The 57671-nt window shown below is 33.1% G+C and carries 50 protein-coding genes, 1 tRNA gene and 1 pseudogene (1 of these 52 running past the window's edge); 31 read left to right on the top strand and 21 right to left on the bottom strand.

Features of this window, described 5'->3' with window-relative positions; translation table 11 throughout:
• On the bottom strand, positions 1–1299 hold the 5' portion of the coding sequence (locus ACZ267_RS02665; protein WP_047211253.1) for an ATP-binding cassette domain-containing protein. The gene continues 960 nt to the left of window position 1, outside the view; 1299 of the gene's 2259 nt are visible here — the first part of the coding sequence; it begins with the start codon at positions 1297–1299; its stop codon lies beyond the left edge, outside the window.
• A gap of 383 nt (positions 1300–1682) precedes the next feature.
• Here ACZ267_RS02665 and lip point away from each other — a divergent pair, with 383 nt between their 5' ends.
• Positions 1683–3923, top strand: coding sequence for a YSIRK-targeted triacylglycerol lipase (lip, locus tag ACZ267_RS02660; RefSeq protein WP_058714616.1), 2241 nt, complete (start codon positions 1683–1685; stop codon positions 3921–3923).
• Positions 3924–4225: 302 nt separating this feature from the next.
• A complete protein-coding gene (locus ACZ267_RS02655) occupies positions 4226–4552 on the top strand; it encodes a hypothetical protein (RefSeq protein ID WP_047211251.1) in 327 nt (108 codons plus the stop codon).
• A gap of 109 nt (positions 4553–4661) precedes the next feature.
• Here the strand turns inward: ACZ267_RS02655 and ACZ267_RS02650 are convergent.
• Positions 4662–4751, bottom strand: a tRNA-Ile gene (locus ACZ267_RS02650).
• 120 nt (positions 4752–4871) lie between these two features.
• Entirely contained in the window at positions 4872–5003 is a 132-nt protein-coding gene (locus ACZ267_RS02645; protein ID WP_002466168.1) for a hypothetical protein, read from the bottom strand.
• Positions 5004–5579: 576 nt separating this feature from the next.
• Here ACZ267_RS02645 and ACZ267_RS02640 point away from each other — a divergent pair.
• On the top strand, positions 5580–6749 hold the full coding sequence (locus ACZ267_RS02640; protein ID WP_047211250.1) for an MFS transporter: 1170 nt from the start codon (positions 5580–5582) through the stop codon (positions 6747–6749).
• 51 nt (positions 6750–6800) lie between these two features.
• Here ACZ267_RS02640 and ACZ267_RS02635 read toward each other — a convergent pair whose 3' ends face one another.
• Positions 6801–8336, bottom strand: a complete 1536-nt coding sequence (locus ACZ267_RS02635) for a bifunctional metallophosphatase/5'-nucleotidase (protein ID WP_079449114.1) — start codon at positions 8334–8336, stop codon at positions 6801–6803.
• Positions 8337–8555: 219 nt separating this feature from the next.
• On the opposite strand from ACZ267_RS02635, the gene ACZ267_RS02630 reads away from it, so the two are divergent.
• From ACZ267_RS02630 to ACZ267_RS02605, 6 genes are all read left to right on the top strand, one after another.
• Positions 8556–9512 carry a phosphate/phosphite/phosphonate ABC transporter substrate-binding protein gene (locus ACZ267_RS02630; protein ID WP_047211248.1) on the top strand — a complete coding sequence of 319 codons (957 nt, stop codon included), beginning with the start codon at positions 8556–8558 and terminating at the stop codon, positions 9510–9512.
• A 147-nt stretch (positions 9513–9659) separates the two neighbouring features.
• The gene (gene phnC / locus ACZ267_RS02625) at positions 9660–10433 is read left to right on the top strand and encodes a phosphonate ABC transporter ATP-binding protein (protein ID WP_002466170.1); all 774 of its coding nucleotides are present in this window, start codon (positions 9660–9662) and stop codon (positions 10431–10433) included.
• A gap of 1 nt (position 10434) precedes the next feature.
• The gene (gene phnE / locus ACZ267_RS02620; protein WP_079449113.1) at positions 10435–11235 is read left to right on the top strand and encodes a phosphonate ABC transporter, permease protein PhnE; all 801 of its coding nucleotides are present in this window, start codon (positions 10435–10437) and stop codon (positions 11233–11235) included.
• Positions 11232–12047 (top strand): phosphonate ABC transporter, permease protein PhnE, encoded by an 816-nt coding sequence (gene phnE / locus ACZ267_RS02615; RefSeq protein ID WP_047211246.1) that lies wholly within the window; start codon positions 11232–11234, stop codon positions 12045–12047. Before phnE (ACZ267_RS02620) ends, phnE (ACZ267_RS02615) begins: the two co-directional genes overlap by 4 nt.
• A 237-nt stretch (positions 12048–12284) precedes the next feature.
• On the top strand, positions 12285–13052 hold the full coding sequence (locus tag ACZ267_RS02610) for a tyrosine-protein phosphatase (RefSeq protein WP_047211245.1): 768 nt from the start codon (positions 12285–12287) through the stop codon (positions 13050–13052).
• 132 nt (positions 13053–13184) lie between these two features.
• Complete coding sequence (locus ACZ267_RS02605) at positions 13185–13526, top strand: hypothetical protein (protein WP_049414784.1); 342 nt, start codon at positions 13185–13187, stop codon at positions 13524–13526.
• A gap of 55 nt (positions 13527–13581) precedes the next feature.
• On the opposite strand, the gene ACZ267_RS02600 is transcribed toward ACZ267_RS02605, so the two are convergent.
• The 4 genes from ACZ267_RS02600 to ACZ267_RS02585 form a co-directional block, all read right to left on the bottom strand.
• Positions 13582–13908, bottom strand: coding sequence for a cysteine protease inhibitor staphostatin B (locus ACZ267_RS02600; RefSeq protein ID WP_047211244.1), 327 nt, complete (start codon positions 13906–13908; stop codon positions 13582–13584).
• 36 nt (positions 13909–13944) lie between these two features.
• Positions 13945–15135: a C47 family peptidase gene (locus ACZ267_RS02595; protein WP_079449112.1), complete on the bottom strand. Its 1191-nt coding sequence runs from the start codon at positions 15133–15135 to the stop codon at positions 13945–13947.
• Between the two features lie 88 nt (positions 15136–15223).
• The gene (locus tag ACZ267_RS02590) at positions 15224–16174 is read right to left on the bottom strand and encodes a trypsin-like serine peptidase (RefSeq protein ID WP_047211242.1); all 951 of its coding nucleotides are present in this window, start codon (positions 16172–16174) and stop codon (positions 15224–15226) included.
• Between the two features lie 283 nt (positions 16175–16457).
• Entirely contained in the window at positions 16458–17330 is an 873-nt protein-coding gene (locus ACZ267_RS02585; RefSeq protein WP_058714243.1) for a hypothetical protein, read from the bottom strand.
• A 282-nt stretch (positions 17331–17612) separates the two neighbouring features.
• Here ACZ267_RS02585 and ACZ267_RS02580 point away from each other — a divergent pair, with 282 nt between their 5' ends.
• Positions 17613–18089 carry a peptide-methionine (S)-S-oxide reductase gene (locus ACZ267_RS02580; RefSeq protein WP_047211240.1) on the top strand — a complete coding sequence of 159 codons (477 nt, stop codon included), beginning with the start codon at positions 17613–17615 and terminating at the stop codon, positions 18087–18089.
• Between the two features lie 31 nt (positions 18090–18120).
• Here ACZ267_RS02580 and ACZ267_RS02575 read toward each other — a convergent pair whose 3' ends face one another.
• Both ACZ267_RS02575 and ACZ267_RS02570 read right to left on the bottom strand, forming a co-directional pair.
• Complete coding sequence (locus tag ACZ267_RS02575) at positions 18121–18480, bottom strand: hypothetical protein (RefSeq protein ID WP_002452034.1); 360 nt, start codon at positions 18478–18480, stop codon at positions 18121–18123.
• A gap of 14 nt (positions 18481–18494) precedes the next feature.
• A complete protein-coding gene (locus ACZ267_RS02570) occupies positions 18495–19547 on the bottom strand; it encodes an LLM class flavin-dependent oxidoreductase (RefSeq protein WP_047211239.1) in 1053 nt (350 codons plus the stop codon).
• A gap of 244 nt (positions 19548–19791) precedes the next feature.
• Here ACZ267_RS02570 and ACZ267_RS02565 point away from each other — a divergent pair, with 244 nt between their 5' ends.
• The gene (locus tag ACZ267_RS02565; RefSeq protein WP_002467427.1) at positions 19792–20967 is read left to right on the top strand and encodes an MFS transporter; all 1176 of its coding nucleotides are present in this window, start codon (positions 19792–19794) and stop codon (positions 20965–20967) included.
• Between the two features lie 161 nt (positions 20968–21128).
• Positions 21129–21815, top strand: a complete 687-nt coding sequence (locus ACZ267_RS02560) for a flavin reductase family protein (protein ID WP_047211238.1) — start codon at positions 21129–21131, stop codon at positions 21813–21815.
• Between the two features lie 125 nt (positions 21816–21940).
• On the opposite strand, the gene ACZ267_RS02555 is transcribed toward ACZ267_RS02560, so the two are convergent.
• From ACZ267_RS02555 to ACZ267_RS02525, 7 genes and pseudogenes are all read right to left on the bottom strand, one after another.
• Positions 21941–23134 (bottom strand): MFS transporter, encoded by a 1194-nt coding sequence (locus ACZ267_RS02555; RefSeq protein WP_079449111.1) that lies wholly within the window; start codon positions 23132–23134, stop codon positions 21941–21943.
• Between the two features lie 90 nt (positions 23135–23224).
• Positions 23225–23782 (bottom strand): TetR/AcrR family transcriptional regulator, encoded by a 558-nt coding sequence (locus ACZ267_RS02550; RefSeq protein WP_078103934.1) that lies wholly within the window; start codon positions 23780–23782, stop codon positions 23225–23227.
• 121 nt (positions 23783–23903) lie between these two features.
• Positions 23904–24476 (bottom strand): TetR/AcrR family transcriptional regulator, encoded by a 573-nt coding sequence (locus tag ACZ267_RS02545; protein ID WP_002467426.1) that lies wholly within the window; start codon positions 24474–24476, stop codon positions 23904–23906.
• A 212-nt stretch (positions 24477–24688) separates the two neighbouring features.
• Positions 24689–25615, bottom strand: a complete 927-nt coding sequence (locus tag ACZ267_RS02540) for a glycine betaine ABC transporter substrate-binding protein (RefSeq protein WP_047211235.1) — start codon at positions 25613–25615, stop codon at positions 24689–24691.
• Between the two features lie 566 nt (positions 25616–26181).
• Positions 26182–28329 (bottom strand): annotated as a pseudogene (locus ACZ267_RS02535) (MMPL family transporter); the annotation flags it as partial.
• A gap of 244 nt (positions 28330–28573) precedes the next feature.
• The gene (locus tag ACZ267_RS02530) at positions 28574–28747 is read right to left on the bottom strand and encodes a hypothetical protein (protein ID WP_164551073.1); all 174 of its coding nucleotides are present in this window, start codon (positions 28745–28747) and stop codon (positions 28574–28576) included.
• 287 nt (positions 28748–29034) lie between these two features.
• Positions 29035–29463, bottom strand: a complete 429-nt coding sequence (locus tag ACZ267_RS02525; protein ID WP_047211233.1) for an organic hydroperoxide resistance protein — start codon at positions 29461–29463, stop codon at positions 29035–29037.
• Between the two features lie 231 nt (positions 29464–29694).
• On the opposite strand from ACZ267_RS02525, the gene ACZ267_RS02520 reads away from it, so the two are divergent.
• Positions 29695–31689 (top strand): hypothetical protein, encoded by a 1995-nt coding sequence (locus tag ACZ267_RS02520; protein ID WP_047211232.1) that lies wholly within the window; start codon positions 29695–29697, stop codon positions 31687–31689.
• 63 nt (positions 31690–31752) lie between these two features.
• Here ACZ267_RS02520 and ACZ267_RS02515 read toward each other — a convergent pair whose 3' ends face one another.
• A complete protein-coding gene (locus ACZ267_RS02515) occupies positions 31753–33804 on the bottom strand; it encodes an amidase domain-containing protein (protein ID WP_047211231.1) in 2052 nt (683 codons plus the stop codon).
• 258 nt (positions 33805–34062) lie between these two features.
• Between ACZ267_RS02515 and ACZ267_RS02510 the strand changes: the two genes are divergently transcribed.
• Together ACZ267_RS02510 and ACZ267_RS02505 are read left to right on the top strand one after the other, a co-directional pair.
• Positions 34063–36924, top strand: a complete 2862-nt coding sequence (locus ACZ267_RS02510; RefSeq protein ID WP_047211230.1) for a YhgE/Pip domain-containing protein — start codon at positions 34063–34065, stop codon at positions 36922–36924.
• Between the two features lie 152 nt (positions 36925–37076).
• Complete coding sequence (locus tag ACZ267_RS02505; protein ID WP_047211229.1) at positions 37077–37856, top strand: (S)-acetoin forming diacetyl reductase; 780 nt, start codon at positions 37077–37079, stop codon at positions 37854–37856.
• Positions 37857–37997: 141 nt separating this feature from the next.
• On the opposite strand, the gene ACZ267_RS02500 is transcribed toward ACZ267_RS02505, so the two are convergent.
• Positions 37998–38516, bottom strand: coding sequence for a hypothetical protein (locus tag ACZ267_RS02500; RefSeq protein WP_047211228.1), 519 nt, complete (start codon positions 38514–38516; stop codon positions 37998–38000).
• A 112-nt stretch (positions 38517–38628) separates the two neighbouring features.
• Here ACZ267_RS02500 and ACZ267_RS02495 point away from each other — a divergent pair, with 112 nt between their 5' ends.
• The 7 genes from ACZ267_RS02495 (at position 38629) to ACZ267_RS02465 (ending at position 46072) form a co-directional block, all read left to right on the top strand.
• Positions 38629–39864, top strand: coding sequence for an ArgE/DapE family deacylase (locus ACZ267_RS02495; protein ID WP_047211227.1), 1236 nt, complete (start codon positions 38629–38631; stop codon positions 39862–39864).
• Positions 39865–40021: 157 nt separating this feature from the next.
• Positions 40022–40588, top strand: a complete 567-nt coding sequence (gene isaB, locus ACZ267_RS02490) for an immunodominant staphylococcal antigen IsaB family protein (protein ID WP_002467367.1) — start codon at positions 40022–40024, stop codon at positions 40586–40588.
• Positions 40589–40693: 105 nt separating this feature from the next.
• A complete protein-coding gene (locus tag ACZ267_RS02485) occupies positions 40694–41536 on the top strand; it encodes a M23 family metallopeptidase (protein ID WP_078103933.1) in 843 nt (280 codons plus the stop codon).
• 140 nt (positions 41537–41676) lie between these two features.
• Positions 41677–43197 carry a M4 family metallopeptidase gene (locus tag ACZ267_RS02480; protein WP_047211226.1) on the top strand — a complete coding sequence of 507 codons (1521 nt, stop codon included), beginning with the start codon at positions 41677–41679 and terminating at the stop codon, positions 43195–43197.
• A gap of 300 nt (positions 43198–43497) precedes the next feature.
• Positions 43498–44583 (top strand): CapA family protein, encoded by a 1086-nt coding sequence (locus ACZ267_RS02475; RefSeq protein WP_058714252.1) that lies wholly within the window; start codon positions 43498–43500, stop codon positions 44581–44583.
• Positions 44584–44827: 244 nt separating this feature from the next.
• Positions 44828–45835: an ornithine carbamoyltransferase gene (gene argF, locus ACZ267_RS02470; protein ID WP_019236105.1), complete on the top strand. Its 1008-nt coding sequence runs from the start codon at positions 44828–44830 to the stop codon at positions 45833–45835.
• 24 nt (positions 45836–45859) lie between these two features.
• Positions 45860–46072 (top strand): hypothetical protein, encoded by a 213-nt coding sequence (locus tag ACZ267_RS02465; RefSeq protein WP_002467362.1) that lies wholly within the window; start codon positions 45860–45862, stop codon positions 46070–46072.
• Between the two features lie 235 nt (positions 46073–46307).
• On the opposite strand, the gene ACZ267_RS02460 is transcribed toward ACZ267_RS02465, so the two are convergent.
• Entirely contained in the window at positions 46308–47948 is a 1641-nt protein-coding gene (locus ACZ267_RS02460) for an alpha-keto acid decarboxylase family protein (protein ID WP_047211224.1), read from the bottom strand.
• Between the two features lie 163 nt (positions 47949–48111).
• Between ACZ267_RS02460 and ACZ267_RS02455 the strand changes: the two genes are divergently transcribed.
• The 3 genes from ACZ267_RS02455 to ACZ267_RS02445 all read left to right on the top strand — a co-directional run bounded on the left by ACZ267_RS02455 (position 48112) and on the right by ACZ267_RS02445 (position 50541).
• A complete protein-coding gene (locus ACZ267_RS02455) occupies positions 48112–48561 on the top strand; it encodes a MarR family winged helix-turn-helix transcriptional regulator (protein WP_463680284.1) in 450 nt (149 codons plus the stop codon).
• Between the two features lie 234 nt (positions 48562–48795).
• The gene (locus tag ACZ267_RS02450) at positions 48796–50259 is read left to right on the top strand and encodes a poly-gamma-glutamate hydrolase family protein (protein WP_058714249.1); all 1464 of its coding nucleotides are present in this window, start codon (positions 48796–48798) and stop codon (positions 50257–50259) included.
• 180 nt (positions 50260–50439) lie between these two features.
• A complete protein-coding gene (locus ACZ267_RS02445) occupies positions 50440–50541 on the top strand; it encodes an SE2200 family small protein (RefSeq protein ID WP_015364644.1) in 102 nt (33 codons plus the stop codon).
• Positions 50542–50623: 82 nt separating this feature from the next.
• Here the strand turns inward: ACZ267_RS02445 and ACZ267_RS02440 are convergent, their stop codons facing one another.
• Positions 50624–52078: an alkaline phosphatase gene (locus ACZ267_RS02440; RefSeq protein ID WP_047211222.1), complete on the bottom strand. Its 1455-nt coding sequence runs from the start codon at positions 52076–52078 to the stop codon at positions 50624–50626.
• 256 nt (positions 52079–52334) lie between these two features.
• On the opposite strand from ACZ267_RS02440, the gene ACZ267_RS02435 reads away from it, so the two are divergent.
• The 6 genes from ACZ267_RS02435 to ACZ267_RS02410 all read left to right on the top strand — a co-directional run.
• The gene (locus ACZ267_RS02435; RefSeq protein ID WP_002467360.1) at positions 52335–52493 is read left to right on the top strand and encodes a hypothetical protein; all 159 of its coding nucleotides are present in this window, start codon (positions 52335–52337) and stop codon (positions 52491–52493) included.
• Positions 52494–52514: 21 nt separating this feature from the next.
• Positions 52515–53180 (top strand): response regulator transcription factor, encoded by a 666-nt coding sequence (locus tag ACZ267_RS02430; RefSeq protein WP_047211221.1) that lies wholly within the window; start codon positions 52515–52517, stop codon positions 53178–53180.
• A gap of 5 nt (positions 53181–53185) precedes the next feature.
• On the top strand, positions 53186–54082 hold the full coding sequence (locus ACZ267_RS02425) for a sensor histidine kinase (RefSeq protein ID WP_047211220.1): 897 nt from the start codon (positions 53186–53188) through the stop codon (positions 54080–54082).
• Between the two features lie 103 nt (positions 54083–54185).
• Complete coding sequence (locus ACZ267_RS02420; RefSeq protein WP_047211219.1) at positions 54186–54932, top strand: ABC transporter ATP-binding protein; 747 nt, start codon at positions 54186–54188, stop codon at positions 54930–54932.
• A gap of 17 nt (positions 54933–54949) precedes the next feature.
• Positions 54950–56944, top strand: coding sequence for an ABC transporter permease (locus ACZ267_RS02415; RefSeq protein WP_241490039.1), 1995 nt, complete (start codon positions 54950–54952; stop codon positions 56942–56944).
• Between the two features lie 122 nt (positions 56945–57066).
• Positions 57067–57671: DUF4064 domain-containing protein (locus tag ACZ267_RS02410; RefSeq protein WP_285314635.1), on the top strand; the 605-nt coding region annotated here is incomplete at its 3' end.

Raw genomic sequence — 57671 nt, 5'->3', positions numbered from 1 at the left:
ACTCGTTTGAGATTTGAGTAAATCTCTATAAGTGCCTTCAAATGTAATTTCGCCACCATCTTTACCAGCTAAAGGTCCAATATCTATAACATGATCGGCAGTCTTGATAACGTCAGGGTCATGTTCTACAACAAGTACTGTATTGCCTTTATCTTTTAAAGATTGTATTAAGTCATTAATCCGTTGAATATCCTCAGGATGAAGTCCCACACTCGGTTCATCGATAATATAGACAAGGTCACTGAGTGGACTATTCAAATGTCTGATGAGCTTAATTCGCTGTGATTCACCACCTGATAAAGATGTCGTTTCCCGTGATAAAGTTAGGTAGTTAAGACCAACATAGCTCAATGATTTAAGTTGTTGTTTGAGTGGTTCGATAATAACTTGTGCTTTGGTCGATTCAATCGTTTCTAAAAACGCTAAAGCATCATCGATTTGTAAATCGGTAAAATCAGCAACATTCATCCCATTGATTTTACAACTTAATACTTTGTCATTAAGTCGTTTACCTTGGCATGACGGACAAGCATGTTTAGTTACAACACGTTCAATATCTTTCGCAAAGCGTTTTTTCTCAAAGTTATCATTTAATAAAAAGGAACGTCTAAATCTATGAATTAATCCTTCAAACTTTGCGGTTCTAGGCCAATTTGCTGGTGGATTTTTAAGCTTTGTTGGTTCTGTGTATAAAAACGTGTCTAATTCTTCTTTAGTATAATTTTTTAATTTTTTATCATTATCAAATAAACCTGTATATAAATAACGTTTTCCTCTCCAACTGTCAGGACGAAATGATGGAAAGTTAATCGCATCTTCATTTAAGGACTTATCAAAATCAAGCAGTTCATTTAAATCGATATCTTCGACATAGCCTAATCCTGAACATGTTTCGCACATGCCTCGTGTATTATTAAATGAAAAGACATCGGAGTATCCGACAAATGGTTCTCCAATACGCGACCATAATAAACGTACAGAAGCATAAATATCTGAAATCGTGCCTACTGTAGAACGCGAATTACCACCTAAACGTTTCTGATTAATAATCATCGCTACAGGTAGATGTTGAATTTGATCGACTTCTGGTTTGGAATATTGACTTAATTGATGCTGGATATAACTCGAGTAAGTTTCATTGAGTAAACGTTCAGATTCGGCTGCTAGCGTATTAAATACTAGGGAAGACTTACCTGAACCGGAGCGCCCTGTAAAAACAGTTAATTGATGTTTAGGAATGGTTACATCTATATTTTTTAAATTATTTTGCTTGGCACCAATGATTTTGATTTCTGACATGTGTTTCACCTCTTAATACGGTATTACCCTAATATGTATTTTCAATTCGTTATGAATAGTCATTTAATAGCGCTTATTCGCCATAAGATGAAGTGTGTATAATTACAAAAAATAAAAATTGTATAGAATTGGATTTGATTATTGACTTTTCAGACAAATTTTCGTAACATTTTAATCAATTACTAGTTAAAGTAAGTGTAAGTGATGATGTCGAAATTGTTTATTTTAACATTATTGTAAGCGCTTACTAACAAAAGAAAGTATGGTTCTTATGAAAGCTTGGTTTACAAAATTAATTGAGTTTTTACCACGTGCAATTGTCAATTTATTCATCTAGTCATTTAGGATTGATTTAAAAATAAAATAAAATAGAGGTGCCGAATATGAAAAATAGAGAAAATAAATATAGTATTCGTAAATTTAGTGTAGGAACATCTTCCATTTTAATTGCAGCATTATTATTTATTGGTGGAGGTTCTGCTCAAGCAGCTGAAAATCAAGATAAGGGAAATGTTGATTCAGAAGCACAACAAGCACAATCTATTGGGGAACAACAGGGAAATGATGTTAAAAATGAACAAACAAATCAATCTAGTGAATTAAAAGAACGTAACGATAGCGTTGAAACACAAAATGACAATCAACAAGATGCAACACCAACAAGCTTACATAAAGAAACATCTGAGAAAGATACTACACAAACGTCACAAGACAATACTGAAGAGAAACAAACAAAAGATGCAACAGTAGAAACTGAGCAATCAGCTGATCAAGTGCAACAAGATGTTAAAACAACTAAAGAAAAAACAACAGAAGATCAAGCAACAAAGTCTGTTGAAAAATCTGATGCTACAACGCCAAATCAAAAGGACAAAGCTGATGGCAAAGCAACAAAAGAAGAAAAGCCAACACCTAGTCCAAAGGCGCAAGATAAAGCATCATCAACTCAAACACATCAACATGATGTAGATCCAGAATTTAATAGCAAACATAAAGCTTCACAAGTGGATCCAGAATTTAGTCATAAGCAAGCGCAAAAGAAAGCGGATGTAGATTCAGAGTTCAATAAAAATCATAAAGCGCAACAGGTCGATCCAGATTTCTCTCGACGTCATGCTACAGAAAAAGCGACTCATGCTACTGTGAATAAAGAAAAAGCAGATGCCACAATTAATCAAAAAGACCAACAAAAAGTGACAGCACAATCAGTTGAACAAAAAGCAACAGCTCCGAATCAAACTGATTCATCTCAAAAATCAAAACAAAAGCAACCTGTCTCTCTTGATCAATTAGAAAAAGATTCACCATTATTATCAAAAGATAATCCAAGTAAAAAAGATAAAGAACAAAAAGACGGTTTACAAGCGCTAAAATCGAATACAGTTGCCACATTAAATAATCAGTCTAAAAATAAAGTAGCCGTAGCAGATAAAGATCAAACAAATAAGAAAGCTAAACAACAACAGTATAAAAATCATGATCCTATCATTCTCGTTCATGGATTTAATGGATTCACTGATGATATTAACCCAACTGTTTTATCACATTATTGGGGTGGCGATAAAATGAATATTCGCCAAGATTTAGAAGAAAACGGCTACAAATCATATGAAGCAAGTATCAGTGCCTTCGGTAGTAACTATGACAGAGCGGTAGAACTATACTACTATATCAAGGGTGGTCGTGTAGATTACGGTGCAGCACATGCTGCGAAATATGGTCATGAGCGATATGGTAAAACATATGAAGGTGTATATAAAGATTGGAAACCAGGTCAAAAAGTGCACTTAGTTGGTCATAGTATGGGTGGACAAACGATTCGCCAACTTGAAGAACTTTTAAGAAATGGTAACCAAGAGGAAATTGAATATCAGAAGAAACATGGTGGCACAATTTCACCATTATTCAAAGGTAATAATGATAATATGGTTTCTTCAATTACAACACTTGGTACACCACATAATGGTACTCACGCTTCAGATGTATTAGGTAATGAAGCGGTTGTAAGACAGGTTGTTTATGATATTGGTAAAGCATTTGGTAATAAAGATTCAAGAGTCAACTTTGGTTTATCTCAATGGGGCTTAAAACAAAAACCAAATGAATCATATATCGATTATGCTAAACGTGTGAAAAACTCTAAGTTATGGAAATCACAAGACAATGGTTTCTATGATTTAACTCGAGATGGTGCAACAGACTTAAACCGTAAAACATCATTAAATCCAAATATTGTATATAAAACATATACTGGTGAGGCAACACATCCATCACTATTTGGTAGACAAAAAGCAGATTTAAACATGTTCTTACCATTTATTTTAACTGGAAATGTGATCGGTAAAGCTAACGAAAAAGAATGGAGAGAAAATGATGGACTTGTATCTGTGATTTCTTCACAACATCCATTTAATCAAAAATATACACAAGCAACAGATAAAAACCAAAAAGGTATTTGGCAAGTAACACCTACAAAACATGATTGGGATCATGTTGACTTTGTTGGACAAGATAGTTCTGATACAGTAAGAACTAGAGAAGAATTACAACAATTCTGGCATGGTCTAGCAGATGATTTAGTACAAAGTGAAAAGTTAACATCAGAGCAAAAAGCACAAGCATAATTAAGATACTATATCTTTAATAAAGAAAGGAGCATGCACTATGACTGCGGATTTCTTCCAATTAATCGGATCATTCTTCAAAGTATTAAAAGAATTACTTAAGTAATATATAAGTAAAGTACCTCACATGCTTTATGAGCATGTGAGGTACTTTTTTAATGTAAAAAAACAATTGAATTTAAATATCTAAATTTATAAAAGTAAAAAATATTTAAAGAAATATAAAAATAAATTATTTAATTATAAAAAGTTGTTATGATATAGATGTGTCAATGATTCACTTTTGGAAGGAGATTTTAAAAATGAAAAAAATGACAATGTTAGCAGGTTCAGTATTAGCAGGCACACTCGCAGTTGCAGGTGTATCTGGTGTGGCGGACGCAAGCTCAGTACATAAAACTGCCAAACACCAACATCAAACAACTCAAGGTGACCGTCCTTATGGTGGAATTGCACCTAAGGGTATGTCAGAGAAACAATATGCAGAATTAGAAAAGAGATTACCAAAAGCAAGTGAAGTATCAACTAAAGAATATAATCAATTAGTGGATAAAGAAACACAACGCATCGCTGATAAATATGACGTGACTATTCATGCACCGCGAAAAACATTCCATCCACATCAATAATTCATAAATAATAAGGCGTCTCGCACAATGCGGGACGCCTTTATTGGTGAACAAAAAGAACCTAAGACATATAGAAATGCCTCAGGTTACAATAATAAATATTCAGTAGCGGAGGGAGAAGGATTTGAACCAACGCGAGCACGAAGCTCCTACCAATCATAAATGATTGGCCTCTTAAGCCAGACTTGAGTATCCCTCCAAATCAATTAACAAAGAACAGTATATAACTATCTATAGTAAATGTAAAGATAAATGGATTAAAAAATTAAAAATTTGTAAAGACGTGCAATATTCTAAAAGAATCAATTTAATTTTATAGTTAAATGAATCCTTTAACTATACGAATCAAGCCATAAATGATTTCAGGTATACTTTGAAATAAAATTTCATTGGTTGTCTCTTTTAGAATGTCCATTTTACTTCTTTTACGATTTTTATTTTTTGTTGCCAAAATCTATCCCTCCGATTAAGCACCATAATAACAAAAGTTAAATGCACACATTAAAACAATGAACGAATTAGACGCATAAGACCACCTACCATTTCAGGTAAAAAGTTAAATACGTCTGCCCAAAATGAGTTTTTAGTTTGTTTTTCATCTTCAGCAATTACTTTTTTCGTCTTTCTGGTCTTGTTGGGATGTCATTGTAGCTACCTCCATATTCATGATCGTATTGCTCTTCCATTTCATTATAACGTTCATTTAGTATCTATCATAATATAATAGGGTTATGTGGGTTAGCCCAATCAATATCAAGTTTGTCACATGATTGTCAAAAATTAATCATATGCATGATGATGTATAGACATTCAATTTACAATGAAATGATATTAAGATGATAGTGCTCTAGAATGCCTAATCCAAAATTGTCTTAATTTTAATATAATGAAAATGAAATGAAAGCTTATGAAAACTCGTATTGAAGATTTCGAAAAATTTCTATATACCTCTTCACGTTGTTCAAAATCTTTTGTAGTATATCACTCATGTTGATTTTTTGAACGAAACGAAAAGGGGGAAGCAGTGATGAGAGAAAATAAAATGATGTTTTTTATTTTTATGTTAGGTACGTTTACTGTTGGTATGGCTGAGTATGTTGTCACAGGATTACTAACACAAATATCTGATGACATGCATGTATCTATTTCAAGCGCGGGACTGCTTGTGAGTGTCTATGCGATTAGTGTGGCAGTGATTGGTCCATTCATGCGTATATTTACGATGAAAGTCCATGCGCATCGCTTGTTACCTGTGCTTGTAGCTATATTTATCGTGAGTAACTTAGTAGGAATGTTAGCGCCTAATTTTAATGTGCTCTTATTATCAAGATTAATGTCTGCAGCCATGCATGCGCCGTTCTTTGGCGTTTGTATGAGTGTAGCAGCGGCTGTTGCACCACCAGCTAAGAAACCGCAAGCAATTGCCTTAGTTCAAGCGGGTCTAACGATAGCAGTCATGATTGGTGTGCCGTTCGGATCATTTTTAGGTGGCTTGGCTAATTGGAGAGTTGTATTTGGTATCATGATTATCTTAGCAGTGATAACGATGTTAGGTATGATGAAGTTTACACCTCACGTTTCATTAAGCGCGGAAGCCAATATTTCTAAAGAATTAACCGTATTTAAGAACCCACACATTTTAATTGTGATTTCTATCATCGTATTTGGTTATTCAGGTGTGTTTACAACTTATACGTTTATGGAACCAATGATTCATGACTATGCACCTTTTAAAATAATTGGATTAACCGTATGTTTATTCTTATTTGGGCTAGGTGGTGTAATTGGTAATTTAGTGACAGGTAGTGTACCAGAACACGCTCTAACTAAATATTTATTCTATACGTTCCTCTTATTATTTATTACTATTATCTTATTCGTTACTTTTGTTCATTATGCAGTATTAGCATTACTCATTTGTTTCTTATTTGGATTTGGAACATTTGGTACAACACCGCTGTTAAATAGTAAAATTATATTAAGTGCACATGAAGCACCATTACTAGCAAGTACGCTAGCTGCTTCTATATTTAATGTAGCTAACTTTATTGGTGCTATACTGGGTTCAATATTATTATCAATTGGATTACCATATATGACGATTACATTCATATCTGGTGGTATTATTATTTTAGGTATCATACTCAATACAGTAAATAATGTTTACGAGAAAAAGCACATACAATTTCATAATTAATTAATAACCCTGTTCGACACGTGATCGAGCAGGGTTTCTCATATTTAATCATTACTTTTTAACTTTAAAATTGACGACCTGAGGAATATGAGAATTTGAATGTGCTTGAAGGTAATCGATAATTAATTGTGCGCCGTCAATTTGGATATCTTTAACAACTGGTGCGTTGGCGTACATATCATATTGACCGCCACCCACCGAACGATAGTTATTCACACAAATTGTATACATTTGATCAAAGTCTAATGGTTCACCATTGAATTGAATATGTGACACACGTTGTCCTCTAGGCTGACTAGCTTGAATCGTGTAACTTACACCGGCGAATATATCATAGTTAAAATGTTGAGGTTTCGGTTCCATAAAATCTTTACTGATGGTGATTTCTTCTTGAATAAAATCGAAATATTCAGCAGAGCGTTCTATTGCAGCTTTAATATCTGCACCGCTAACACGTAATACTTTAAATGTATTTGGGAAAGGATAATTGTTAATAACATCACGCATTGTAACGTGTTTTGTAAAGCCAGTTGCTGAATCAAATAAGGCTGTACATGCCATATCGGCACCACTCTTAGCTAATAAGACATAATTTAAAAAATTGATAAATGGATGTGGTGCTATACGAGCTTCAAATGCATCATCCACAATCATTTCATTAGGTAGTTCAGCAATCTGAGTATCGAGCCAGTCTTCTAATTGACTTCTTAAATAGCGATCATCTTCATTAACAACAAAGTCATCATCATCGCTAACCGTTAATAAACTACATGACGCAATGTGTTCATGAGTGTCATCGTTCAAATTCAGAACAACTTTGCCTATAGATCGACCTCGTGTACCAGGTTGGATGACTGCCGTTTGGTTGAATAACGTTGCGATATCTCTATGTTGATGACCTGTAATGAATATATCAATATCATCACAGAAGTGTTCTAAAATTGCATAACCTTCATTTTCACCTGTTTGTGCTTCGGTAGCGTCTCCAGTTTCTAAATCTTTTTCAAAGCCACCGTGATAGCTCACAACAACGAAGTCTGATTGGCGCCGTACTTCGGGTAGCCAACGTTGTAATGTTGTTACGGCACTTTCAAAGGTGAGTGACTGGATGTGTTCAGGTTGTTCCCAATGAGGGATATACTGCGTCGTTAATCCAATCACGCCAATTGTTTTACCATTAACATCGAAATAGTGAATGCCCTGATGCGTGAGTAATTCACCATTCTCAAAGATATTGGCACATAACACCGGATAGTTTAGACGATTCAATGTATCTTTCCAATAAGGTAACCCGTAATTGAATTCATGATTACCTAGCGTACCAAAGTCAAAGGACATACGATTATAGAAATTGACTAGAGGCTGACTATTCTTGATATTAGAGACGAGATAATTACAAAATGGTGAGCCTTGTAAAAAATCACCATTATCTATTTTAATATGATAAGCGTAATGTTGTTGGTCTTTTTCAATCAAATGATTAGCCAACAATAAGCCCATAGGTAGGTATTGGTCTCTTTTGGAGAAATCTGTTGGAAATATGTAACCATGTATATCGCTCACTACGTAAAACGCAAGTTGTTCCATAAAATATCACTCCTCTTTACTCATCATGAATTATAGAACAATATTGTTACATTGTGTATTATTAAATAAAATTTACAAAACCTTCAACTGTATTTAAAAATAAGTTATTAAAATTCATTTTAATATAATACAAAATAACTTTAATATGTGGTAATCTATAAGTGTAATTTTATTATATACATATTACACCAAATACGTATTAGAAGGGACAGTTATTAGATGAAAAAGTTGAAGTGTTTATTGATTCTTGTTTTATCAGTCATTATGTTTACGGCAGCATGTGGAAATTCAAGCTCTTTAGATAATCAAAAGAGTTCTGACAAAGGTTCAGATTCTAAATCTGGAGATTATAAACCAAAAGAACTAACGGTACAATTTGTACCATCACAAAATGCAGATAAATTAGAAGCGAAAGCGAAGCCACTTGAAAAACTTCTGTCTAAAGAATTGGATATGCCAGTTAAAGTATCCGTTTCTACCAACTACAATACAATTGTCGAAGCCATGAAATCTAAAAAAGTAGATGTCGGCTTCTTACCTCCTACAGCTTACACATTAGCACATGATCAAAAAGCAGCAGATTTATTATTACAAGCACAACGTTATGGTGTGAACAAAGATGGTTCACCTAATAAGCAACTTGTGGATGACTACAAATCAGAAATTTTAGTGAAGAAAGACTCAGATATTAAAAGCTTAAAAGATTTAAAAGGTAAGAAAATTGCCTTACAAGATGTAACTTCAACAGCAGGTTACACATTCCCATTAGCTACATTAAAAGAAGAAGCGGGTATTAATGCAACTAAAGATATGAAAATCGTCAACGTTAAAGGGCATGACCAAGCAATCATTTCATTATTAAATGGTGATGTAGATGCAGCAGCCGTATTTAACGATGCACGTAATATTGTTAAGAAAGATCAACCAGATGTATTCAAAGATACTAAAATTTTAAAACTTACGGATGCGATTCCTAATGATACGATTTCTGTAAGATCCGATATGGATAAAAAATTCCAAGATAAATTGAAAAAAGCATTTAAAGATATTTCAAAAACCAAAGAGGGACATAAAATAATTAAAGAAGTATACTCACATGAAGGTTATACTGATACAGATGATTCTAAATTTGATGTTGTCAGAGAAAATGAAAAAGCAGTTAAAGATATGAAGTAATGCAAAAAACAACTACTTAAATAAAGTTCAAATGACTTAAACAAAGTACATGACTTTGAAATGCTAAGTGTTGAATTGGATGAAATATTGGGAGATTTTGATATTCAATTCGCCTTAGTATTTCTTTGTAAAAGAAAGGTGTCAAACATGAGTCAAATAGAATTTAAAGATGTCAGTAAGGTTTATCCTAACGGACATGTAGGATTAAAAAATATTAATTTAGAAATAGAAAAGGGAGAATTTGCGGTTATAGTTGGCTTATCTGGGGCAGGTAAATCAACATTACTAAGATCAGTCAATCGTCTCCATGATATTACATCTGGTGAGATTTTCATTCAAGGCCAATCGATAACGAAAGCACGAGGAAAAGAATTACTCGAAATGCGCCGTAACATTGGTATGATTTTCCAACATTTTAATTTAGTTAAACGTTCTAGTGTTTTGAGGAATGTATTAAGTGGGAGAGTGGGCTATCATCCGACTTGGAAAATGGTGCTTGGGTTATTTCCTAAAGAAGATAAAATTAAAGCAATGCATGCACTAGAACGCGTAAATATTTTAGATAAGTATGATCAACGTTCGGATGAACTTTCAGGCGGACAACAACAGCGTATTTCAATTGCACGTGCATTATGCCAAGAGTCTGAAATCATATTGGCAGATGAACCTGTAGCATCGTTAGACCCATTAACAACGAAACAGGTTATGGATGATTTAAAGAACATCAATCAAGAATTAGGCATTACGATTTTAATTAACTTACACTTTGTCGATTTAGCAAGAGAATATGGTACTCGTATTATTGGATTACGCGATGGTGAAGTAGTCTATGATGGACCTGCTTCTGAAGCGACTGATGATGTGTTTAGTGACATTTATGGACGCTCAATTAGCGAAGACGAAAAGCTGGGAGTGAATTAATATGACCGCACCAGTACAACAAAAATATGATACATATTTAAAGCGGAAAATGTCGCTCAAGACAAGTTTTACATTTGTATTACTCATCGCGTTAATTGTTTGGAGTTTTATTTATACAGGCTTTAATGTTGGGGAATTAATGGTTGGCTTACCTCAAATAGGTGATTTGTTTGCCCAAATGATTCCGCCTGATATGAGCTACTTAAGTCAAATTACACAACCCATGTTAGACACAATTAGAATGTCGATTGTCAGTACTGTATTAGGAAGCATCGTGTCTATTCTAGTCGCATTATTATGCGCCAGTAATATAGTACAGAAGAAATGGATTAATATACCTGCACGATTTGTATTGAATATTGTCTGTACGATTCCAGATTTACTACTTGCGGCGATATTTGTTGCTGTGTTTGGTATTGGTCAAATTCCAGGTATTTTAGCGTTATTTATTTTAACGATTTGTATCATAGGTAAGCTATTATACGAATCGTTAGAAACGATAGATCCAGGACCTATGGAAGCGATGACGGCGGTAGGTGCAAATAAGGTGACATGGATAGTTTATGGTGTGGTGCCACAAGCGATATCATCATTTGCCTCATATGTACTTTATGCATTCGAAGTAAATATACGTGCTTCAGTCGTGCTAGGTTTAGTAGGAGCGGGTGGCATTGGATTGTTTTACGATCAAACATTAGGTCTATTTCAATATCCGAAAACCGCTACCATTATTTTATTCACGTTGGTTATCGTAGTCATCATTGATTACGTTAGTACGAAAGTGAGGGAACAACTCGCATGACGACTAAAGAAACGCAATATCCATTACACACTAAAAATCATCGAAAAAAGTTGATTAAACAATGGCTCATTGCAATTGTAGTAGTGAGTATAATTATTTGGGCTTTTTCAGGTGTGCCAAGTTTAGAACTCAAAAGTAAATCTATTGAAATTTTAAAAGCTATTTTTAACGGTTTGTTTCACCCAGATTTAAAATATATTTATATTCCTGAAGGTGAAGATTTATTAAGAGGGCTATTAGAAACATTTGCTATAGCAGTCATTGGTACTTTTATAGCAGCTATTATTTGTATTCCACTTGCATTTTTAGGTGATCAAAATATGGTGAAATTACGACCTGTTTCAGGCATTAGCAAATTTATATTAAGTGTTATTCGAGTATTTCCAGAAATCGTGATGGCATTAATTTTTATTAAAGCGGTAGGTCCTGGTTCATTTTCAGGTGTTTTGGCACTCGGTATTCATTCAGTTGGTATGTTAGGGAAATTATTGGCAGAAGATATCGAGAGTTTGGATTTTAGCGCCGTAGAATCATTAAAAGCCAGTGGTGCTAATAAAATGAAAACATTAGTGTTTGCAGTTATTCCACAGATTTTACCATCATTTTTATCATTAATCCTTTATCGATTTGAATTGAATTTACGTTCTGCTTCGATTCTTGGATTAATAGGTGCTGGTGGTATTGGGACACCACTTATCTTTGCAATTCAAACTCGTTCTTGGGACCGTGTAGGTATTATATTAATTGGACTTGTAGTCATGGTAGCAATCGTTGATTTGATTTCTGGCGCAATACGTAAACGCATCGTTTAATTAAGCGGATAGGCTAGAGTTTCTCATTATGGGAAACTCTTTTTTTATTAGGAAGCAATTTTTATAGAAAATCTTATTTTAAGGATGAAAATATAGTTAGCAATCGAATATAAATTCACAAGTCATCGTGGTATAATAATATTAAATAAATATTTTATATAATATGTTTGGCATTGTACGAGTATCCTAAATGTTTAAACACTATTATATATGATTCAATGATGGAGATGACAAATCATGATCGATATTCATAACCATATATTGGTTAATATGGATGATGGACCAAAAACGAAACAAGCCATGATTCAGTTGCTTACTCAAGCTAAAAAAGAAGGTATCACAGGCATTATAGCTACACCACACCATCTAAACCCTAAATTTAATAATAGCTTTCAAGATGTTTCTTTGACATTAGCAGAAATGAGAAAAGTACCAGAAATTAAAGACTTAGGTATCGAATTATTTCCAGGTCAAGAAGTAAGGCTAACAGAAGCAATGATTAAGGAAATTGAATATGGTAGCATACAAGGATTAAATAAATCACGTTATTTATTGATTGAACTACCATTTGGCGATGTACCAGACAATGCTAATCGACTGTGTAATGAATTACAAACTCTAGGATATATACCAATCATAGCGCATCCAGAACGTAATAAAGCAATTGCCAAAAATCCGTATCTATTGTATGAGTTGATTAGTAACGGAGCAATGAGTCAATTGACAGCAAGTTCTTTGTTAGGTGATTTCGGAAGAAGTGCTCAAAAATTATCATTACGTTTTATTGAATGCCATTTAGCACACTTTATAGCATCCGATGCACATTCTGTAGAGCATAGACCTTTTGTATTAAAACAATTATTTGATGAACGTAAGTTAATGCCTTATAGAAATAAAATAGAAGAAATGATTGAAAATGCTAAAGCTATCGTGAACAATGAAGCTGTTTATTCGGATAAACCATGTGAGCCGGAGATGATGAGACGATTTCTAAGATGGTTTTAAAAATGAATTTGAATGAATAATGAAAATAATTTAGACAATAGTTGTAAAAGTAATGTGTAAGGTCAAGTGAAGAGAGGTATGGATGAATAACCTGGGAAATGAATTAACCTTTAAAATGAAGAGGTGATAAAGTTGGAAGATAATCAAAAAGTAGTTAATGACAGAACAAATAATGTGTTGGGGGCATTAAGTTATTTAAGTATATTCTTTGCACCTGTACTTTTTCCAATTATTGTTTGGATCGTTGCGGAGCCACCTGCATCTACGTATTCTAAAAAAGCGTTATTAAACCATGTCATGTCTTGGGTTTGTATGGTTTTAGCCATTATTTGTTTTGCAATGGCACCTGCAGTATACAATCAAAGTACAGTGTTAATGGTAATTTTGTTTATTTTGGGTATCGCATTTATCTTAGGATCTGGAGCACTTTTTATTATTAATATCGTTAGAGGGATTCAATTATTAATTGATTAATTACTCATAAGGGAAGCGTCGTTCAATGACTTTGAACGACGCTTTAAATGTATTATTAGAATTTTTCGTATCTTATGGGTCTTGACGTGCCATACGAATTTTTAACTGATGTTTGTATGAATACATGGTTTGCATCTTCGTAGTCTAAAATATACACGAGTTGAGGATCTTCTTCAGAAGTCAGTTTAATACGTTGATGTTCGGTATCAATTTGAAGAATTTGATATTGATTGTGATTCGTATCAACGCCAGTTTGAATGCTAATAGATTTTTGGGCTGATGGGTTAATCCAATTGCCTAAAAATAAGTGAATGGTGTCTTGCTTTGACTTTGTGAGTGTAAGTGCGTCGTCATTAATATGAATAAAGTGGAGTTGATACATAGCGTCGCCTGCCTTCAATCAATATCTATATTATGTTTAATAACCTATCATTGTGTCGTCCCATGTATAGTCTCTGTTGAATGATAAATGAAGTAAATTAGAGTCTGCATCTTGAATAGATAAATCAGTATCCCATGGATTCCAGAAAATCAGTTTGTCTTCATTATTAATTTTAGCATTACCGACAACTGCCATAGCGTGACCAAGATGAGGATCATTAGGATTATTCTCAACACTATGAGCTAATATCATAGCGCCTTTATTATCTTTAGTTAATTGATCAATTTGATTATAAGAAGGCATGCCACTTTGATGTTGAATGTCTCTACCTTGTGAATTACCGTATTTAATCATTTGATGTGGGTTAGTTGAGAATTGTGGTAATTCTTCTTCGCTAACATTTGGGTATAGTGTTCTCATAATATCGTGTGCATTATATTTATCTGTATTCTTAGTGGCATTCAGTAGGGCTGCCATACTAAAACCAGCAAACCATGAATTATCAAATTGTTGTTCTCTTATTTTGAAGTTTTTTAACGTGTTTTCATATTGAACTTGATTGTCTTGGTTGGCTTCAGCTGCTTGATTTTCATTTATTTTTGTTGGCTCAGATGTGGCTTTAAGTTGTTGTTTAAGATGAGATGACATATGTTGGCTATTTTCTTTATTTTTGATGTTTGTAGGAAGCGGTGTGGCTTTAACTAATCTAACTTGTCCATTTTCTTCGAAGTAGAAGCCTTTTTCATCAGTTAAAATCGTTATATTTGTGTGTTTGTCTTTAATTTCTTCTAAATCTTTAGCGATGAAATTTGAGATTTTAACACTATAGTTTGCATTTTCTTTAGATTGTTTTAAATCAGCTTCATTTTTAGGGCTAATCGTTAATGTATAAATAATTTTGCCATCTTTTAATACTGGATAATAATAACTATTATCTTCTTCACCATTAAATTTATAGATTTTAAATGCTTCGCCTAATTGATAGTCACCAGTTTGGCTATTTTTTTGTTTATCTAGTGCTTGAGCATAGCCTTTATATTGTTGTTGTGCTAGATTCTGAACTTTTTGAGGGACTTTATCATTTTTAACATTAATTTCTAGTTGATTGGACTTCTGTGCAGCATAAGATTTGTTAAGGTCAGTAAAAGCAATGGTTGATAATAAGAGTATGGCAAATAAGAGAATACTTATTAATTTAAACGATATATGTTTATATGAATGATGCATTTAACAACCTCCGATAATGTTTGATGATTGATTTATAAGTATACGTTGTCTGTTTATTCTGAATTTTTATATTAATATGTTTGGCAAGTTACGCTGCGTCTGGATTATCGTAGTTATTATCATCATCGTTGTTATTATTGTTATTATCGTCTGTGCCATTATTGTTATCATTGTCGTCATTATTGTCGCTATTTGAGAAATGAATATCTTCAATATTTTGTTTTAAGAAGTTTTGAACATTGTTGTTGATAAAGACAGCGCCATTATAGCTATTAGCTGCGCCACCCCAATGAATACTAATGACTTCGTTACGGCTATTGAATACAGGTGAACCTGAATTACCACCAGTTGTACTTAAGTCATAGTGCATGTCTTCACCTTGAATTTGAGTAATTTTACCTCTACTTTCCCACATAGTAGCAAGTGGTTTATCTCCTGGATAACCAGTTACAGTAATAGGTTGATTTTGACTTGTGTCCGCATTGTCACTTAAAGTGGCTGGTGTAACAACTTCACCAATATTTTGATTTTGGTTATTAGGTGAGAATTTAACGATGGCTAAGTCTGCATTACCTGGATATTTAGTGATTTGTTCTCCAGTAAAACCGCCATTTGGATAATTATTTTGATTAACTGCAGAAGGGAAAGCTTTTAAAGCGCGTGGATTTCCGTGAGTCGCATCTACAACATGCTTGTTAGTTAAAAGTTTGTCTTTACCTACAACAACGCCTGATGCGATAAATGTACCTTCGTTTGATTGAACTTGAACGAAAGTAACAGGAGCATAGTGACCTAACGTTGTATCATTAATTTGATGTCGATCATTGTTAGGTAGTATGACATTTGCGCGTTCTTTCTTTTCAACAGGTTTGACGTTATTACCTTTATCAATCTTCGGTGTCTTTTGTTGTTGAGATTGTGTGGTTTGTTGGTGATTATCGGTTGATGATGTCGTTTCTGCATGTGCCGGATTAATTAATGTCGCTGATGTCAAAGTTGCAATTAACAAAGAACTTGCTGTAAAAAACTTAACTTTCATTTTAAAACCTCCTAAAAATTATATTTCCAACACAAATATAACACCAAAAATTTTTAAGTCAATACAAATATATAAAATAATTAAAAAAGTTTTTTAGAAAATAATGTTTTATTAAATGTTTTCTATAAGATTTAATTAAATATAATTTTATATTATTTAATTGTACAAAAATGGATTTTAACTATATAAAAAGCACCGACTAAAACTATAAAAATAGTAATTAGCTGGTGCTTCTTAGTATTATATCAATTGTAATGAAATTAATAGTGTTTTAATGATAAGCCTATTTTTTAGCAGATGATTTTCTTAATAAAATAAAAGCTACGCCTAAAACGAGTGTGATTACAAAGCAAATGTATGGCGCACGTGTTCTGTCTTGACCTGTTGCAGGTAATGAATTTGATTGGTGATGAGTTGTTATAGCTGATTGCGGTGTTGTAGTATCATGTGATTGTTGCATTGAACGACTTATCATTGCTTGGTTGTTAGCATGAATAGGTTGTCCAACTGCATCATGGTTAAAGCCAACATCCGCATTTTTATTAGCAACAATCGCATCGCCATTTTGGTTATGATTAAAGTTGTTATCGATACTGTTATCAGAAGCAATAGGGTTGCCGTCTTGGTCGTGATTAAAGTCGCTATCTACGCTATTAGCTGTCAATAAAGGATTACCGTCTTCATCATGGTTGAAGCCAGCATCCGTATTATCATTACCAACGATCGCATCGCCATTTTGATCATGATTAAAGTTGTTATCGATATTGTTGTCTAAGGCAATAGGGTTGCCATCTTGGTCATGATTGAAGTCGCTATCTACGCTATTAGCTGTCATTAGAGGATTACCGTCTTCATCATGGTTGAAGCTAGCATCCACATTATCATCAGAAACGATCGCATCGCCATTCTGATTATGATTAAAATTGTTATCAATGTTGTTGTCTACGGCAATAGGGTTACCATTTTCGTCGTGATTATAAGTTGAATCTGTTTGATTAGCTTGAGTGATGGCATTACCATTCGACTGATGGTTAAAACCTTGGTCTACTTGATTATTTTCTATAGTTGCAGCTGAAGCCTCGTGATGTGATGTAAGAAATAAAGCAGAAGTAGTGATAGTTGCGCCGATTAAGTATTTGATAGAATGATGAGTCAAAAAAATCTCCCCTTGAATATATTTATTTATACAGTAAAGAAATTTTATCTAAGTTATTGTAGTTAACTCATAAAGTTAAATGTTTAGTTATCAAAACTTCGTTATGTACAATCTAAATATAGCATCAAATCATTTGAAAGCCCTATGAATCAGGTGTCAATGAAATAACAGTTTTGTCACTCTAATCATCAATCATGTAATAACACTTAATATTATCTAACAAAGTAAGTACTTTTTATAAGGCTTTATATTATGTAGAATACATTTAAAGAGGTGAGAACGATGGAAATAGTATATGTAGCTGGCGGTTGTTTGTGGGGCGTTCAAGCTTTTTTTAAAACTATACCAGGTATCGTATCAACTGAAGCGGGAAGAGCTAATGGAACAACATCAAATTTGAGTGGTGAATACGATGGTTATGCCGAATGTGTAAAGTTAACATTTGATCCGGATAGTTTAACTATTCGTAATATTATGGCATATCTTTTTGAAGTGATTGATCCTTATAGTTTAAATCAACAAGGTCAAGATATAGGTAAGAAATATAGAACAGGATTATACAGTGAAAATACGCAACATTTGAAGGAAGCACAAACTTTTATTAATGAGCGTGAAGATAGTGATTATATTGTAGTGGAAGTCTTACCTCTGTCTAACTATGTAAAAAGTGCGCCCGAACATCAAGATAGATTGGAAAATTATCCTGAAGATCATCATTTGTGTCATATACCCATGCATATGTTAAATAAATATAAATAAAAGAGGTCACTTAATGTGACCTCCGTTTTAATTATTTGCGTTTACCGTCAAAAGTATCGAATAAGCTTAATGTTGCTAAGCCTAATAAGTCTAATGCATGTTGAGCACCTTTTTTACCATGTCCAGCTTCGAAGTGTTTGTAAGCTGCTACACTTAGTACTGAAATTGTAGCTAATGAGCCTAAACGTGAAGCAGTTTTACTTAAGAAGCTTACTGCGAATAAGCCTGCAGCAGCTGCTTCAATCGTACCAGCTAATTTAACTGATTTTTCAGGCATACCGAAGACATTTGTGAATGTATCTGACATACCTTGGTCACCTTGTAATTTTGGTTTTGATGCATCGTAAAGTTCTTTAGCAAGTTTTAAATTTGTAGCATAACGTAAAATCATAAAAATATTTCCTCCTATTTATCTTCAAAATATTTATCTACTATAGGTTTAACCTTTTCCCCGAAAAGACGGATGGAATGCATTGTTTTTTCATGAGGCATTGATCCAACTGGTGTATGAATCATAAAACGATTAAGACCTAGAGTTTCTACAGTTTCAATAATTTTTTGTGCGACCGTTTCAGGGCTACCTAAGTATATCGCACCTTCACTTCCAATTTCTCTTTCAAAGGCTTGTTCATCGAAAGGTGGCCAACCACGTTCTCTACCAAGTACATCTTGATGGGCTTTTAATGAAGGGAAGAATTCGCGTTTAGCTTGCTCATCAATGTCAGCAATATATCCCCAAGAATGTACAGATATTGGTAATTGAGATGGATCATGTCCATATGATTCAGCAACAGATTTGTAAATTTCTATATTACGTGCGAACCGTTTAGGATTACCACCAATAATAGCATAAGTGATTGGTAAACCAAATGCACCTGCTCGTAATGATGATTCAGGTGTACCACCTGTAGCGATAGAAATCGGTAATTCGCCATGTTCTATTCTAGGATAAACACCTGTGTTTTCAACGCTAGGACGTAATTTACCTTCCCAATTGATGATTTCATGCTTATTAATTTTTAATAGCATTTGAAGTTTTTCATTAAATAAATCTTCATAGTCATTTAAGTTGTAACCAAATAATGGGAAAGATTCAATAAATGATCCTCTACCTATCATTACTTCAGCTCGACCATTAGATACAGCATCTAATGTAGAGAAGCGCTCATATACTCTGACTGGGTCATCAGATGATAAAACAGTAACAGCTGATGATAGTTTGATATGTGAAGTACGTGCAGCTGCAGCAGCTAACACAGTTACTGGATCTGACACAGCGTAATCTTTACGATGATGTTCGCCTAAGCCATAGATATCTAAGCCTAGTTGATCAGCCAATTCTATTTCTTCTACGATATTTCTAATTCGTTGTGCATTTGAGATAGGAAGTTCTGATCCTTCCGGCATATGAATCGCACTATTATCGGCAAATGAAGTTAATCCTAATTCAATTTTCATTATTGCCACCTACAATATATTTTTTATACTGGGTATATTATATATCGTTGGTTTTTGAAAGTCAATACTATTTATTCGTCTTATTATTGAGGTTATTTTCGGGGATAAAAAGCATATTTGTGATAGCAATTTAATTTGCGGTAAATTTAAAACTTTTTGAAAATTAAATAGGTTCTTTAGTTTTGTTGATGAAAGTGTAATAATAGTTAACGTTATTATTAATAGGAAGGGAGCATCGGTATCATTGGAGGAACAACGTCATTATAATCTTATCACTACGATTCTATTTTTCTCAGGAATTATCGTTATGGGTAGTTTATATACTGCACTTCCACTTACAGCAGCATTTGCACATTCCTTTCATATACCCCAATCGGTAGCCACATTAAATGGTGTCATTTTTTCAATTATGTATTCAATAAGTTGTTTGTTTTATGGAACGATTTCCGACAAATATGGAAGAATTAAAACCATTTTAATAGGTTTGAGTGGATTGACCATCATTTGTTTTATTATCGGATTTGTACAATCATTTTCACTATTACTCATTATGCGGGCATTACAAGGTATATTCGCCGCAACATTTTCTCCAGTAGCAATCACGTATACGACGGAAACATATCCAGCTAAAAAAAGAGTTACTGCAATTAGTTTTATTAGTACTAGTTTCATGTTATCGGGGGTATTAGGACAGAACTTAAGCGAACTCATTGTTCATCATCTTAACTGGCATTGGGTATATTTCACTTTAACTGTATTATATTTGTGCTTAATATTTGTTATTTACCGCTATGTACCAGAAAGCCCACGTCGAAATTCAGATGTACAACTAGTAAAATTCTTTGATAACTTTAAAGATTTCCGCGATAATCTAAAAGTTTTATATTGTTTATTCATCTCATTTACATTATTAATTATGTTTATCAGTATGTATGCCATTTTAAATTTATACATTTTATCAGATAAAGTAAATGGAGATATGTCTACAGCATCATTAGTAAAATTATTTGGTGTGATAGGGATGTTGGTATCGTTGTTAGGAGGCCGTTTAAGTGGCAGAATAGGTATTAAGCGTGTGATCTCACTTGCCTTACTTACAAGTACGTTATCACTTATATTGATGGGAATCACGACAAATATTATTTGTATCACATTATTTAGTGTTACATTTGTTGCTGGTATTGCATTTGCGATTCCATCAGTCATATCGAAGGTAGGTATGACTGTTAAACATAATCAAGGATTCTTTTTATCAGTCAATACTGTCATATTATTCATGGGAACAGCAATTGCACCTATTTTAATGATTTATATCGCTAAGTTACCGCAATATTTCTTAATGTTTGTTTCAATCGCATGTATTGGTTTTGTTTCGTTTATTGTATCGTTATTAATGCCTAAAGATGAAAGTGTATATTAAATAAAAAGCATAACGAATGATTTAGTTAATAGATACAATATATATTTAAACTATTTATTTATAGTGTATAGCTATAAGTAAATCGTTTTTTAGTATTAGAATTATGCAAATAGCTATTATATGATTGAAGAAATACAAATATTTAATAGGGGTGAGAAACGATGAATTATTCACCAAAGCAAGGCACTAAATCTCATGGATTACCACACGATCCATTTAAAAGTAGTACAGTACCAAGACCTATCGGTTGGATATCTACAGTTTCGAAAGATGGTAAAGATAATCTAGCACCTTATAGCCAATACCAAAATTTAACTTGGGACCCACCTATGGTTATGTTTGCGGCGAATCAATCAGTATTAGGTGATCACGAACGTAAAGATACTGTGAAAAATGCTGAAGAGACGGGTTGGTTTGTATGGAATATGGCGACATATGATTTAAGAGAAGCGGTTAATTTATCATCTAAAGCATTAGCACCCGATGAAGATGAATTTGACTATGCTGGGGTTACTAAAGAATCATGTATTGAAGCACCTGGCTACAGAGTGAAAGAGTCTCCAGTGCATTTCGAATGTGAATATGTTCAAACAATTCGCATACCAACTGGTGATCCTGTATCTACAGTGGATATTGTGATTGGGCGTGTTGCCCAAGTGCATATCGATGATAAAGTCATCACTGAAGATGGAAAATTAGATATTCCATCTATTCGTCCAATTGCACGTTTAGGATATTATGATTATACAGTTGTTGATCAAGTATTCGAAATGAAAGCACCTCATGCTTCTAAAGAAGAATTAGCAGGATTAGAAGGTAGAAACTTCGATAATAAAAATGAGGACTAAGGTTTAAAACACTTTAGTCATCAACCATTTAATATTGAATAATAGCCAGTTAATGTGGTGTTAGAACCCCATTGACTGGCTATTTTAATTTTGATATTTAATATCGGATTTTGAAATCCTTATATCTATAGTAAATCTTTATTTACTTTTTGTAGTTCTGTATAGTCGCCATCAATGTTTACTTTTGGAGGTTGTACATCAACTTTTGGAAATAGTAATAAAGCGACTAAACCAATTAAACCATATATAATAAAGGTCAGTGTATAACCTAAATCTTCAATAAATGGTCCTGCTACCATAGATCCTAGCACTTGCCCAACAGCTAACATTAAAAATGGTATTCCGATTCCTAATGAGGCGTTCTTCACAAATATCTTCACACCCCAAACGAGTAGTACACCTGTAATAAAAATATAACTCACACCAAAGATTAATGATGAAAGGAAAGGCACTATCCACACGATAGGTGTTAAGGCTAAGAGAATAGAAGCAACTGACATTAAGATAACACCAAAAAAGTAGGCAAATTGAATACCATATTGATCAATGATATGGCCAGAAATCCCACCAAAAATGCCAGCTACACCGATTAGAATCCAAAAAATTGATAAGGCGATTGGAGAATAATGGTCTGTTTGTTGAACATATGATTTTGAGAAAGTCCAAAATGGTGCAGTTGAAAAACCTAATATAGTGGAAGCCATAATGATTCTTTTACTTGCACTAATATCTAAAATATTTAAAGAACCTGGATAGATTTTTAAACTGTGTTTTAAAGATGGAATAACGAAAAAATTCCAAAAAGTAATGAGTATGGCGATCACACCATAGATTAAATATGTTGTTCGCCAATCAATAAATACTAACATCGCAGTGATACCAGTGAATACTAAGCCTAAACTCGTACCAGAATTAATCCAAGTATTGGCCTTACCTTGTTCTTCCCATTTAATCCATAAAGAAATGGCGTAACCATAAGGTGGAGAGATTAATCCAGAACTAGCGCCAGCGAGTAAAACACCTAATGACAGTGTTAAGGCATTAGGTGAAATGCTTATCATAAATAAACCTAATATGACTAACATACTAGCTAACATAATCATGTATTTTGGCCCCGTTTTGGCAGTTCTCAATGTTGCATAGACGATAGTAAAACAATATGACAAATAGAATAAAGATGAAATGAGTCCTGCACTAGAAGCACTAAGTTTTAAATCATTAGATATATCAGGAAGAAATAGCCCAAAGCTAAATCGACCTAATCCATAAATGGTGGCAATCATGGCAATGCCAGGAAAAACTAATTTATAGAAATTCATATAGTAACAACTCCTTTTTATATAGAACGTTCATTCTATTTTAGTTTAAAAATGAGAGAGATTGATTTAGTTATCAATCTCATCGTTGGATTAATTATATTTAGTTGCTTCATCGATAAATAGGTGGGCAACGTAGCGTGCATGTTTGGTTGCTTCATCGACACCTAAAAGGGTAGTCATAGAGGTTGTACCTTCCATTAGCAAGGTATATCTAATAGCTAAATCGCGTCCATTTTTAAAATTAGAACGGTTGGCTAAATTTTCAAGATAAGTTAATAATCGTTCTTTATGTCCACGTGCGATAGCTTCGATATTATTATCGGTATCGCTATAGTCTTCAATCGCACGAATAAACATATCACCAGTGTACGAATAATCCTTCAACCACTTACAGTGTGCATCTACTGCAGCAATGAATGGTTGTTGTGGGGATTGATGAACACCGTCTTCTAAGTATTGCCAGTAACGCATTTCTCGTTGTTGAAGCACGGCTTCGACTAGCTTTTCTTTAGAGTCAAAGTGGTTATAGAGTGTCATAGTAGCTACATTGGCTTCTTGAATAATTTGCTTTAATCCGACACCACGAAAGCCATATTCGTAAAATAAGCGTTCTGCTACTTCTAATAAATCTTGCTTTTTCTTGGACATTATCATCACTCATTTAAAAATAGAATAGTCATTCTAGTTAAAATTAACAGTTTTACTACTAGCTGTCAAAGTGTTGATTTGCGATTGATGACAATGGATACCGACTTTCGAATTTCTAGATTTAGTTGGTAGAAATATGATCGACAGGGCGAGAAAAATCAAGTGTATCGTGTAATGCTGATAAAATTTCTTCTTCTGAGTAACTGTAATTATTCTCAACCCATCTTCTTATAATTTCAATGAGTCCACTACTATAAAAATCAGCAATTAATTGTGGATGATCGCTGTTCATAATTTTATGTGCTAATAAATCGTTATTACACTCAGCACCTTCTAATATTTTCTCACTACAGAATTGAGTCAAACTACGAAAGACATCGTCTTGTCTTGATGCGACAAGTAAATGTTTAAATACAGGTTTATGTGTATTGATGAAAGAGATAAATGATTCTAATGCATCTGTTGAACCGTGCTGATGTAAAGAATCTAAATCGAGTGCTTCCTTCATATATTCTGTTAATGAATATAGTAAGTCGTATTTATCTTGGAAATATCGATAGAATGTACTGCGATTAATTTCAGCAGCATCACATATTTTTTGAACAGTGATTTCATCAAAGTGATAGTCATTTAATAATTCAAAAACTGTTTGATTAATATGTTTTATCATACGTTTTTGTGTAGATGTCGTCATAAGCAGGACTCCCCGAATAGTCATTTTATTAAGATAATATTGATTGATAATTTATCATAGACGTTGTTATTTTACCAAATATAAATGCTTTTTACATGAAATACACATTACTGGATTGTGAAGACAACACAAAAAAGCAGGACTTGAGCTGTATATTCTCAAGTCCTGCATACATGATTGTTACTCGGAGTTATTAGATTTTACTAGAAGAATTAATGATCAATACCTTCTAACCATTCATCTACTTTATTATCGTTGTCATCAACATAGTCTTTGGCAACTTGTTCTGGATTTTTCTGGTCTTTGAAGATTTTCTTAGCTAATTGATCTTCATCTTTTTTGCTCCAGTCGTCTGACATACGTGTTGCAATTGTGTATGCTGCTGGATGATTAGCTTTGAATTCTTTATTAAATACTAAGTTAATATGTTGATCTTCTTTACCATAAATTTTGTCAGGATCTTTTAACATTTTAACGCCTAATTCTTTAGAGAACCAACTAGAATCCATTGCTGTAAATAGGATTGGTTGTTGTTGTTTATAAGCTTTTTGTACTGCTTTAAATTGATCTTGGTCAGAAGATTCTTTAAGGCTATAACCGTCTAGATTATCTTCATCAAGTTCACTTTTAGTTTGTTTCATGACATCATTTCTAGCGTCTGTACCTTGTATTTCTTTATCGAATTTCTTACTATCTTTTAAGTCTGCAATTGAGTCGATATTTTGTTCATATTTTGGTACGGCTAAGCCTACTTTAACATCATCGACAAGGTTCTTTTTGTCGTAAACGGATAATTTACTTTTGTATTTATTATAGTAACTTTTATCTGTAGATGGGAAAATACCTGACGCATGGAATGAATCTGGATTTTCAGCTACAGATGCATATAATGGACCGCTTGCTTGTACAGGTGTAGTTGTAACGTCATAACCAGCTTTTTTAAGTACTTCAGCTATGACTAATGTACGTGGCGCTGAGTTATCACTAGCAATATATGGTAATTCGATTTCTTTATTGCCTAGGGAAGTATTGTCATCTTTTGATGAACTTCCGCCACCGTTACCACATGCACTTAGCACGATGGCTAAGGCAATAGTGGCAAACAGGCCTAACAGTTTGAAACCTCTTGTTTTAAACATTCAGCATATCCTCCTTTTTAAAATTAATATCTGTCATCGTCATGATTGAAATCGGTACGATGTTTGTTGTCAGTATGATTTGAATATTGATCGTATACATCTTTACTATTTTCTCTTGCATATAACATTAATGCATTAAATAGCATGTCTTGATCATTCGTTTGATTTGATAACTGTTTGAATAAATCAGTTGTACGTGCTTCGTTACTTTGTGGACGAGATTGAGAGCGACGTGCGTATGAATGACTGCGCTCAGAATGGTCGTCTAATCTGTCGTCACGTCTTGGATAATTATCGTGACCATTACCTTGTTTATTATATAAAGATTCATAATCTACATCGTCGTTTGGTTCATTGGATGCAAATCGTGATACGTGTGATTCGCTTGTGTAAGTTGAACGATGTGTATCATCTTGATAACGTCGTTCATCTTCATCACGATGATATTGACGATCTAAACGGGAAGGGTGTTCACTTTCAAAGTCTCTGTCATCTCTTTCACGACGATCAGTAGCGTAAGCACCATGACGATCTTCATCGGTAGATGCATGAGATTCAGCTTGATGTGAATCTTGTTCTAATGCTTTACCTTCGATATCTAATTCTGGGAGGATGCTGCCTAACCATTTAGGTAAGTACCATGATCCTTTACCAAATAATTTCGTTAATGCTGGAATTAATGTCATACGTACGACAAAGGCATCAAATAGTACACCAAATGCTAGAGAGATACCCATTGATTTGATTTGCATATCGTCTTGGAATACAAAGGCGATAAACACACTGAACATAATCAATGCAGCTGCTACAATAACAGGGCCACTTTCTTTAATACCTACTCTAATAGAGTGATCATTGTCACCAGTTTTACTATATTCTTCATGTACACGCGTCATTAAGAATAGTTCGTAGTCAATGGCTAGACCAAATAGTAAACCGATTGTAATAACTGGTAAGAATGCTAATAGTGGACCAGTGTTTTCTACGCCGAATAGACCACCAAGGAAGCCATCTTGCATGACTAAGGTTGTGAATCCGAGTGTAGCCATTAATGATAATACGAAACCGAGAACGGCTTTTAATGGAACAAGGATTGAACGGAATACAAATACTAATAATACAAATGCTAATAATACGATAACACCAGCAAATACTGGAATAGCATTATTTAATTTTTCAGCCATATCGATGTTGATTACGCTTTGGCCTGTTACTTCTGTATTAAAGTCGTATTTTTCTTTGGCTTGTTTATTGTAATCACGTAAATCATAAACTAAATTGCTTGTTGATTGCGCATTAGGTCCATCTTCAGGAATGATAGAGATTAATGCATAATGATTATTATCATTTAATTGAGGTTTTTCGACAGTATCGACATTATCCATATCTTTAAGATCTTTTCTCATACTATTTAAATCAGATTCAATGTCTTTTTTACTGCCACCATCTTTAGTATTTACAAGCATCGCAATTTGACCGTTATATCCGGCACCAAAGTTGTCAGTAACTAAATTATACGCTTTATGTGCGGATGAATCGTTAGGTTTTAAGCTATCGTCTGGCATGCCTAAACGCATTCCAGAAATAGGTATGATAGCTGCGATTAAAATAATTAAACTAATAATAATAGCTAGTACTGGTTTACCAACTACAAATTTAGCCCATGGATGATTTTTAGGGTCTTTACTTTTTTCTGGTTTGTCTTTGATTTTAATACGTTTATGGAAAACACTAATTAATGCAGGTAATAATGTTAAAGCGGCAAGTACCGCGAATAAAACACTAATTGCAGATGCGAATCCCATAACAGCTAAGAAATCAATACCTACTAATGAAAGACCACAAACGGCAATCATAACTGTTAAGCCGGCGAATATTACTGCACTTCCTGCTGTACCAACTGCTAAGGCAATTGATTCAACAGGTGGGGTACCTTTTTTCCTAATTTCTTTATATCTAAATAAGATAAATAGAGAATAGTCGATACCAACAGCTAATCCAATCATTACGGCTAGTGTTAATGTAAAGTTTGGAATATCGAATACGTTTGTTAATAATGCAATGATACCAATACTTGAACCAAGTCCCATGAGGGCACTGACAATTGGCATACCTGCTGCAATTAATGAACCAAATGTAATTAATAAGATGATAAATGCAGTGACAATACCTACTAATTCTGAGTTGCCTCCTGGTTCAGAACCACCGCTACCACCTTGTGCTTGTTCGATTTGAACATTGTGGTTATCTTTCACATCTTTCATTTCACGATCTATAATTTTCTTAGAAGAATCTTTTAATGATGTTTGGTTAACTACATAATTGACTGTCGCAATTGCAGTATCTTTATCATCATTGACTTGATTTGTTTCATATGGATTACTTACGTTTTGTACGTAATCATCATCTTGTTTAATATTATCAAGTGCTTTTTCAATATCTTTCTTAGTGTCTTTATCTGTAATACCATCCTTTTTATCAGAATGTATTACAATTTTCATCGATGCCTTTTCACTATCTTGATGGAACTCTTTTGACATCTTGTCATTTGTATCTAATGATTTAAGACCATTCATTGTAATATTGCTATCAAATTTAGGTGCGCTAATTAATAATGGTGTAATGATAACGCCTAGAATCAAAAGCCACGCAATGATACTGACCCATTTGTGCTCAGCAATGAATTTGCCTAATTTGTATAAAAGTTTTGCCAAGACATTTCCTCCTATTTGTTTTTTATTCGTTAACTTGTGACGGAACTATGAAGTTGGACTCAATTTAATTGAGAAAAATCTATGGTGTTTTAAAGTTACAGTTATTAATTTAACAAGATTCAACTGCTTGAAACACCATTAATTTTATTGAGTCGTTGAAAAATGAAACAGATTGTAAGAATTGTTGGACATTTTATTGAAAAGATAACTCAGAAGTGTGATTTATGAGTAGTGATAGCAACTGTTAACTTGTGACAAAATGTCCAACGAGAATTAAAATACCTATCAATACTAAGCATAAACCGGGTAAATAAAATTTCTCTTTTAATTCATGGCGTTTTTCATCAGCATACATCACGATTTTGGAAATAATGATTAAAATAGCGCCTAATATTATAAGTATGATAGATAAAGCCATGTGGATGCCTCCTTACAGTTGTGGTACGGCTAAACTAAGATGAAAAGAAATAATTAAAAAATGCTTTATATAAGTTATATTCCCTTTATTCAGTTAAATATGAAACCGATACGCAAGTTTAATAAAAAACATCAAAATAGGGATGACTATGGCATGAAGCCCCATTGGTGTATCGATACATAAAAATTTATAAAAAAAAGTGGGGAGAGTTAGATACTCACCACCACTTAGTAGGTATTTAGGAGTTGTTCATTAATCAAACGCGAGGGTTCAATAATTGAATTTCATTATTGAGCGTTGGCTTTTAAGTTAACGTCAATATTACCACGTGTTGCTTTAGAATATGGACAGAATTGATGCGCTTGTTCTACATACTGTTCAGCCTCTTCTTGAGATACATTTTCTAACGTAACTTCAATGTCTGCTGCTAATTTGAAACCATTATCGGTAGTATCTTTCACTAACTCAATAGTGATTTCAACTTCAGGGTTTGCGTCATTAACTTTATGTCGAGATAAAATTAATGATAATGCACTGTTGAAGCATGCACTATAACCTGCTGCAAATAATTGTTCAGGGTTAGTATCGTTACCACCTTGACCACCCATTTCTTTTGGTGTTGCTAAATTTTGAACAAACGTGTTATCTGGACTAAATACGCGACCATCACGGCCACCATTACTAATCATTGTAGTTGAATAAATTGATTCTGCCATTTTAAAAACTCCTTTTAATATAAAATTAAGTTAAATCATATTGCGAATTTAACTAATTTAACTTGATTGAATTATAAAGGTATATACATATAGTTACAAATTATTTGTTTATTTCATTTTACTGATAGATTAAATAGCTTCTATTTAAAATGCAAAGTGTAATTTTAAAGTGCTTTGTTATATAATGGAGATGAATTTTAAAACGGCAATTGATTAAAGGAGATTGAAAACATGAAAGATAAACAATTCGACAAAGTCAGCATGTGTTTGAAATTATCTTGTTCAGCGCTTTTAATCAGTGGATCAATGATAGGTTATGGTTCTGCTAGTGATATGTCAGTACAAGCTAAAGAAACTTCAACTTCACATCATACATCTGAATCAAAAGATGAGTCATTGCAAGATAAAATCGATGACGCTAAAGATGATATTGATCGACTTACACATTTAAAAGAAGATTCAAGACAGGATTACCACAAACAACTAGATGATGTATCTGATAATGCAACATTGGATAAGATAATTGAAGATGCTAAAAAAGAAGATCGCAAATTGAAATCATTAGACAAAGAAACGCAGCATTCAACAGATTCAGCTGAAGAAACGCCTAGTGAAAAGAATGCTGAAAATGTGAAAGATAAAGATGATGTTACTAAAGACTTAGACAAAATTTTAGCTGATTTGGATTTATCTTCAGAAAATGTTGATAACCATCAACAAAAAGATGGTGAAACGAGTCAGGCACAGGAACAAGCTCAGCCACACGATAAGCAACAAACGTTAAATCATAAACAAACGTCAGTGTTGGATGATTTAGATAAAATAAAGCAAGATACATCATTAGATGAAGATGCCGATACGACACAAAAACAAAAGCGTTCCGATTCATCATCTAATCAACGTCAAGACAGACAACAAGATTCTAAAAATCAATCACAATCTAATACTAGAGAACTGCCACAATCTAACGCCAAAGAACAACAAACATTAGATGATTTAAAACACATTGCTGACGAAGCGGATGTGAAACAATCAGATCAAAAACAAGATGGACACGTTGGAAAGATTACAAAAGAGTTAGAGGGTAGTGACAAAATAAATCAAGCGATTTCTAGTCAATTATCTTCTAATAACATGAACGGCAATCACTACATTAATGATAAAAGAGATACACTTAAGGCATTAGAACAGGATGTCAATCAACAAAGCGATTTTAACAATCAACGTAAACAAGCTTTAAAACAAGACATTCGTCAAACGGAACAACGTATGAATCAACAACATGATTTAATACTTAATCAGTTGCAACAATCCAAAGATAAAAATAAAGCGGCTCAATCCATTTTGGATACAGTGATGAGTCAACATGAAGCGAAACAAGCAATGAAACACGTAAAGACGAAAGGAAAGACAGATCAACAAATTGCCAATCAAATCGATAAACAGCTAGATAGTCTTACACATACTTCATCAGATAATATTTTAAAATCAATGTTAGATCAATCTGAAGATAAGCAACAATTAATTAAACAACTCCTTGCTACACGATTAGGGGATAAGGAAGCGCAACGTATTGCGAAACAATTAGCTAATGGACAATTATCAAACCAACAAATTGTAGAGCAACTCAAACGACACATTGATAAACAAGGACATGTGAGCGCGGATGACATTTTAAATGATGTATTAAATAATGCAAAAGATAAACGACAAGCGATTGAAACTATATTAGCAACGAGAATTGAACAAGGAAAAGCAAAAGTGCTAGCAGATATCATTAATCGTATGCAAAGTGATAAAGCAAGTGCTTTAGATTTAATCAAGTCTGCCATTAACGGTAAGGCTAATGATTTATTGCAATTGCAACATAAGATGGACAGTGCTAAGAAAGATTTAGACTATATTGTTTCTCCGATCAAAAATAGACCGAGCATTTTTGATAGAATTAATCAACAATCCAATCAAGGCTCTCGTTTATTAGATCAACTTAATTCTGGTGGTAGTCTATTGGATAGTATTCCTGATATTCCAACGCCAACACCTGAAAAAGGCCTAACGCTTGGTTCTAATGATGGATTCCTAGATGGATTGTTTAATGATGATGGTAATCTATCATTACCTGATGCAGGTCAGGCAGTTAAGCAACATTGGATGCCTATCGCATTAGTTATAGCCATTATTGGTGGTAGTATTATCTGGTTTAGTCAACGTAAAAGATCAAAATAAATTAAAACAAGCGAGACAAAGTTAACTTTGTCTCGCTCTTTTTAATGGTGTAATCCGAGTGATTTATTTACCCGTTATATAATCCAATTGTGATGCATCATCAGCATCAATCGTTCTATATGAGATAACGCCTAATCCTTTCACATTTGATTCTGAAATGATAATTGAACCATCAGCGTTAACTTTTTCTACGAATGCAACATGACCATATTGTGTGTCCGCACCTAATTGACCAGCTTCAAAAACGACTGCTGTATGTTTTTTAGGTGTTGAAGATACTTGATAACCTTCCCGTGCTGCACGATTATTCCAATGATGTGCGTCGCCTAAATTACTATGAATATATTGACCAAATTGTTTCATACGCTGATCCACATACCATGTACATTGACCTTGTGGATAGCTTGAACTTCCTTTGTTTTCTTCGAATGGTTTGAAACTTGATTGTGATTGATCATCGCTATGAATCGTATGATTATATTTATCCAAACTTGGCATTTCTTTCTTATCAAAATCAGTTAAATGATAATGTTTTATAATACTATTTAATTTCTTAGCATAATTAGGATCAGTCGCATAAGTACGTGATAAATGAGAAGTTGCTGACTGGTAAGTAGACGCTTCACTCTTCCATGTTGGACGGTAAATGTTAGGGTTACCATCTATACCTTTTTTAATTAAACGTGCGTAATCTTCGAGTGATGCTTTTGTATCAGGATATTTACGGAAACCAGCTGTAATATTAAACATGTTATTTGTACTATCAGCTTCTAAAGTATTAAATGAAACAGACTGTCCTTGATAAGTTCCTTTAATGCCAAATAGATTAAAATTAGGTTTTTGTGCTAAAGCGCTATTACCAGAATCAGATTCTAAAATAGCTTGTGCCATCATTACTGAGGCATAGAGGTCTTCTTTTTGACCTATTTGATGTGCATCTTTGGCAATCGATTTAATAAAATCTCTCGTGCTTTTACTATCAACGATATTGATATCGCCATCTGTTAGAGCACCATCTTCTATTTTAGGTAATTGTTGAAACAATCCAGTGGCACGTGTATTCGATTGTTTAAAATCACCTTCAAATGATTGTGCAGGCTTTGTTTTATGTTTTAATTCATTCGGTGTTGGAAGTTGAGGATTGACGTCTTGCTTTTTTGTATTGTTTTGCTTTGTATCATGTTGTTTATCATCTTGAGTGTGTTTATCTTTAGATGTTTGATATTGCTTTTGCGTCTTCGTTGCATCCTCGCTATACTCATCTAAAATGGAATCGATGGCTGAGTCGGAAATGCTTTGATTAGATGATGATTTGTCATTCTTGTTCGAACCATTCGATTGATTTGAAGAATGATCTTGTTGATTGTTGTCGCTTTGTTCATGATCTTGAGTTTCATCACTTTGTGAATGATTGTCTTGGTCTGATAGGTCACTATTTTCCTTATCGTGACGATTAATAGATTGATCACTTTTATTAGCCTCGTCTTGTTGTGGATACTTTTCAGAATGACCACTATTGTCTGCATTTTGATCATTGTCAGTTATCTTATCATTATCATCAGACTGGTTATTTTTAGAGTTTGTATTTGTATCATCTTCTTCATGAGAAGGTTGTTCATAGTCTGAAATATCGGAGTCAAAATGAAATAGATTTTGAATTAAAGTTGTTAAACTAAAACTATTGTCATATTGGTCTGGAGACCATAATCGATTAAAGTCAGATTGATGCGTGGATAATCCATCATAAAATTGATTAATTAAATTTGTTGATTGATGTGATTTTTTATAATTATCATCTGTAACAGATGTTTGTGTTCCATGATGGTTTTGTTGGTGCGCTTTGTCTTGTTTTTCCTTTTTAGTGTTTTGGTGTGATGATTGCTTCGTTTTTTCGTGTTTGTGTTCTGATGTGTTAATCTCATCATCTTCTTGCGTGATTTTAGTACTTTTATCATCACTGTTTGTTGAATCATTGTTATTTTGCGTATCACGCTGTTGTGATGAAGATGGTGTTGTTGAGTGGTCATCTGCAGCATTAGCTATGGGTGCTGTTGAGAAAGATGGCACAATTAATGTAGTTGTAAGTAAATATGTTAAGAATTTTTCTTTAGACATCTATGATTAGCTCCCTTAAAAATTTGAAAAATGATTGAGATATTTATTGGACATTTGTTATAATTTAACTTATGACATTTATAGTTGATACATATCAACGAATTGAATCAATCTAGTAAATTTAATTATACTAACCTTTATCAGAAAAATAAATTGTTTTTGAAAAATGTAATCTAACATTTGGTAAAATAGGTATAAATATGATGGCGATATAAATATAGATAGGAAAGTTAATCAATCGTTTTTAGGAGTGTGACAATGAAAAACGCACTAAAGCTGTTTAAAACAGATTTAAAGAAAATTGCTAAAACGCCAGCAGTTTGGATCATATTAGCGGGATTAGCCATATTACCCTCATTCTATGCATGGTTTAACTTATGGGCAATGTGGGATCCATATGGAAATACGGGCCATATTAAAGTAGCGATTGTCAATGAAGATAAAGGTGACAAAGTTAGAGGGAAAGAGATTAATGTAGGTAATAAGATGGTGCAAACCCTAAAGAAAAATGATAGCTTTGATTGGCAATTTGTTAGCCGTGAAAAAGCAGATCATGAAATTAAAATGGGGAAATATTATGCAGGCATATACATACCGAGCAAGTTTACACATCAAATTACAGGAACATTAAGGAAGCACCCTGAAAAGGCGGATGTCGATTTCAAAGTCAATCAGAAAATTAATGCTGTTGCTGCGAAATTAACGGATACAGGTTCTTCATTAGTGGTAGAAAAAGCTAACGAACAATTTAATCAAACCGTGACGAAAGCATTACTTTCAGAGGCGAATAAAGTAGGTCTGAAAATTGAAGATGAAGTGCCAACAATTAATAAAATCAAAAATGCGGTCTATGCAGCAAATAATTCTCTGCCAGAAATTAATAAGTTTAAAAATAAAATCATCTATTTAAATGAACACCAAGATGACCTTGATCGCTATGCGAATCAATTTAGAAATTTAGGTAATTATAAAGGTGATATTTTAGATGCACAAGAAAGATTAAATCAAGTTAATTCATCAATACCTGCATTAAATGAAAAGGCTAAATTAATAATTGCGCTGAATAATTATATGCCTAATATTGAAAGAGTACTAAATGTAGCAGCTAATGATGTACCGGCACAATTTCCTAAAATCAATAGAGGTGTCTCTATAGCTGGGCAAGGTATTGATGCTGCGAATGACCAACTCACAGATGCTAAAGGATTTTTAACACAAGTTCAAAATCGAGTTGGTGATTATCAAGATGCAGCAGGACGTGCCCAAAATGTAAATAATGATGTTAACCAAGATTTACGTCAACAATCAGGTACGAGTCAACAAGGTGCTCATAGTAAGCAACGTGATGAAGGACATAGTTATCAAACTGGGATCAAGACGCAATCTTTAAGTACTTCAGGTAATAAAGATAATAACCAGTCAAATGAGCTAGTAAGTTCAAATGATGTTAAATCAATGAATACAGCATTGACTGAATCATTATTATCGCTTTCAAATTTAAGTGATGTTCAGGCCAAGGCATCTCAAAAAGATATGGATGCATTGAAACATATTTCATACGGTATATTGGCATCAGACAAACCGACTGAGTTTAAAGAACCGTTAGAAAATGTATCATCTCGTTTAGAAAATGCTACGAAATATAATCAACAATTTATTGATATATTATCAGAGCTTGAAAAAAATGAAGATGTTGATTTATCAAAAGAAATTAAGCAAATAAAAGCAGCTAATAATCAACTCAATGATCAGTTAAAAACAACCAACCAATTAATTGATGCTTTATCAAACGGTAGTTCTGGTAAATCAGAAGCGATTAACGTATTGAACAAAATCAATGACACGAATAAGACGTTAAGTCAATTCCGTACGTATGTTAAGAAAGAATTAAATCAAAGTTTATTAAACATTTCGAATGATATTACGTCACAATTGGCATCAGGTCAACAAGCATTATCAACTGTTCAATCTAAATTAAATTCAATTAATCAAGTGATTCAGTCAGGACAAAGTATATTAGATAGTGGTAAAAAGCGTATTGATCGTATTCAAACAGCATTGCCAGGTATAGAACAAACGTATATGAATGCAATGAAAACAGCACAAGATTACTTCCCAACTGTGAAGAAAGATGTAGCCAAAGCGGCAGATTTTGTGCGTAATGATTTACCTGGCTTAGAACAACGCCTAGCAAATGCTACTCAAGCAGTCAATGATAATTTACCATCGTTATTTAGTAAATATGATAACGCGGTGAATTTATTAGATGAGAACCAACCAAGAGCTAAAGAAGCCCTGTCTAACTTAGCGGATTTCTCAGAAAATAAATTGCCAGGTGTTGAGAAAGATCTGAAGAAAGCCAATAAAATATTTAAACAATTAGATAAAGACGATGCCGTAGATAATTTAATCGATGTATTGAAAAATGATTTGAAAAAGCAAGCTGATGTCATCGCACATCCAATAAATAAAAAGACAACCGATGTGTTCCCAGTTAAAGATTATGGTTCTGGAATGACGCCGTTTTATACAGCCTTATCTATATGGGTCGGCGGATTGTTAATGGTTAGTTTATTATCCGTAGATAACAAACATCAGTCATTAAAACCAATTCTTAGTCCTAGAGAAATCTTCCTGGGTAAAGCAGGCTTCTTCTTCCTATTAGGTATAGTACAATCATTAATTGTATCAATTGGAGACTTAGTTATATTAAAGGCAGCCGTCGAGTCGCCAGTATTATTTGTGACTATAGCAGTATTCTGCTCACTAGTATTTAACTCAATTATTTATACTTGTGTATCATTATTAGGAAACCCTGGTAAAGCCATTGCGATTATTTTCTTAGTATTACAAATCGCAGGTGGTGGCGGTACTTTCCCAATTCAAACGACGCCTAAGTTTTTCCAAACGATATCGCCGTATTTACCATTTACGTATGCGATTGATGCTTTACGTGAAACGGTAGGGGGTATTGTTCCGGAAATATTAATTACGAAAGTGATTATCTTAGCATTATTTGGATTAGGATTTATCATAGTTGGTGTTATTTTAAAACCAATCACAGATCCATTGATGAGAAAAGTTTCATCTAAAGTTGATGAAAGTAATGTAACAGAATAAAGTGAATGAGTTTCTAGCACTTAGGGCATAACATGTATCCCTCAAGTGCTAGAATTTTTTATGTAAGATACATTAAGACACGAGTTCTACACAAAAAATATATTCTTGAGTGATATTATAATAAGTGAATATATTTAAGGAGCGTGTGTAGAATGACACATCAAAATAAAGTGGCTATAGTAACAGGAGCAGCACAAGGTATTGGTTTTGAAATAGCCAAACGACTATTTAATGATGGCTTTAATGTTGCATTAGTGGATTATAATGAACAAGGTGCGAAAGAAGCGGCTGCCACATTAAAGGGTAATAGCCAAGAAGCTATCGCATTTAAAGCTGATGTCGCTAATCGTGATGAAGTCTTTCACGTTTTTAGTCAAGTAGTTAAACACTTTGGAGAATTAAATGTAGTAGTGAATAATGCTGGATTAGGCCCAATGACACCTATAGATACTGTAACAACTGAGCAATTCAATCAAGTTATTGGTGTAAATGTTGGTGGTGTATTCTGGGGTATTCAAGCAGCACTCGAACAATTTGAAGCGTTAGGTCACGGTGGAAAGATTATAAATGCAACGTCTCAAGCAGGTGTAGAAGGTAATAAAGGATTATCACTATACTGTAGTTCGAAATTTGCAGTTAGAGGTTTAACACAAGTAGCTGCACGTGATTTAGCTGATAAAGGTATAACAGTAAATGCATTTGCACCAGGTATTGTTGAAACGCCAATGATGGAAGGTATCGCTATTAAATTAGCTAAAGAAAATAATCAACCTGAAGAATGGGGTTGGAAACAATTTACAGATCAAATTACATTAAAACGTTTATCTAAACCAGAAGACGTTGCTAATGTTGTTAGTTTCTTAGCTGGTAGTGATTCAGATTATATTACAGGACAAACAATTATCGTTGATGGTGGTATGAGATTCCATTAGATTAGTGAAATAGTTTTAGAAGAAATTTGAAAAATTGATTCAAATCAGACTCATGAATCATTGAGTGTTAAATAAAAAAGACAGGATACGACATTCAGCTCAAGTGAGAGCCAATGAGAATGACTTAATCCTGTCTTTTTATTATTCTGATTTGTTTTGTTTGTTTGAAGTGCTATTGTTCTGAGTTGAACGATTCGCATTATTATTGTTATTAGAGCTTTGACCACCTTGACCGCCTTGACCTTGTGATGATTCAGTACTTGCCTTTGGTTTATTGGCTGGTTCCGATTGTTGTGAACGCGCAGGTTGATTATTACTTTTTTGTGCTGGTTGGTTGGACGGTTTAGCTTGAGTTGATTGACTTGGTGATGTCTGATGAGTAGCTTGAGATGATTTTTGAGTTGGTTGTTGATTAGCTGAATGATTGGAATTGTTTACATTATTTTGTTGTGAATTCGTAGGTTCAGCTTGAACAGTTTCTTGATCTGTTGTATTATTTTTCGCTTTCTCTTTTGACGTTTTCTTTTTATCTTTTTCTTCAGTTTTGTGTTCAGTTTTATGATGAGATGTTTTGTTTTGGTGTGTTAAAGCTGCAAAAACAGAAAATCCTAAAGCTAATACAAGTGCAATAATAACAATACTTGCTAATAATTTCTTCAAAAGTGTGTCCTCCATTAACTACGATAATTATTAACTATATTATAATCAAATTTTTGAATAAGAACACAACATTTAATGATATTTTAAAATAATAGGAAAGTAAGTGAAATATATGGGTGTATTAACTAATGAACAAAAGGTAAAAATTTTATCAGAAATAGTGGCTATACCTTCAGTCAATGACAATGAATTAGCAGTAGCACAATATTTAGAGCAATGGCTTAATCGATATGATATTGACACACACATCGATTACATTTCAGGAGAACGTGCAAATCTAATTGCTACCATAGGGTCTGGTAAACCAGTCGTTGCAGTTTCAGGACATATGGATGTAGTAAATGAAGGGAACCATGATGATTGGACATCTCCTCCATTTGAATTGACTGAACGAAATGGTCATTTATATGGAAGAGGTGCTGCTGATATGAAATCGGGATTAGCTGCACTGGTGATTGCAATGATTGAAATTAAAGCGAGCGGACAGTTAAAACACGGTACCATTAGATTATTAGCAACCGCTGGAGAGGAAATGGAACAAGCAGGATCAGAACAATTATATCGTAAAGGTTATATGGCTGATGTCGACGCCCTAGTCATCGCAGAACCATCTTATCCAAGCATTGTATATGCTCACAAAGGATCAATGGATATTAAAATCACATCTCAGGGGCGTTCAAGTCACAGTTCTACACCTTTTATGGGAGAAAATGCAATTACACCACTTATTGAATTGATTCAAAATATCAATCAAGCATATGAAGAAATAACACAAAGAATAAAAGGAACGGCTTTAGATTATGGCAATATGGTCAATCAAATGGCTGATCAATTGCCTAGTTTTGTTAGTAAAGATGAAGTTCAAACTAGAATTCAAGGACTTGTGATGACCAATAGTATGATTAATGGTGGTTCTCAAGTCAATTCTGTTCCTGATTACGCAACTGCAACGTTTAATGTTCGCACGATTCCAGAATATGATAATACAAAAGTTAAAGCACTATTTAATAAATATATCGATGAAGCGAATCAAAGAGGAGCACATTTGACTCATGACATATATTTAGATCTTGATCCAGTTGTCACAACGGGTGACAATCACTTATTTAAATTAGGCCATCAACTAGCTCAAACATATTTTGATCCTTCGGCATTGATAGATACACCAACAGTGGCCGTTACGGATGCATCTAATTTATTAAAAGGTAAAAGCGAAGACTTTCCATTCTTAATGATAGGGCCAGGTCAAGGACCTCATCAAGTTGATGAATGTGTTAATAAAAATCATTACTTAAAATTTATCGATTACTATATTGAATTATTGCTAACATATTTAAATGAAAAATGATAAGACGTGTAATATAAAATATTAAGTTTAAGCATAAATTAGATATGACAAAACTGTAAGGGCTATTACTTTTAATTGTATGTCTTTAGTTGATGACGTATAATTTAGAAGACCTATTAAGCAAAGAAGCTATGGGTAAAGAAAGAGAGGATACGTTATGAATAAAAAGACAAAATCAATCATTGCGTCTACATTAGCTTTCGGTACATTATTAGGTGCATCAGCGAGTGTAGCGCCAGTAATCAATCATACGGCACATGCAGCAACAACCCAAGAACATCAATCTGCTTATTATACTTATAAAGGTAACGCAGGTTATGATGCGAAGTTTGTTTTAGATAAAAATTTCAAAAATGCAATCAAAGCTGGCAACGTTACATTTAATGGTATTAAAATTGCGCCAACTCAATCAACTCAAACAGTAATCAAATCAGATCAATTATTCCGTCAGTATGATAAAAAATCTAAAAAAGCTTCATTAGTCGATATTCCATTGAAAAAGCAATTGAAGCTAACAGATTTACAAAAATCTTATGGTAAAGATTTGAAAAAAGTAGATAATGGTAAAAATAATACAACAGGAATTTATTACTACCAACCTAAGAAAAATGGTGAAGCGGTTTGGTTCGATGCATCAAAAGGTAAAATCGACCGCGTTGTCATTGGTTATGAAAAAACTAAAGTAGCAATTCAAAAAGATAAAACATTAAATAAAATTAAATAAGTTAGAACGATATGAACAGACGTCCGTATAGAGGATGTCTGTTTTTTGATAGGTTCAATTATGATAGATTGAAGTTAATGATAACTACGAAGGAGGTTACGTCTAGTGATTTATAACGGCTTTATGAATATGATTGAACAAAATGATTATAAAACACTTTATTCATACTTTACTAAAGAAATGAAGAAACAGATTTCTAAGAAAGCATTAAAAAAGTTGATGCAAGACTACAATAGATTTGCGCATCAACACAAGTGTTATGTAGACATCGGGACTGAAAAGTATGGTGAGAATGTATGGTTAGATGCTTTTGAAAACTATGGTATTTCAATCCATGTCACTCATGGCCAAATATCTTCACTTTTATTTAAACCTTTGTATTATTTTAAAGATAAACGAACAACTTTAACTTATCAATTTCCGTTTTATGATGAATGGTTTGTATATTGGGGTGGCGATAACGAACTATTCAATTATCATTATCCTTTAGAAACACAAAGGTATGCATATGATTTTATAAAGATAAATAAAGACTCTGGAATGAGCTACATTGATGATGGCATGCGATGTGAACATTATTATGCTTATGGTACTCAAGTATATGCACCATTAAATGGTGTTGTTGTCGATATTGAGAATAATATAAAAGATAATCGTATAGGACAAACGAATCAAAAACAACCACTTGGCAATTATGTCGTGATAAAGCATTCGACAAATGAATTTAGTTTAATTGGACATTTAAAACAGCATTCGGTCAAAGTGAACATTGGAGATGAAATAACAGATAACGATATGATAGGTCTTTGTGGAAATTCAGGTAATTCGTCAGAGCCTCATGTTCATTTTCAAGTTAGTAATCAACCTAGTTTAATAGAAGGACAATCACTCAAAATTAATTTTAAAAATAATAGGATGCCCGTTAAAGGTGAAACGATTTGTCGATAAAATAGTTTAATAAAATTTATATATTATATTACAATACACAACGTATATTTATTGAATTTTATGTAATTTCCATTTACTTTTTATAAAAATATAAATAGTATGAAGGGAGATTAAAATTTATACATATACGGAGGATTAACATGAATCGATTGTCTAAAACTATCATTTCCGGTATTTCAGTAATAACTATAAGTAGTACATTTTATAGTGAAGAAGTGGATGCGAAGAATGATCATTCAGCAAATCAAAACAAATTAGAAGTTAAGTATAAGAATAAAGCATTTCAGGCATTAAAATTATTACCCAATGATAAAAATGCTAAAAAGCAATTTAAGCACTATAAAACAGTCGACGTCAATACAGATCAATTAGGCTACACGCACTATACACTACAACCAAAGTTTAAAAATGCATATGTTCCTGATAGAGAAGTTAAAATACATACTAATCCTCAAGGTAAGGTTGTACTTATCAATGGCGACACAGGTGGTAGTGAAATAAAACCTAGTAATACTGTCCAAATCCATAAAAAAGAGGCCATCAATAAAGCTTTTGAAGCTATTTCAATGTCTTCAGATAAAGCTAAAAACTTTAAAAATGATGTCATTAAAAAGAATCAAATTCAAATTAGCGGACAACATAACAAATATGTTTATCAGGTAGAAATTGTAACGACGTCTCCTAAAATATCGCATTGGAACATTCAAGTTGATGCTGAAACTGGGGAAGTCATTGATAAGATAAATAATATCCAACATGCGCATACTGAAGGTACGGGAAAAAGCGTATTAAACAAAACGAAAAAAATTAATATTAATAGTAAGGATAAAGGATATGAGTTGAAGGATGTGACGCATAAAGGTAATATTTCAGCTTATGACTATAATGATGAGGATGGCAGTTCGAAACTGATGACAGATAAAGATAAAGAATTTGTAGACAAGTCGCAACATGCTGCTGTTGATGCGAACGATTATGCTAAAGATGTGTATGATTATTATAAAAATAAATTTGGTCGAGAATCATACGATGATAAGGGAAGTCCTATCGATTCATTAACTCATGTGAATCAATTTGAAAATGAAGATAATCGTAACAATGCTGCTTGGATTGGTGACAAAATGATTTATGGAGATGGAGATAATGACAATTATTTACCATTCTCTGGTGCTAAAGATGTGGTAGCACATGAAATTACACATGGTATAACTCAGGAAACAGCCAATTTAGTATACGAAAATCAACCCGGTGCATTGAATGAAAGTTTCTCAGATGTCTTTGCCTATTTTATTGATAGTGATAATTTCTTAATTGGTGAGGATATATATACACCCAACGTTAAAGGTGATGCATTAAGAAGTATGTCTAATCCTGAAAAATATGATCAACCTGCACATATGAAACATTACTCTAAAACACAAGAGGATAATGGTGGTGTACATACCAATTCTGGTATCCCTAATAAAGCTGCCTATTTAACAATCAAACGTATTGGTAAAGATAAAGCTGAACAAATTTATTATAGAACGTTAACACATTATCTATCTTCTAATTCAGATTTCGAAGATGCTAAAAAATCATTACACCAAGCTGCGCTTGATTTATATGATAAATCCACAGCAGATCAAGTTAATCAATCATGGGAAGATGTTGGCGTTTAATCTATCTAGCCTTTCACTGAGATAAGCACAGTGAAAGGCTTGTTTTATGTGGGAACACTTAGGGTTGTCTAACGTTAGACAACGAGCAGGCTAATTTAAAAAGTTAAGAGTGTACGATTTAAATTGACTAATCATATTTTATTTTGGAAAACAATAATTTACATAATTTTAAAATAAAATATATTGTTTTTTTATGTGAATATAGTAATGTTGTATGTATATTGTATATAAGGAGATACAACATTGAAAAAGTATTATTTAATATCGATTTTGTCTTTTATTTTATTTTTGATAGTTAGCATGTTGGCATATCGGATGGATTTAAAGCAAGAGGCACAAGTTTTAGCAGTAGGCGATAATTTAATACACCCTAACATATATAGGGATGCACTTGAATCAGATGGTGATACATACAATTTTAATCCTATGTACCAAAATATAAAAAAAGATATTCAATCTGCAGATATTGCATTCATCAATCAAGAATCTCCAATAGGTGGTGATCATCGTCCTTATCATGGGTTTAAAAGATTTAACACACCTAGTGATATTTCAGATAGTTTAGTGCAAACCGGATTTAATTTTATTAATGGATCTAATAATCATGCATTAGATCAAGGTGATGAAGGACTTAAATATCATATTCAACAATGGAATAAATATAAAAATAAAGTGTTGTTTACAGGTACTTACGATTCGCAAAAGTCTCATGATCAAGTGGCTGTCAAAAAGATAAATGGTATCAATATAGCTATGTTGAGTTATACATTTGGTACGAATGGAATTAAACCTAAACATCAATACGAAATCAACTATTTTGATGACAAACAAATTAAGAAGGATATTCAACAAGCTAAAGAAGTGGCAGATGTCATATTTGTATCGGCACACTGGGGAAATGAAGGATCTCATCAACCTAATCCAATACAACGAAAATATGCAAAGTTATTTGCTGATGAAGGGGTGGATGTAGTATTAGGTACACATCCTCATGTTATACAACCAGTTGAATGGATTAAAGGTAAGGATCATCATCGTACCTTAGTCGCTTATTCCCTAGGAAATTTCTTGAATGGACAAGAAACTGGAAATGAAAGTAATGACCTACTCGGTAGAATAGAATTTAAAATAATGAAAACGCCTAAAGCAGTAAAAATCGAAAACGTTAAATGGCGAAGTATGGTTAATTATTATGAATTAAGTGATGTATATAATAAAAACAGTAAAGAAAACTTTAAAATTTATCCATTAAAGGATATGGATGAACGCTTAATTCGTAAACATGGCCGATATTATGACCCGAATTCTGATATGAGTCAATTACGATTAAAACAAATAACTAAAGAAGTCATTAACGAAACGTTTTTAGATGATGATAGTTTCTAAAATGATTAGAAGTTATATATGTTCTACTAGTATTCCCCAACATAATCATTAAATGTTTCATGAGAAACATCGTAAATGATATTTACCATTTTAAGAATGTATACAATACTGAATGATTTGTATCACTATGATGTCGATAAAACAAGTAAAAAATGCAGGACAGTTATTTTATATAATGCATAAATAAACAATATATTGAATTTATATTTACCATGTTGTAAGATGTTATCAAGGAGTTGATGACATGAGCAAGTTTAACTTTGAAGGTAAATGTTTATTAAAGTCGACCGATTATTCTAAAGATGAATTGAATTACATCATAGATAAGGCACAACAATTAAAAGCAGAAAAGAAAAATAACCAATCACATCAATTATTAACAAATAAAAATATAGCTATTATATTTGAAAAACCATCTACACGTACACGAGCAGCATTTAGTGTTGCAGCACATGATTTAGGTGTTCAAGTAGATTACTTTGGACAGGGAGAAATTCATTTAGGTAAAAAAGAGAGCATCTATGACACGGCGAAAGTTCTAGGAAGTATGTATGATGGTATCGAATTTAGAGGACATGATCATAACGATGTTGAAACACTAGCACAACATGCTAATGTACCTGTTTGGAATGGTTTAACTAATGAATGGCACCCTACACAAATGTTAGCGGACTTTATGACACTCAAAGAAGAGTGGGGGACGTTAAAAGGTAAGACTTTAACATATATTGGAGACGCTCGAAATAATGTAGCGAATGACTTATTAGTTACAGGGGCGTTATTAGGCGTCAATATGAATATTGTGGCACCAGAATCTCGCTTGCCGGAATCGCATGTGGTAGCGATGGCTAAAGACTATGCGGAACAAACAGGCGCAACGATTCAAATCAGTAGTGATATTGAAAAGACTGTTTATCAAACGGATGCTATTTATACAGATGTTTGGTTTTCAATGGGAGAACCGACAGATGTTATAGAAGAAAGAGTTAAGGCATTACAACCTTATCAAATCAATATGTCATTAATTCAAAAGATACAAAATCCTGATGTGAAAGTACTGCATTGTTTACCAGCTTTCCATAATACACAAACGCAAGTAGGCAAAGATGTCTACGAAAAATATGGATTATCAGAAATGGAGATCACAGATGAGGTCTTTCATAGTCCTTATTCTATTGTTTTTAAACAAGCAGAAAATCGTTTACATTCTATTAAAGCCATAATGGCATTAACTTTAGGTGGCATAAAATAAGAGATTACAAATGAGGTGTTATGCATGATTATAGAAGTCTCTAAAGCATTAAAGTCATTTCTTTATGAAAACTATGAAATAGAAATAGGCGAAATAGCGAGTAAGCAAATTATTGATCATATCTATCCTATGATAGAAAATGAAATACACGAAGATATGAAGGCAGAGATTCAAAACCAAACGATTAATGATGTTATAGCAAAGTTAGAATCTGAAAAGATAATTAATCATAGATAAATGAAGAGGTCGAGACAAAAGTGTTTAGGATTTGAGCAGAACCGAACGATACACAAAATTGTTTTCCAATTTTAGTCTAATCGTGAGAGTCACATGCCCAGCTTGCATTGCCGGGAGGTTTTCAAAATGAAAACCTCTCTGCTGGGACCAGAAGAAGATGATCCTGTTTTGGGACGTTGTTAATCGGTTTCCCAGAGTACTAAAACTTTATGTCTCAACCTCTTTTTATGATTTATTATTTATTTTGTGAAGCAAATGCTTTAGCGATATCACTTAATTTAGCTGGTGCATCTTCAATTGCCATTTTTACTTCAACAAAGTGCATGCAATCACTATGTGCATTGATCTTTTCAAATGTTTCTTTAAGTTCATGTGATGTATTAACATCATGGACGACTACATTATCTCCGCCAAATACTGCAGGGAGCGCTTTGTAATCCCACATATGAATATCATTATACGGTTCTTTCATACCATGAATTAAACGTTCCACTGTATAACCATCGTTGTTAACTACAAATATAATCGGTTTCAATTGTTGTCTAATCATTGTTGATAACGATTGAACTGTCAGTTGTAGTGAACCGTCTCCGATAAGTAAGACATTACGTCTATGCGGTGCAGCGATTTGTGTACCTAATGTTGCAGGTAAAGTGTAACCGATAGACCCCCATAATGGCTGACCAATAAAGGTATTATCTTTATATAAAGCTAAATCATAAGCGCCAAAGAATGAAGAACCTTGTTCAGCGATTAAAATATCGTCTAGTTGTAAGAAATCTTGCATCATCTTGAAATACGTTGCTTGAGTTAATGGTTCATGATCAACTTGATAGTCATGTTCTTTTGGTCGTTGATACTTTGGAAATTCTGATTTATTTTTATAAGAAATTGACATTAAACCTTTTATAAGATGAGGTAGTGCAACTTGTTCAGAGATGGTTTCATTCATTTTAAAATAGTTATGATTAATCATAACAACATCATCGATATCAAATTCAAATGAGAAACCAGCTGTCGCTGAGTCAGTTAACTTCGCACCAATATTTAAAATAGCATCACTTTGATTGACATAGTTTTTAACATTTTCTTCAGCGATACTACCATCAAAGATACCAAGATAATGTTCGTTTTCTTCATTAAAAGCTCCTTTACCAAGAGAAAGTTGAGCGACAGGTATATGCGTTTGATTTACAAATTGTTCTAATTCAGAATGAAGACCAAAACTATTAATTTCATGTCCAGTAATAATCACAGGTTGTTTAGCAGAATTTAATTTATCTTCAATCATTTGAATATAGTGAGATACATCTTGATCATCACGTGCTTCAGGTTGGAAAGATTTAGATACGTCGATTTCAGTCATTGCAACATCGATTGGCAAATGTAGATGAACTGGACGACGTTCGTTGATCGCTGCTTGTATAAGTCTAGGAATTTCAGTCGTTGCATTCTCTGGCGTAATATATCCTTGGGCGGTTGTTATAGGTTCAAACATTTTTCTATAATCATCAAATGTACCTTCACCTAAAGAATGATGAACATATTTTCCAGCTGACTCAACAGCACGAGTAGGTGCACCAGTAATCGCAATGACTGGTACACGTTCAGCATAAGAACCGGCAATGCCGTTAACAGCACTTAATTCTCCAACACCAAACGTAGTAACTAATGCACCTAATCCATTAATTCGAGCATAGCCATCAGCGGCGTAGCTAGCATTTAATTCGTTAGTATTACCAATCCACTCTACTTGGTCATGAGAAATAATATCGTCTAAAAAGGCTAAATTGAAATCGCCAGGAACACCGAATATTTTATCTACCCCAGCAGCATTAACTGCATCCATTAAATATTGTCCTACACGTTGTTTCATTATGCATTCCACCTTTGTTTATGTATTTGCATTTTACAATTAAAAGATAACTTTTTGTAAAAAGAAAGTCAATTAACTTGACCTTTTAAAGAAAGTTTAACATGACGAAAAAAGGAAACTTTATTATAATGAACCTTAAATATTAGAAAAGGAAAGAAAGTACATGTCGACAAATAAAAACGATTATGAGCATATGCTATTTTACTTTGCATATAAAACCTTTGTAACGACAGCGGATGACATTATTGAGCAATACGGTATGAGTCGCCAACATCACCGTTTTTTATTTTTTATCAATAAATTACCTGGAATTACAATAAAAGAGTTACTTCAAACATTGGAAATATCAAAGCAAGGTTCTCATGCCACACTGAGAACGCTAAAAGAAAAAGAACTTATCATTGAGCAAACATCAGAAAAAGATAGACGTGTTAAGCAGTTATTTGCTACGGATAAAGGCAATGCGTTAATTAATGAGCTCAATTACGCACAAGATCACTTGTTACAAACGATTCAACAAAAAGTAGGAAACAATTGGTACGATATAATGGAAGTGTTAGCCAACCAAAGAGATGGCTTCAAACATATTGAACATTTAAAAGGACAAGAGTAACTAATACTTTTGCGAGGCCCTTGTTGCATATGATGTAACAGGGGATTTTTATGATATTAAAGAAGTAATGGTGAATGTTAAGTAATGATGTTAAAAATATTAAACTCCTACATAGTATTTTTAAAATTTTTGTTAATAATGTAATAAATAGATGATATATTAAATAAAAATATTGCTATTTCCAATGGATAAGTTAACATAGGATAAAAGTATTTTATTTTAAGGAGTTTATGAATGAAAAGATATGTAACTAAAAAAACTAAACCAATTGTTAAAATAACGTTAGGTTTAATCACTGCGTCAATTAGTTTAGGAACGATAAGTGTCGTGACTCAACAAGCCACTGCCCATGCCTCTACTGTACAAACGACTCACAACCACACGAGCACTCATAATCAAACACGAACACCATCGATAGCACCTCATATATCCCAAACGAAGACACCTGTGAAACATGTCACAACGACAGTTAAGGCTCCAACTACAGTGAAAACGACGAAAGTAGCAACTATTAAGCAACCAACTCAAACAGTGAAAACGGTATCTGTTTCAGCTCCTAAAACAAGTCGAACATCTACAATTAAGACAAGCACGAGTCATACACAAAAACCAACATCTGCTAAGGCACCTACATCTACACACCATAAAAGCAGTACAACAACGACTAAGACATCGACAAACCATACCACAACAACAAAAGCACCTATAACAAAAGCAACGGTATCTAAGACATCAACAACTAAACCAACGAATGCGACACAACATACGACTACAACACCATCAAAATCAACAACATCGACGAAAACATCTACAACGACGCGTCCACCGAGCCAGACATCGAAGACGGTATCCAAGACATCAACTAGTACTGCCAAAGCACCTTCGACATCAACATCACTGCCAAGTACTAAACCATCAACGACGACTGCTTCTTCAACGAAACCAGTAACACCGACAACTTCAACTAAAACCCAAACGAGCGCAAGTTCGAAAGACACTAACCTATCATCAACAGGTGCTCATTCAGATGCTAAACCAATCATACCGGTTGAAAGTGCGCATAAAGATTATTACACTTCAATGACCCAACTTGAACGAGAAACTAAAGAAGGCATAGATTGGAAGAAGGAAACTCGTGACCAGGGCAACCAAGTGCTAATCGTTGCGCCTCATGGAGGTAATATAGAACAAGGTACGTCTGAGTTAACAAAGTTACTTGCACAACAAGGCGGTTATGATTATTTTTCATTTGAAGCCACTAGACCATCTAACAATACACAATTGCATGTGACGTCTACACATTATGATGATCCAACTTTACATCAAATGATTGAAGGACGTGCGGCTACCATTTCTATTCATGGAGCTAAAGGAGACGACCAAATTGTATTCTTAGGCGGCGCTAAGTCTGACCTAAGAGATGCGATTCAATCACAATTGGAAAGTAGAGGCTTTGCTGTACAAGTGCCGCCTGAATATTTAGGCGGATTAAATGAGGATAATTTTATTAATAAAAATGAAAATAGCACTGGTGTGCAATTAGAGTTAACAACTGCATTACGAAAAGCATTATTTATTAATCAAGATATGAGTACAACATCACGAAAAAATGAAAATAATTGGTCCCCATTAATGTATCAATTTGCAGATGCATTGCATATAGCAATATCACAAACAACGGAGACATCAACACATTAAAATCGACGTGTTGTGTGTTATTGAAAAAAAGAATGTCGATGAAGTATATTAAAATTAATTTATGTTTTTTCAACACATTGATAATAAGGTTTTTAAAATTGTTGAAAAAAAGTGTATAATTATGTCATAAGAATTTCAAAGCGATAGTTGAAATGAATAATCGAAGAAGGAGTTTTTATGATGAAAAAATTCGCTATATTATTAACTTTAGTCGGTGCAGGTTACTATGCATTTAAAAAATATCAAAACCATGTAAACCAAGCGCCTAATATTGAATATTAATATGTATCATAAGTAATTAGATGAATACATTAAAATAATCCGGGATGAGTCACGCTCATCTCGGATTATTTAATATCAAAGTTTATTTTACGTCATTAGCAAAGAAATCAAAGATATTTTTTGCACTATCTGTATTTTCTTTATTTCCTTTGAATTGATTAGATCCAGGACCATATGCATACGTATTTACATCTTCACCAGTGTGACCGTAAGTTGTCCAACCTGTATGTGATGCATCATTGATTGGTTTTTGAATTGTATCTTGAAGACGTGTAGTTTGTTCGACAACTTTTGGATCTTTTTCATCCTTGACTGATTTTGTTAATTTCTTCAGCTTTTTAGCTTCTTTTTTAACTTTATCAAGTTGTTCTTTAGGGAAGTCAATACCATAACCATCGTTGATTACTTTTTCAGGGTCTTTACCAGCAGCAATTTCTTTTGTCATATACATGCCAGAATGTTTCATTTGATGGATTGATTGAGGATTCCATTTGTAATCTTTACCTTTACCAATGGTCATACCACCTGTAGAATGATCTGCTGTTGCTACAACAAGTGTATCTTTATGTTGTTTAGCATAGTTAATCGCATTTGAGAAAGCTTTATCAAACCCTTGCATTTCAGACATTACACCCGTAACATCATTTGGATGTGCAGCTTTGTCGATAGACGCACCTTCTACCATTAAGAAGAAACCTTTATCGTTCTTTTCAAGTTTACTTAAAGCGCTGTTTTCCATATCTACTAATAATGGGTTACTTTCTGGTGCATCAATTTGAAGTGGCATATCTTTCTCAGAGAATAAACCTAATACCTGATTGCTAGTCGATTGATTCAGTTCATTTTTATTAGAAACCACATCGTAACCATCTTTTTTGAATTTTTGATCTAAATTTCCATTATCTTTACCAAAATATTTAGAACCGCCACCTAAAATAACATCTACTTTATGTTTGCCGTTAATTTTATCATTATAAAACTGTTTCGCAATTTCATCTTTTTTATCACGAGAATCGACATGTGAGGCATAGGCTGCTGGAGTTGCATCAGTGATTTCTGCTGTAGATACAAGACCCGTAGATTTACCTTTTTCTTTTGCACTTTCTAATACAGTTTTAACATTTTTCTTATTAGCATCGACACCAATGGCACCATTATACGTTTTATGACCTGAACTAAACGCTGTAGCGCCTGCCGCAGAATCTGTAATGTTTTCCTTAGGATCATTAGGATAAGTACGGTTAGTACCCTTTAAATATTTATCAAATGTAGTGGGTTTCATCGATTTAGCTGAAGGATCATTTTGATAATAACGATAAGCAGTATTGAAAGAAGGACCCATTCCATCGCCAACTAAAAAAATGACATTTTTAGGGTTTTTAGTATTACCGAAAGCAATAGCATCATCATTACTTGGTTTTTTATTGTCCTCTGTATTTGTCCCAGAAGCTAAAGATACATTCGTACTGCTTAATAATGTTGCAGCAATGATACTACCTGACAATAAGTATTTAGTATATTGATTAAATAATTTCATTTAAAATGGCCCCCTAATATATGTATAAATGCATTACAATTTAAGTATAAGCAAGGCATTTTGATTAGATGTGTGGTTCTTGTAAATAGATTGTAAACATGGGTGAAAGAGGATTTTATTAATGGATGACTCTTAACAAATGTACTTTTAATAATAAACATGTAAAATAGATATTAAATAGAATATAGCAAGAGAGAAATTGGAAGCCATTTTGCCACCATGGAAACTCATGCTTAAAATAAACGAGGTGAAAAAAATGATATTTGTTATGTTATCTCCATTATTCATCATAGGTTTTATTGCATTAAGTATTTATGAAGAAAAAAGAAGAAAGAAAAATGAAGCTGCTAAAAAGGCATCAAATGACACTCAAACTGATGAAAATCAAGTCGAACATCAAGATAAATCAATGTAACGCAACGAAAGGTGTATCTCAATGAAGATTTTGATAGTAGAAGATGACTTAGTCATTGCAGAAAGTTTAGCAAGTGAACTTAAGAAATGGAACTATGACGTTAAGATGGCAAAACAGTTTTCGCATGTTTTAGATGATTTCAAAGACTATCTACCTGACCTAGTACTACTAGATATTAATTTACCAACTTTAAATGGCTTCCATTGGTGCCAAGAAATGAGAAAAATCTCAAACGTACCTATTATATTTATTAGTTCAAGGACAGATAATATGGATCAAATAATGGCGATACAAATGGGTGGCGATGATTTTATTGAGAAACCATTTAATTTATCGTTAACAGTTGCTAAAGTACAAGCTTTATTACGACGAACTTATGATTTAGCTGTATCTAATAATGAATTAAATGTTAAGGGATGTAAACTTATCGTTGATGAGGCTAAGTTAATGTTTCAAGATGATGTGACACAACTGTCTTTAACAGAACTTCAAATCGTTAAACTGTTGTTTCAAAATGAAGGTAAATTTGTAAATCGAACAGCTTTAATTGAAAAATGTTGGGAATCAGAGAATTATATTGATGATAATACTTTGGCTGTAAATATGACACGATTGCGAAAAAAATTAAGTCAAATTGGCTTAACAGATTTTATTGAAACGAAGAAAAATGTGGGATATAGGGTGTAAATAAGATGTTACTAACGTTTATTAAATCAATTAAAAATGAAATAGCGATTGTTACGTTTATATCCTTACTGTTTGTACTCATTTTCTTTGTGTTTTCACTCCCCCAAAGTGCGCTAATGCTTGGTGTAGCAATTATTTTATTTATTATGTGCATTTATTGGTGGATCAGTTATTTAGGTTTTCAAAAACAAGAAAAACTTAAAGAAAAAGTAGTATCACTCGAAGAAGAACTATTTGAAATGAAAAACAAACAAATTGAATATCGTAAAGATGTTGAAAGTTATTTCTTAACATGGGTACATCAAATCAAAACGCCAATCACTGCATCGCAACTATTGCTAGAACGTAATGAACCTAATGTTGCCAATCAAGTGAGACAAGAAATTGTACAAATTGATAACTATACTCGTTTAGCACTAAGTTACTTAAAATTACTTAATGAAGCCTCGGATATGACAATCACAGAGGTGAACATAGATGATTTAATTAAACCTTTAATTATGAAATATCGAATTCACTTTATTGAACAACATACTAAAATTCATTATCAATCTAATGATGATAGTATCTTAACAGATGCACAATGGACTTCAATATTGATAGAACAGATACTGAATAACGCATTAAAATATGCACGTGGAAAAGATATTTGGATTGACTTTGACTCAACGTCTCAACAATTATCTATTAAAGATAACGGGATTGGTATTAGTCAAGCAGACTTGCCGAAAATCTTTGACAAAGGATATTCTGGTTACAATGGTAGCCTTAATGAATCCTCAAGCGGCATTGGATTGTTTATCGTTAAACATATTGCGCAACATCTGAATTTAAATGTTGAAGTAACATCAGACTTGAATAAAGGTACACAATTTACAATTAGCTTTCCAACGCAAAGCTAACTTTCAAAATTGTAAGATGGCCAACAAGATTTGTAAGAAATTATAAATGTTGTTGGTCCTTTTTTAATATAAAATAGAGTTGGTATTAGAAAGGAGCGTCCATATGTTACTAGAAGTCAAACATGTCAAAAAGGTATTTGGAAAGGGTTTAAATAGAACTGAAGCATTAAGTGATATGAATTTATTAGTTGATACTGGTGAGTTTGTAGCCATTATGGGTGAATCAGGATCTGGTAAATCTACATTATTACAATTGATTGCTACATTTGATCAATTAACGGAAGGTACCATTCAATTGAATGGTCAATCCCTAGCGTCATTGAAAAAAAGAGATATTGCTCAGTTTCGACGAGAACAACTAGGATTTGTCTTTCAAGAATTTAATATTTTAGAATCAATGACAAATAAAGATAATATTTTAATGCCACTTGTCTTAAGTAATCAATTTGTTCATACGATGCAAGAACGTCTAGACAAAGTGAGTCGACAACTTAATATTAGTGACATCTTAAATCAATTTCCAAATCAAATTTCTGGTGGACAAAAACAACGCGTTGCTATAGCACGTGCGCTTATTACGCACCCTCAACTATTATTAGCAGACGAACCAACGGGGGCGCTTGATTCAAAAAGTTCGAAACAGTTAATGCAATTATTTCAACACCTCAATCAACAACAACAAACGATTTTAATGGTTACGCACTCTACTATTGATGCTTCGTATGCTAATCGTGTTGTTTTTATTAAAGATGGTCGTTTATATCATGAGATATACCGTGGAGAAGAGAGCCAGATAGTATATCAAAAGCGTATTGCTGATAGTTTAGCAATCATAAATGGAAGGGAGTAGTTAACGTGCCCCTAACAATGATTTGGACAATTGTTAAACGCCATTTTGTAACGCAACGGCATATCATCATACCATTTATTTTGTCTTCAAGTACGATATTTGCGATTGAATACATACTATTATCATTAACCACTAATACATATATTCAACAACATCATCAATTACTAGGTGTTTTTGCAATAATTGGAAATGTATTTATGTCATTATTAGCTATCATTTTTATCATTTATGCTAATCAATTTGTCTTAAAACAACAACAAAAGACCTATTCACTTTATATTATTTTAGGTATGGAAAAACGTCATCTTAGCATCATAATATTAATAGAATCCATAGTAAAATATTGTATTATCGCATTATTGAGTATCGTTGGAGGATATTTATTCGGTGCACTATTATTTATGTTTATTCGTAAAGTAACGACAGGACGGGAAGGTTACCTAAGTGCCTATCCATTTGATTTTAAAGCCATGTGGATAACATTGCTATTATTATCAATCGTCATGATATTATTATTAATGATTAATGTATTTAAAATCACTATGCAAAATCCTATGCAATTAATGAATAAGAAAGCGTATCGTAATTATCGATTTCAAAAGGTATTCAATTATAGTTTGTTAATTATCGGGATGTTATGTGTTGGTAATGGTTATCGTATAGCTTTACAAAATAATACGCCAGCAGAGTCGATTTTGGCATTATTTGTTGCTATATTCTTTGTATTTATAGGTACATATTTATTATTTATATCATTGAGTGTTTTACTCATTGAAAGGTTACAAAAGTTGTCTAAGTTTTACTATCGACCTAAACGTTTCTTTTTGATATCAGGATTAAGAGCACGTATGAAATCGAATGCAGTAGGGTTAGCAAGTATCGCGATATTATGTACGTTCTTGATTGTTACCTTAGGGATGACCGTCACGACATACAGAAGTATGGGTGAGAATGTTCGCAATATGTGGAAAAATCAATATCTTACCAGTATTGAAGGTGATTTTCATCAGGATAAAAAGGTAGCTCAAAAGGTTAAAGCAGTAACCGAAGATATTAAACAAAATATACATTCAGATACACCGAAAATATATACCCAATCCATGTTTAATGTACTTTTAGACAATCGTTCAGATTATCGACGTTTACTCAAACCAAGTGATTCACCAAACGAGTTCAATATTGATCCTTGGAGTACTAAAAATGTATTTATTACGATTATGACATTGAATGATTATAACCAATTTAATCGTCCGCTACATTTAAAATCAAATGAAATCGGTGTGAACACGAGCATGCAAATGCTAGATTTGAATGACAATTTAGTACTAAGAGGAAAATCCTTTAATATTAAACCTGTTGAAGAAACCAATGTGAATTCTATAAGATTCAGCGAAAACATTAATTTAATTGTTAAAAATGACAAAGAACGTGACCAAATCATCCAATATTATACTAAAAATTCATCCAAAGCTGACGATCAAGTCACACAAACGATGATTGAATTTAATGCGTACGATTTAAAAGGGAAAGACACGCCTGATATTCATAAACTTGAACAAAAACATCATATCAATATTACTAGCTATGAATCATTTATTAAGATGTTTTATAACTTCAATGGCGGTTTAATATTTGTGGGAAGTTTAGTTTCTTTCGTTTTAGTGATTGGTATATTCTTGATCATTTACTATAAGCAAGTATCAGAAGCGCAAGAAGATGTTGATCATTATGTTACGATGGCACATCTAGGACTAGATAATGATGATATCAAACATATATTAGATCAACAGTTAATTTGGTTATTTAGCGTTCCGTTTATTGTGAGTATATTCCATACAGTGGTTGCCTCTAAAATAATATATAATGTACTCGGATTATTTGGAGAAGTTAGCAAAGGTATATTTATAACTAGTTTTATAAGTGTGATAATAATGGTAAGTGTTCTTTACCTCTTGACGTATAAAATGACGTCCTATTTATACTCAAAATATGTAAATCAATTAAAAAAATAAAACTTATAAACTACTGGTATAATAGAAAAAATAAAATTATTATCAATTTAATTTTATAATTTAAGCATACATGGTATTTCAATTGGGTAATGATAAAGAAACAAAGAAAGAGGTGTCATTTAATGAAAAGGACAATTGAACGGATTCTTGCTTGGTTAGGGATCATTACTCAATTATTTATATTATTAGGTTTAGGCATTGGTGCCATGTTTGGTGGTACGAGTGAAGTACAAAAAGAAATTAAAAGACAAGCTAAAGAGCAGGCAGCTTCAAATCCAGCCGTAGACTCATCATCACATATGTCTGAGTTATTACCATCTATTTTTAAAGTTGGACTTATTTATGGTTTAGTTATTTTAGTAATTGCACTAATTGCGACATTATTAATTAAGAAAAAGGCTAAATTAGCAGGTGTTTTACTCATCATTGCTGCTGTACTTTCATTAGTAATGAACTGGATCGCGGCTTTATTCTGGATTATTGCAGGTATTATGTTATTAGTTAGAAAAAATAAAGATAAGCATGATATCAAGGATAAAGACAGCGTCCATAACAAACATTCAAAGGATAAGCATCATGATAAAGCAGAACATATAAATGATGACAATCGTAAACATCATCACGATGTAGAAGATAGACATGATCGTGATGTAGAAGGAAGAGACGCACGTAACGGATTCGATGCAGATCGTAGAGAAGACGACCGCCACAGAGAAGATCATCATGA

The organism is Staphylococcus sp. AC872 (genome assembly GCF_979255425.1).
Note: the sequence above shows the minus strand (reverse complement) of the source record. Positions and strands in the feature narration are given on the sequence as shown.

What these genes read in the sequence shown, in the direction of transcription:
- ACZ267_RS02540 (WP_047211235.1), bottom strand. Translation starts at nt 25,615, where the DNA reads ATGTTTAAAACAAGAGGTTTCAAACTGTTAGGCCTGTTTGCCACTATT.
- ACZ267_RS02545 (WP_002467426.1), bottom strand. Translation starts at nt 24,476, where the DNA reads ATGACGACATCTACACAAAAACGTATGATAAAACATATTAATCAAACA.
- ACZ267_RS02595 (WP_079449112.1), bottom strand. Translation starts at nt 15,135, where the DNA reads ATGCATCATTCATATAAACATATATCGTTTAAATTAATAAGTATTCTC.
- ACZ267_RS02430 (WP_047211221.1), top strand. Translation starts at nt 52,515, where the DNA reads ATGAAGATTTTGATAGTAGAAGATGACTTAGTCATTGCAGAAAGTTTA.
- lip (WP_058714616.1), top strand. Translation starts at nt 1,683, where the DNA reads ATGAAAAATAGAGAAAATAAATATAGTATTCGTAAATTTAGTGTAGGA.
- ACZ267_RS02495 (WP_047211227.1), top strand. Translation starts at nt 38,629, where the DNA reads ATGGGTGTATTAACTAATGAACAAAAGGTAAAAATTTTATCAGAAATA.
- ACZ267_RS02635 (WP_079449114.1), bottom strand. Translation starts at nt 8,336, where the DNA reads ATGGAACAACTTGCGTTTTACGTAGTGAGCGATATACATGGTTACATA.
- ACZ267_RS02575 (WP_002452034.1), bottom strand. Translation starts at nt 18,480, where the DNA reads ATGATTTTACGTTATGCTACAAATTTAAAACTTGCTAAAGAACTTTAC.
- ACZ267_RS02465 (WP_002467362.1), top strand. Translation starts at nt 45,860, where the DNA reads ATGATTATAGAAGTCTCTAAAGCATTAAAGTCATTTCTTTATGAAAAC.
- ACZ267_RS02560 (WP_047211238.1), top strand. Translation starts at nt 21,129, where the DNA reads ATGAATTATTCACCAAAGCAAGGCACTAAATCTCATGGATTACCACAC.
- phnC (WP_002466170.1), top strand. Translation starts at nt 9,660, where the DNA reads ATGAGTCAAATAGAATTTAAAGATGTCAGTAAGGTTTATCCTAACGGA.
- phnE (WP_079449113.1), top strand. Translation starts at nt 10,435, where the DNA reads ATGACCGCACCAGTACAACAAAAATATGATACATATTTAAAGCGGAAA.
- ACZ267_RS02580 (WP_047211240.1), top strand. Translation starts at nt 17,613, where the DNA reads ATGGAAATAGTATATGTAGCTGGCGGTTGTTTGTGGGGCGTTCAAGCT.
- ACZ267_RS02435 (WP_002467360.1), top strand. Translation starts at nt 52,335, where the DNA reads ATGATATTTGTTATGTTATCTCCATTATTCATCATAGGTTTTATTGCA.
- ACZ267_RS02415 (WP_241490039.1), top strand. Translation starts at nt 54,950, where the DNA reads ATGATTTGGACAATTGTTAAACGCCATTTTGTAACGCAACGGCATATC.
- ACZ267_RS02600 (WP_047211244.1), bottom strand. Translation starts at nt 13,908, where the DNA reads ATGTATCAACTCCACTTTATTCATATTAATGACGACGCACTTACACTC.
- ACZ267_RS02590 (WP_047211242.1), bottom strand. Translation starts at nt 16,174, where the DNA reads ATGAAAGTTAAGTTTTTTACAGCAAGTTCTTTGTTAATTGCAACTTTG.
- ACZ267_RS02630 (WP_047211248.1), top strand. Translation starts at nt 8,556, where the DNA reads ATGAAAAAGTTGAAGTGTTTATTGATTCTTGTTTTATCAGTCATTATG.
- ACZ267_RS02445 (WP_015364644.1), top strand. Translation starts at nt 50,440, where the DNA reads ATGAAAAAATTCGCTATATTATTAACTTTAGTCGGTGCAGGTTACTAT.
- ACZ267_RS02520 (WP_047211232.1), top strand. Translation starts at nt 29,695, where the DNA reads ATGAAAGATAAACAATTCGACAAAGTCAGCATGTGTTTGAAATTATCT.
- ACZ267_RS02510 (WP_047211230.1), top strand. Translation starts at nt 34,063, where the DNA reads ATGAAAAACGCACTAAAGCTGTTTAAAACAGATTTAAAGAAAATTGCT.
- ACZ267_RS02610 (WP_047211245.1), top strand. Translation starts at nt 12,285, where the DNA reads ATGATCGATATTCATAACCATATATTGGTTAATATGGATGATGGACCA.
- ACZ267_RS02450 (WP_058714249.1), top strand. Translation starts at nt 48,796, where the DNA reads ATGAAAAGATATGTAACTAAAAAAACTAAACCAATTGTTAAAATAACG.
- ACZ267_RS02530 (WP_164551073.1), bottom strand. Translation starts at nt 28,747, where the DNA reads ATGGCTTTATCTATCATACTTATAATATTAGGCGCTATTTTAATCATT.
- ACZ267_RS02480 (WP_047211226.1), top strand. Translation starts at nt 41,677, where the DNA reads ATGAATCGATTGTCTAAAACTATCATTTCCGGTATTTCAGTAATAACT.
- phnE (WP_047211246.1), top strand. Translation starts at nt 11,232, where the DNA reads ATGACGACTAAAGAAACGCAATATCCATTACACACTAAAAATCATCGA.
- ACZ267_RS02425 (WP_047211220.1), top strand. Translation starts at nt 53,186, where the DNA reads ATGTTACTAACGTTTATTAAATCAATTAAAAATGAAATAGCGATTGTT.
- ACZ267_RS02475 (WP_058714252.1), top strand. Translation starts at nt 43,498, where the DNA reads ATGTTGGCATATCGGATGGATTTAAAGCAAGAGGCACAAGTTTTAGCA.
- argF (WP_019236105.1), top strand. Translation starts at nt 44,828, where the DNA reads ATGAGCAAGTTTAACTTTGAAGGTAAATGTTTATTAAAGTCGACCGAT.
- ACZ267_RS02555 (WP_079449111.1), bottom strand. Translation starts at nt 23,134, where the DNA reads ATGAATTTCTATAAATTAGTTTTTCCTGGCATTGCCATGATTGCCACC.
- ACZ267_RS02455 (WP_463680284.1), top strand. Translation starts at nt 48,112, where the DNA reads ATGTCGACAAATAAAAACGATTATGAGCATATGCTATTTTACTTTGCA.
- ACZ267_RS02640 (WP_047211250.1), top strand. Translation starts at nt 5,580, where the DNA reads ATGAGAGAAAATAAAATGATGTTTTTTATTTTTATGTTAGGTACGTTT.
- ACZ267_RS02420 (WP_047211219.1), top strand. Translation starts at nt 54,186, where the DNA reads ATGTTACTAGAAGTCAAACATGTCAAAAAGGTATTTGGAAAGGGTTTA.
- ACZ267_RS02440 (WP_047211222.1), bottom strand. Translation starts at nt 52,078, where the DNA reads ATGAAATTATTTAATCAATATACTAAATACTTATTGTCAGGTAGTATC.
- ACZ267_RS02525 (WP_047211233.1), bottom strand. Translation starts at nt 29,463, where the DNA reads ATGGCAGAATCAATTTATTCAACTACAATGATTAGTAATGGTGGCCGT.
- ACZ267_RS02570 (WP_047211239.1), bottom strand. Translation starts at nt 19,547, where the DNA reads ATGAAAATTGAATTAGGATTAACTTCATTTGCCGATAATAGTGCGATT.
- ACZ267_RS02505 (WP_047211229.1), top strand. Translation starts at nt 37,077, where the DNA reads ATGACACATCAAAATAAAGTGGCTATAGTAACAGGAGCAGCACAAGGT.
- ACZ267_RS02655 (WP_047211251.1), top strand. Translation starts at nt 4,226, where the DNA reads ATGAAAAAAATGACAATGTTAGCAGGTTCAGTATTAGCAGGCACACTC.
- ACZ267_RS02460 (WP_047211224.1), bottom strand. Translation starts at nt 47,948, where the DNA reads ATGAAACAACGTGTAGGACAATATTTAATGGATGCAGTTAATGCTGCT.
- ACZ267_RS02550 (WP_078103934.1), bottom strand. Translation starts at nt 23,782, where the DNA reads ATGTCCAAGAAAAAGCAAGATTTATTAGAAGTAGCAGAACGCTTATTT.
- isaB (WP_002467367.1), top strand. Translation starts at nt 40,022, where the DNA reads ATGAATAAAAAGACAAAATCAATCATTGCGTCTACATTAGCTTTCGGT.
- ACZ267_RS02515 (WP_047211231.1), bottom strand. Translation starts at nt 33,804, where the DNA reads ATGTCTAAAGAAAAATTCTTAACATATTTACTTACAACTACATTAATT.